Source organism: Kitasatospora sp. NPDC001540, assembly GCF_042894345.1.
Classification (GTDB): Bacteria; Actinomycetota; Actinomycetes; order Streptomycetales; family Streptomycetaceae; genus Kitasatospora; species Kitasatospora phosalacinea_C.
On the sequence record NZ_JBIAVO010000031.1, the window covers coordinates 1 to 56,445 of the forward strand.

The window sequence follows — 56,445 nt, forward strand, 5'->3', positions numbered from 1 at the left end:
CGACGATCTTGGCGGAGGTGGTGGCGCGGCTGGGGGCGGCGGCCGCGTTAGAGCTTGCGAAGTCCACTGAGGACCCTTTCGAGCAGCGTGACGTCAGGCGTACCGCCCGACTCGCCCGCGGCGGCGGGCTGGTGGATGGCGACCAGACCGGCTTCCGCCAGGTCTGCGACGAGGATGCGGGCGACCCCGAGCGGGACACCTGCCAGCGCGGAGATCTCGGCGACCGACTTGACCTCGCGGCACAGCGACACGATGCGGGCGTGCTCGGGGAGCAGCCCGCCCGGAGCGGTGGTGCCGGTGGTCGAGATCAGCGCCTCGATGGCCAACTGGTAGCGGGGGCGGGTGCGTCCACCGGTCATCGCGTACGGGCGGACCAGCGGCTGCTGCTCGTAGCCGTCCGACTGCTGGCCGCCGTACCCGCCGGCCTGCTGGCCGCCGTAGCCGTTTCCGTACCCGTTGCCGTAGGCGCCGGCGGGTGTCGGGGGCGGGGTCATGCGTCCTCCTTGTGCTGCAGTCGTTCGCGGCCGGAGCCCGCTGGGCCGCTGGCTGACGGGCTGTCAGCCACCGTACGGCGAAGACCTGGGGTGAAGTGCCGGGCCCGGGGTCGGGTTGGGGCCCGGCACGGTGAGGGTGGTGCGAAGGAGTCGGGGGGTGGGGCGGACCCGACCGTCAGTGCAGGAGACTGCCCTGGAGCTCGGCCCGCAGGGCCGGCGTGAGCACCGCGCCGGCCCGGTCGACCAACAGGGCCATCTCGTAACCGATCAGGCCGATGTCGGAGTCCGGCGAGGCGAGGACCGCGAGCGCGGAACCGTCGCTGATCGCCATCAGGAACAGGAAGCCGCGCTCCATCTCCACGACGGTCTGGTTGACCTCACCGCCCTCGAAGATCCGGCTCGCACCCGAGGTCAACGAGGTCAGTCCGGAGGCCACGGCGGCCAGCTGGTCGGCGCGGTCCCGGGGGAAGCCCTCGGACATGCACAGCAGCAGACCGTCGGCGGAGACCACCACGGTGTGGGACACCCCAGGGGTGTTGTCCACGAAATTGGTGATCAGCCAGTTCAGGTTCTGTGCGGCCTGGCTCATCTGGATCAACTCAACGCTCCTGGTGCTCGGGGCCGAAGCCGTTGTTGCCATCGACGTCGGACCGTCCGCCCCGGGCTCCCCGGTAGCCCTCGGACGTCCCGCCGAAGTCGAAGCCAGGCCGCTGCTGCGACCCGGGACCGCCGAAGCCCGACTGCTGGGTGCCCGCCTGGCGGCCCTGCTGGATGCCGCGGCGCAGGTTGGTCAGTCGGCCGCGCACCTCCTCCGGGCTGCGCGAGACCTGGGGACCGGTCAGCGGGCTGGCCTCGGCGCTGCCGGAGACCAGGTTGGCCTGCGGGGTGCGGCGAGGCAGCCCCGAGGTGGTCAGGCCGCTGGTCTGCGGCTCGCGCATCTGCTCGGCCCGCCGCCAGCGCTCGTCGTTCGCCGACGGGCGCCACGGCGCGTCCGGGTCGCCCTGCGGGTCCACCGCGCCGCCCGCCGGAGCACCGCCGAACGGCGCCGCCGGACGCTGCCCCTGGCCCGGGCCCTGCCCCTGGCCGGGGAACGGACGGCCCTGACCGGGCTGGCCCGGCTGGCCCTGCGGACCGGTCGGGCGCTGCGGACCGGCCGGGCCCTGCGGCGCGGCCGGACGCTGCTGCGGGGCGCCCTGCGGCACACCGCCCTGCGGACCGGTCGGACGCGGCGGCAGGCCCTGGCCCGGCTGACCGGGCTGGCCCTGCGGACGCTGCTGCTGGGCCTGCGGCGCCTGCTGCTGGCCCTGCTGGCCGAAGCCCGGCGCCGAGGTGCCGGGACGCTGCGGCTGGTACGTGCGCGGCCGGAACTGCTCGTGGCCCTGCGCCGGACCGGCCGGGGCGGACGGCTGCTCACCGGCCGTCGGCAGCGCCATCGGCTGCGGACGCTCCGCGAACTGCTGCTGCGGCTGCTGCTGCTGGGCCTGCGGCGGCAGCGGCGGGACGCCGTGGCCGACCGGGTCCGGCAGCACCGGCTCCACCAGGCCGAGGCCCAGCGGGTCGCGCGGGTCGATGTCGGACGCCTCGAACCGCGGCCGCCCGAACAGGCCGGACTGGTCGCCCGGCGCCGCCTCGATCGGCGCGGCCGGCTGCTGCGGCAGCGGACGCCGCTGCGGCTGCTCGGCCCGCCCGTGCTGGGTCGGCTCGCCGAACGGACGCTGCTGCTGGCCCTGCTGCGGACCGCCCTGCGGACCCTGCGGGCCCTGCGGACGGCGCGGCCCCTGCGGACCGCCCTGCGGCGGCTGGCCCGGCTGGCCGCCGGGCTGGCCCTGCTGCTGCGGACGCCGCGGCGGCAGCCCGCCGCCCGGACCGCCCTGCAGGCCCGGCGCACCCGAGGCGCCCGGCACCCGGCGCGGCGGCAGACCGCCCGCGCCCGGACCGCCCGCGCCCGGCGCACCCGCGCCCGGACCGGCCGGGGCCGACGGCCCCGATCCGCCCGGAGCCGAGTTCTCGCGCAGCGACTGGCCCACCGAACGGGTCGGCAGCCCACCGGAACGGCCGCCCTGGGCCGGGCCGGTGCCGAACGCGCCGCCCGGGCCGAACCCGCCGTCGCCCGGCTGGCCGCCGGGCGCGCCCTGGCCACCGGGACCGCCCGGCACGCGCCGCGGCGCGGACGGGCCGGAGGACCCGGCGGGGGAGAACAGGTCGGGGCTGCCGCCGCCCGGGCCCTGGCCCAGCTGCGGACGGCCGGCGGCGTCGTTCGGGCCCGGCTGGCCGAGCGCGGTGCGCCCGCCGCCGGGCAGGTCGCCCCCGGGACGGCCCTGCTGGCGCGGCGTCGGCGCCAGGCCGCGCTGCTGCTTGCCGCCGGCCTGGCCCGCACCGGCGCCGGCACCGGCGCCCGCACCGGGCCGGTTGCCGCGCCGTTCGGCGGAGTTGGTGACGTCGACCGGCAGCATGACCAGCGCGGTGGTGCCGCCGGAGTCGGACGGGCGGAGCTGGATCCGGATGCCGTGCCGCAGGGACAGCCGGCCGACCACGAACAGGCCCATCCGGCGGGAGACGGAGACGTCCACGACCGGCGGGTTGGCGAGGCGCTCGTTGATGTCGGCGAGGTCGTCGGGGGAGAGGCCGATGCCGGTGTCGTGGATCTCGATCAGCACCCGGCCGTCCGGCAGGGCGTGGCCGGTGACCCGGACCCGGGTCTGCGGGGAGGAGAAGGAGGTGGCGTTCTCCAGCAGCTCGGCGAGCAGGTGGACGAGGTCGTTGACGACGCGGCCGGCCACCTCGGCGGTGGGCACCGAGGCGAGCTCGACGCGCTCGTACTGCTCCACCTCGGAGGCGGCGGCGCGCAGCACGTCGACCAGCGGGACGGGGCGGGTCCAGCGGCGGCCCGGGTCCTCGCCCGCGAGGACGAGGAGGTTCTCGCCGTTGCGGCGCATGCGGGTCGCGAGGTGGTCGAGCTTGAACAGCGAGGCCAGCTGGTCCGGGTCCGCCTCGCGGCTCTCCAGTTCGGAGATCAGCGACAGCTGGCGCTGGATCAGGCCCTGGCTGCGGCGCGAGAGGTTGGTGAACATCGCGTTGATGTTGCCGCGCAGCAGCGCCTGCTCGGCGGCCAGTCGGACCGCCTCGCGGTGCACCATGTCGAAGGCGTGCGCCACGTGGCCGATCTCGTCGGCGGAGTCGACGCCGACCGGCTCGACGGTGACGTCGACGTCCTGTGGGTCGCTCTCGGAGAGGGTCTTGACCAGCTCCGGCAGGCGGCGCTCGGCGACGTCCTCGGCGGAGGTCTGCAGGCGGGTCAGCGAGCGCACCATCGAGCGGGCCACCAGGGCGGCGCCGGCGATGGCGACGACGAGCACCAGGGCGACCAGCGAGGCGTTGATCACCGACTCGGTGTCGGCGTCGGACTGGAGCTTCTGGGCCTTGCCGTTCAGGTTCGCCAGCAGGGTGGTCTCGATCGCCCGCTGGGCGGTGATCTTGGCCGTCGCCTCCTCGTACCACTGCTGGTAGCTGACGTCGTCGGTCTGCTTGATGCCGTTGGGGGTGAGGACGGCCTTGGAGAACCGGTCGGCCTCGGCGATCACCTTGTTGAAGCTCATCGCGGAGCGCAGCGAGCGGGCCGCGCCCTCGCCGTAGATCGCGGTGAAGTTCTGGGTGGCGTTGTCCTCGGAGTTCATCAGGCGGATGCCGAAGGTCTCGTCGGACGAGGAGAGGCTGGGGCCCGCCGGGTTGGCCAGCGCCGCGGAGATCAGCGCGCGCTGCATGGAGGTGTACTCCTTGGACAGCGAGAACTGGTAGAGCGAGCGGGTGGCCGTGATCAGCTCGGAGGAGTTCGAGGTGACCGCGATGTCCTGGGTGGCGCCGAGCAGGTCGGTGATGATCGCGTCGTAGTTGGTGATCGTCGCCTGGATGTTGTTCGGGTCCCGGAACGCGCCGGTGCGGGCGCCGGAGAGGCTGTTGAGGTCGCGGCGGACCTGCAGCAGCAGGGTCTTGGAACCGGCCAGGTCGAGGTTGTCGAACTTGTCGGCCGCGGCGGTGAACTTCTTGGACAGCGCGTTGGTGTCGCTCTGCGCCTTGGTGATCTCCTTGTCGGCGGTCGCCGTGCCGCCGGCCGCCAGCGGACCGGCGGAGATGTCGCGCTCGGTCTGCAGGGCGTGGGCCAGGTCGGTCGCGCTCCGGGCCAGCTCGGCCAGGTCGCTCATCTGGGACAGCTCGCGGGAGTTCTCCATCGAGCTCTGCACGCGCAGGCCGCCGAGGACGAGCGCCACGATCACGGGGAGGAGGAGCAGGGCGATCAGGCGGGTGCGGATCCGCCAGTTGCGCATGGCGAAGCGGCTCAGGCCGGTCGCGCGGCGGCGGGTGAGCGTGCCGCGGAGCCTGGCCCGCTTGCTGTTCTTGTCGGCCGACCTGTCGTCGGCCCGTTCCTGCGGCGCGCCGTTCGCGTTCTGCGCACCGCTCTCGGCGGCGGGCTCGGCGGGAGCGCCGTACGGCCGCTCTCCTTGGCCCGTCGTCGCCGGTGCCGCCTGGTGGGGGCCGGCCACGGGCTCGCGCGACTCCGGGTCACCCGCGGCGCCGCTGCCCCTCTTGAAACGTCCCTGCACTGGCGTCGCAACCTCTGGACCGGGCGCCCTTCCCCGCCGGGCGGAGATAGGGCGGTGTCGAGTTTTTCCGTGGCATTCCAGCACAGCGGGGGAAGTCCAACAAGGGCCGTTACGACACGGTGTCCTGGGCCACCCTCCGCGCGCGGGGCCTCACGTTGCGTGGCGCATCCACCCCGGAATACGGTTCTTTTCGGACACTCGACATGGACCGGTCAACGAAGGAGAAGATCGGCTTGTGCGTGGAATGTCCGGGATATCCGCAATGGTGGATTTCGACATTGGTCCCGAATCTTCACCTGTGCGCCCTTTGTTCCGGTAATTGTGAGCAAAATCACAGCCCGATGTGTAGCTTTGGTCACGGCCGCTGTGGAATGGGCTCCCTAACCTGACAGGGTTGATCGGAGCCTGCCCAGCGGCGGGCCCGTGCAAAAGTCCGTTCGAGCGAAACAAGGGTGCTGACGCAAATGTCCGAGACGACCACCGAGGCCACCCGTTCCACGGCCAACCCGCGCCGCACCACCCTGGCCTCCGTCGCGGACTTCTCCCAGCTCCCGGGTTTCGCCGCCGGCCGCACCCCCCGGGCGTACGCCACCGAGCTCCCCGCCAGCACGGCCAACCCGCGCCGCACGGTCCTGATGACCGCCCCGGCCCCCCGCCTGCCGCGGGACTGACCTCCGCCTCGATAACCTGGTGGCACCAGCCGGGCCCGGTACTGCGGGCTCGGCAGCCGTCCGGGAGCGTCCGGACGGCCGACGAACCGAGAGGTTGCAGGGCTGTGCGTATCGCCAGGTTCTCCGTCCGCGAAGGGAGCCCCGCGGCGGGCTCGGTCTCCTTCGGAATCATCGAGGGGGACGCCGCGCAACCCGACTCGCTGGTGGTCCACACCCTCGCCGGCCACCCCTTCGGCACCCCCCAGCCGACCGGTGAGACCCACCGCCTGCAGGACGTCCGGCTGCTGGCCCCGATGCTCCCCAGCAAGATCGTCGCCGTCGGCCGCAACTACGCCGCGCACGCCGCCGAGCTGGGCAACGAGGTCCCCGCCGTCCCGCTGACGTTCTTCAAGCCCTCCACCGCCGTCATCGGCCCCACCGAGTCGATCGCCTACCCGCCGTTCTCCTCGGACGTGCAGTACGAGGCCGAACTCGCCGTGGTGATCGGCCGGATGTGCCGCGAGGTGCCGCTGGAGCGCGTCCCCGAGGTGGTCTTCGGCTACACCTGCGCCAACGACGTCACCGCCCGCGACGTGCAGCAGCGCGAGGGCCAGTGGGCCCGCGCGAAGGGCTTCGACACCTCCTGCCCGCTCGGCCCCTGGATCGAGACCGACCTCGACCCCGCCGACCTGGCCGTCACCTGCACCGTCAACGGCGAGCTCCGCCAGGCCGGTCGCACCTCCCAGATGGTCCGCTCGGTCGCCGAGCTGATCGTGCACGTCTCCGAGGCGATGACGCTGCTCCCCGGCGACGTCATCCTCACCGGCACCCCCGCGGGCGTCGGCCCCCTGACCGTCGGCGACGAGGTCGCCGTCTCCGTCGAAGGCATCGGCACCCTCTCCAACAAGGTCGTCAAGCGATGAAGGAAGCAGCAAGCGTGTCCACTGCAGCTATCGGTGACTCCGCCACGGGGAAGAACCCCGCCGTCCGGGTCCGCTTCTGCCCCTCCCCGACCGGCAACCCGCACGTCGGCCTGGTCCGCACCGCCCTGTTCAACTGGGCCTACGCCCGGCACAACGGCGGCACCCTGGTCTTCCGCATCGAGGACACCGACGCGGCCCGCGACTCCGAGGAGTCGTACCGGCAGCTGCTCGACGCCATGCGCTGGCTCGGCTTCGACTGGAACGAGGGCCCCGAGGTCGGCGGCCCGCACGCCCCCTACCGCCAGTCGCAGCGGATGGACGTCTACGCGGACGTCGCGAAGCGCCTGCGCGAGGCCGGCCACGCCTACCCCTGCTACTGCACCACCGAGGAGCTCGACGCCCGCCGCGAGGCCGCCCGCGCGGCCGGCAGGCCCTCCGGCTACGACGGCCACTGCCGCGACCTGACGGCCGGGCAGCGGGCCGCCTACGAGGCCGAGGGCCGCCCGTCGATCCTCCGCTTCCGGATGCCCGACACCACCCTCGCCTTCGACGACCTGGTGCGCGGCCCGATCTCCTTCGACCCGAAGGACGTCCCCGACTACGGCATCGTCCGGGCCAACGGCGCCCCGCTGTACACCCTGGTCAACCCGGTCGACGACGCCCTGATGGAGATCACCCACGTCCTGCGCGGCGAGGACCTGCTCTCCTCGACGCCCCGTCAGATCGCCCTGTACGCGGCCCTGGCGGAGATCGGCGTCGGCAACGGCACCACCCCGCGGTTCGGCCACCTGCCGTACGTGATGGGCGAGGGCAACAAGAAGCTCTCCAAGCGCGACCCGCAGTCCTCGCTCAACCTCTACCGCGAGCGCGGCTTCCTCCCCGAGGGCCTGCTCAACTACCTGGCCCTGCTGGGCTGGTCGCTCGCCGAGGACCGCGACATCTTCGACGTCGACGAGATGGTCGCCGCCTTCGACATCGACGACGTCAACGGCAACCCGGCCCGCTTCGACCTCAAGAAGGCCGAGCACATCAACGCCGAGCACCTCCGCCGCCTCGCCCCCGAGGAGTTCGTCAAGCGCCTGGTGCCCTACCTGCAGGCCCCCGGCCTGCTCCCGGCCGAGCCCACCGCCGAGCAGCTCGACCTGCTCGCCAAGGTCGCGCCGCTCACCCAGGAGCGGATGGTCGTCCTCTCCGAGATCGTCACCATGGCCGGCTTCCTGTTCGTCGACCCGGCCGACTTCGCCGTCGACCCCGAGGACGCCGCCAAGGTCCTCACCGCGGACGCCCGCCCGGTCCTGGAGGCCTCCGTCGAGGCGCTCACCGCGCTGCCCGACTTCACCCCCGACCCGATCCAGGCCGCCCTGCGCGAGGCCCTGGTCGACGGCCTGGGCATCAAGCCCAAGTTCGCCTTCACCCCGCTGCGGGTCGCGGTCACCGGGCGCCGGGTCTCCCCGCCGCTGTTCGAGTCCATGGAACTGCTCGGCCGCGAGGAGACGCTCCGCCGCCTGCGCGCCGCCCTGGAGCTCCTCCCGGCCTCCTGAGCCGCCTCCCGGGCCCTCCCCGGGCCCCTTCCGGGCGCCTGCGGGCCGTGTCACTGACCTGGCCCGCAGGTGTCCGGCGCACTGCCTGCGGTTATCGATTTTGGAGCGGGGCGGGGCGTCGGGTAATGTTCTTCCTGCGCCGCCCGGGCAGGGAGGCGCAAGACACCGAGGAAGACCCCACGGAGGGGTTGAACTCTGGTGGGGTATGGTGTAATTGGCAGCACGACTGATTCTGGTTCAGTTAGTCTAGGTTCGAGTCCTGGTACCCCAGCGCAGCACATCTGCAGTGAGCCCCCGTTGTGTAGTGGCCTAGCACGCCGCCCTCTCAAGGCGGTAGCGCCGGTTCGAATCCGGTCGGGGGTACGCAATTCTTGACAATTGCAAAACGAATGAGTCCCGCCCCCGTTGTGTAGTGGCCTAGCACGCCGCCCTCTCAAGGCGGTAGCGCCGGTTCGAATCCGGTCGGGGGTACTCGCTCATTCGGGCCCCCGTTGTGTAGTGGCCTAGCACGCCGCCCTCTCAAGGCGGTAGCGCCGGTTCGAATCCGGTCGGGGGTACTTTTGGGGTATGGTGTAATTGGCAGCACGAGTGATTCTGGTTCATTTAGTCTAGGTTCGAGTCCTGGTACCCCAGCCAAGAAACTCAGTGCACAAGCTCCGGGAAACCGGGGCTTTTTGCATTTCCGCCCCCGTCCATCCCGGGCGTGCGGTCCCACCTCTCCCTCGTCCTCCTCGCCCCGGCGTCCTCCTCGCCCCGGCGCGGCGATGCCCTCCCGGCCGGCGGCCGGGAGGGCATCGTGGTGTCACGGGGTCGTTCAGGTGCGGCGGAGGGCCTCGGTGAGGCGGTTCGCGGCTTCGATGATGGCCTGGGCGTGCATCCGGCCGGGGTGGCGGGTGAGGCGCTCGATGGGGCCGGAGACGGAGACGGCGGCGACGACGCGGTTGGAGGGGCCGCGGACGGGGGCGGAGACCGAGGCCACGCCGGGCTCGCGCTCGCCGATGGACTGGGCCCAGCCGCGGCGGCGCACGCCGCTCAGCGCGGTGGCGGTGAAGCGGGCGCCCTGGAGGCCGCGGTGGAGGCGCTCGGGCTCCTCCCAGGCGAGCAGGACCTGGGCGGCCGAGCCGGCCTTCATCGGGAGGGTGGAGCCCACCGGCACGGTGTCGCGCAGGCCGGAGAGGCGCTCGGCGGCGGCCACGCAGATCCGCATCTCGCCCTGGCGGCGGTAGAGCTGGGCGCTCTCGCCCGTCACGTCCCGCAGGTGGGTGAGGACCGGGCCGGCGGCGGCCAGCAGGCGGTCCTCGCCCGCGGCGGCGGAGAGTTCGGCGAGGCGGGGGCCGAGGATGAAGCGGCCCTGCATGTCGCGGGTGACGAGGCGGTGGTGTTCGAGTGCGACGGCGAGTCGGTGGGCCGTGGGCCGTGCCAGACCGGTGGCGGCGACCAGCCCCGCCAACGTGGCGGGGCCCGACTCCAGTGCGCTGAGCACCAGAGCGGCCTTGTCGAGAACGCCGACGCCGCTAGTGTTGTCCATGTCTCGATACTGCAGTCTCAATCAGCGAGACGCAAGTTCAATCTTCCGAGAAAAGCGCCACTCTTGGAGTCAGCAGCCCGGGAGACACCCAGGACGGCACTCCACCAGGGTGTCCGGATCCTGGACGGTCCGGCGTGCAGGTCGCGACTCCAAGCGAGCCTCACAGGGCGGCACGGGACAAGACCTCGACGATCACGAGAAGGCCGGCAGAGCGGCCGGCTGGAGGGAATCCGATGGGACGGACACTCGCAGAGAAGGTCTGGGACGACCACGTCGTCCGGCGCGCCGAGGGCGAGCCCGACCTGCTCTACATCGACCTGCACCTGCTGCACGAGGTGACCAGCCCGCAGGCGTTCGACGGCCTCCGGCTGGCGGGGCGCCCGGTGCGCCGGACCGATCTGACGATCGCGACCGAGGACCACAACACCCCGACCCTGGACATCGACAAGCCGATCGCCGACCCGGTCTCCCGGGTGCAGCTGGAGACGCTGCGCAAGAACGCCGAGGAGTTCGGCGTGCGCATCCACTCGCTGGGCGACGTCGAGCAGGGCGTGGTCCACGTGGTCGGCCCGCAGCTGGGCCTGACCCAGCCGGGCATGACCGTGGTCTGCGGCGACTCGCACACCTCCACCCACGGCGCCTTCGGCGCGCTGGCCTTCGGCATCGGCACCAGCCAGGTCGAGCACGTGCTGGCCACCCAGACCCTGCCGCTGGCCCCGTTCAAGACCATGGCGATCACCGTCGAGGGCGAGCTGCCCGAGGGCGTCACCGCCAAGGACCTGATCCTGGCCGTGATCGCGAAGATCGGCACCGGCGGCGGCCAGGGCTACGTCCTGGAGTACCGCGGTTCGGCGATCCGCAGCCTCTCCATGGAGGCCCGGATGACGATCTGCAACATGTCCATCGAGGCGGGCGCCCGGGCCGGCATGATCGCCCCGGACCGCACCACCTTCGACTACCTGCAGGGCCGCCCGCACGCCCCGCAGGGCGAGGACTGGGACGCCGCGGTCGCCTACTGGGAGACCCTGGCCACCGACGAGGACGCGGTCTTCGACGCCGAGGTGTTCATCGACGCCACCGAGCTGACCCCGTTCGTCACCTGGGGCACCAACCCGGGCCAGGGCGCGCCGCTGGGCGCGAGCGTGCCGAACCCGGCTGACTTCGCGGACCCGCAGGAGCGGATCGCCGCCGAGAACGCCCTGAAGTACATGGGCCTGGAGGCGGGCACCCCGCTGCGCGAGGTCAAGGTCGACGCCGTGTTCGTCGGCTCCTGCACCAACGGCCGGATCGAGGACCTGCGGGCCGCCGCGGCCGTCCTGGACGGGCGCCGGATCGCCGAGGGCGTGCGCATGCTGGTCGTCCCGGGCTCGGTCCGGGTCGCCCTGCAGGCCGTGGAGGAGGGCCTGGACAAGGTCTTCACCGCCGCGGGCGCCGAGTGGCGGCACGCGGGCTGCTCGATGTGCCTGGGCATGAACCCGGACCAGCTGGCCCCGGGCGAGCGCTGCGCCTCCACCTCGAACCGCAACTTCGAGGGCCGCCAGGGCAAGGGCGGCCGCACCCACCTGGTCTCCCCCCAGGTGGCCGCCGCCACCGCGCTGGTGGGCCGTCTGGCCGCCCCCGCGGACCTGACCGACAACGTGGCCGTGGAGGTCTGAGCCATGGAGAAGTTCACCACCCACACCGGCCGCGCCGTCCCGCTGCGCCGTTCGAACGTGGACACCGACCAGATCATCCCGGCGCACTGGCTGAAGAAGGTCACCCGCACCGGCTTCGAGGACGGCCTGTTCGAGGCCTGGCGCAAGGACGAGTCCTTCGTCCTGAACCAGCCCGAGCGCGAGGGCGCCACCGTCCTGGTGGCCGGCCCCGAGTTCGGCACCGGCTCGTCCCGCGAGCACGCGGTCTGGGCGCTGCAGAACTACGGCTTCCAGGCCGTCATCTCCTCCCGGTTCGCCGACATCTTCCGCGGGAACTCGCTGAAGAACGGCCTGCTGACGGTGGTCCTGCCGCAGGAGACCGTGGAGCGGCTCTGGGCGCTGACCGAGGCCGACCCGACCGCCGAGATCACCGTCGACCTGGAGGCCCGCGAGGTCCGGGCCGAGGGCGTCACCGCCCCGTTCGAGCTGGACGACAACGTGCGCTGGCGGCTGCTGAACGGCCTGGACGACATCAGCATCACCCTGCAGAACGAGGGCGACATCGCCGCGTTCGAGGCGAAGCGGCCGTCCTACAAGCCGCGGACCCAGCCGGTCGCCTGAGGCACCGCTTTCTGACGGACCGACAACGAAGACCCGCCCCCCTCCGGGGCGGGTCTTCGTTGTTCGCAGGGGAGTTCGTCAGCCGGGAATAGACCCTGGTGTAGCGCAACTCCGCACAGATGGCACAATCGTTGCATGCACCACAGTCCCGAACCCCCGTGCCAGGACGGCCAACCGGCGTCCGGGGACGGTCAGGACGGTGCTGCCGACTCGGAAGTCACCCTGCTCTACGCACTGGTGGCCGAGCGGTTGAAGCAAGCCCACGCCCGCGTTCACGCGCTGAACGTGTCGACGGACGCAAAGACCGCTCTCACCCGACAACTGCTGATCGTCACCGAGACCGCGAAGCGCGATCTCCCGGAGGCGGCACGGCGGTTGAGTCGCTTTGTGCAGGACCTCGACGAGGGGCGGATGCCTCCCCGGTGAGCACCTCCATGCGCAAATCCATTGCGACACTAGGGTGATTCACGCGTTTGGTAATTGAAAGTCCGCAGATACATACCTAACGTGCGAAAAGAACGGATGGAATCATCCGGCGCCCGTTTCCGAAGGGGAAGACGTGAACAAGGCTCAGCTTGTCGAAGCGGTGGCCGAGCAGCTGGGCGGTCGCAAGGCTGCCGCAGAGGCCGTCGACGCAGTGCTCGACACCATGGTGCGTGCCGTCGTGGCGGGTGACCGCGTTTCGGTCACCGGTTTCGGCACCTTCGAGAAGGTGGAGCGCTCGGCGCGCTTCGCCCGTAACCCGCAGACCGGCGAGCGGGTCAAGGTCAAGAAGACCGCTGTTCCGCGGTTCCGCCCGGGCCAGGGCTTCAAGGACCTCGTCTCCGGCAGCAAGAAGCTGCCGAAGGAGGGCCCGTCGGTCAAGAAGGCGCCCAAGGGCTCGCTCACCCCGGGCAAGTCCGGCGTGGCCGCCACCCCGGCCGCCAAGCGCGCCGCGACCAAGCGCGCCGCCGCCGCGGGCGGCACCGCGACCAAGAAGACCGCCGCCAAGAAGACCGCGACCACCGCGGCCAAGAAGGCGGCCCCGGCCAAGACCGCGGTCAAGAAGGCCACCACCGCCAAGACCGCGGTGGCCAAGAAGACCAGCGCGGCCGCCACCAAGAAGGCGACCACCGCGGCGAAGAAGACCACCACCGCGGCCGCCGCCAAGAAGGCCACCGCCACCGCCAAGAAGACCGCTCCGGCGAAGAAGACCGCCACGCGGAAGACCACCGCGCGCAAGTCCACCGCCAAGTAGTCGCCCCCACCCGGCGCCGGCCCGTCCGGCACCGGGGCACCGGCCGCGCCGGTCCGCCCGGGTCCTCCCCGGAGCGGACCGGCGCGGCCTTCGTCGTTCCCGGCCCGGACGGACCTGGACGGGTCCGGACGGGTCCGGACGGTCCCGACGGAGCCTCCCTCACCCGTTCGGCCGAACGGGCCGCTGCGGATTTCGCCCGCTCCGGGGCGCGGACGGGTGGGGCCGCGCCGGGTTGACGGGGCATCGGGGCGACGTGCCGTCACTCCGCCGCCGAGGCCGCGGAAAAGCGCGGAACCGGCCGGGAATTACTCCGGGGCGTCCACCGGGAGCTCGTAACAGATCTCCCAACGGGAATCCGGAATCACCAGATCCGCGGTCTCCACCGGCCGTCCGGAGTCGTCCAGGTAGGTCCGCTCGATCACGGTCAGCGCGTCGCCGGTGGAGAGCCCCAGCAGCGCGGCCTGCTCCGGCGTCGCCCGGGCGGGTCGCGGCCGCTCCAGCGCGCGCACCACCCGCACCCCGATCCGGGCCATCCGCTCCACCACGCTCCGGCGGTGCCACGGGCCGTAGCGGGGGAGGGTCGCCGGGGTGCCGGCGGTGACGGCCATCGGCTCCCAGGACTCGGCGAGTTGGAGGACCTTGTGGTCCAGCTTGAACTCGTACCGGGTGTGCGCCGTCAGGTCGCCGGGCTCGATCCGCAGGCGGTGGGCCACCGCCTCCGGGGCGGGGGTGAGGGCCCAGGTCTCGGACTCCCACTCGCCGTCCGGCGCCGGTTCGCCGGGGAACTCGCCGGGCGTCCGGGTGCGCACCAGCGGCAGCCGGGGCACCGGCTCGCGGACGTAGGTGCCCGAGCCCGTCCGGCCCTCCAGCAGGCCCTCGGCGATGAGCGCCTCCTGCGCCCGCTGCAGCACGTTCGGCCCCACGCCGTAGCTCTCGGCCAGCTTCGCCCGGGACGGCAGCCGCTCGCCGACCGCCCACTCCCCGGCCGTCACCCGGCGGCGCAGGTGGTCCGCGATGCGGAGGTACGGCGGGTCCTGTGAGGGCATCTGGCGCCTCCCGGCGAGGGCGAGACCTGCCGACGGACGGCAGGGCGGGCGAATCAGCTTGACAATCTAATGCATCAGGTGGAATCTAATGGCTTAGATTCACAATGAGTGACCGGCCAACTTCGGGGAGCGGCGTCGCGTGCGAAGCACGAGGGTGTTCGACCTTGCGTCCAGGCTCGCTGCGGCCACGGGGGCCGAAGCCAGGATCATCCAGCTGCCCGGCGGCGGTTACCGGGTGGAGGCCGAGCTCCCCGGGGAGCCGGAGGACCACGACCACATGACGGTCCTGCGGGTCCTCGCCCAGGCCGACCGCTACGGACACCGCTACCGCGCGCGCACCCACACCGTCTGGGCCGAATTCGACCCACCCCAGGAGCCACCGTGAAGAACACGCCGCCCGGTTACACCGTCGGCATCGAGGGGATCACCGAACCGACCTCCTTCCCCGCCCTCGCCCCCGCGCTGTCCTCGCTCTGGCAGACGCTCAACACCCTGCCGCTGGGCTGGACGCAGTACGAGGCCTACCGCTACTTCTTCGGCCCCGGCGCGGTCGAGCGCACCGAGGCCTTCCTGGCGCGGGACGGCCGGTTGCAGCTCGGCTTCGCGCTGCTCGGCCGGACGCGGCTGATCCGGGTGCTGCCCGGTGGCGGCGGGCGGCCCCAACTGGTCGCCGCCCCGCTCGTGTTGGTCGACTCGCCGGAGGTCACCCTGCTGCGGCTGCGGGGGCTGGGCGGCCGCGACCGGTCCGGGCCGGAGCCGGGGCGGTGGAGCGCCTGAGGGGAGGTCAGTCCGCTTCCGGGTCCGGGAAGGTCTGCAGGGTGAGGAAGACCACCCGGCGGTCGGCGCCCTCGCCGGTGGTGCGGATCCGCACCCGCTGACCGGCCCGGAGCAGCCGCAGGCCGCCGGCGTCGAAGGCCGGTGCGTCGAAGGGGACGGGCGTGCCGTCGTCGAGCAGGACCGAGCCGGAACGGGTCGTCGGGTCGTACGTGAACGCGGTGGCCTGCATGGGAGCCAGCATAGGGCTTCGGAGCAGGGCCGCGGTGGCCGGGCCGAGGCCGAGCAGGCGGGCGGCGGCCAGGTCCGCGGGGGTGTCGACGTCGCGGCGGACGGAGGGGGCGTCGGGGAGCAGCAGTTCGGTGGCGCCGCCCGCCAGGTGGGCGTCCCGGGAGCCCGGTCCGAAGGCGGGGCGCAGCGGTTCGCCGGGCTCCCCGGCGAGCAGCACGGTGCCGGTGCCGGGGGCGTCGGCGAGGAAGGCCCGGCCCCGCGCGGGCACCGCGGCCAGCACCCGGGCGAGCTCGGCGGGCCGGAGCGCGGGCAGGTCCGCGGAGAGGGTGGTGACGGGGGAGCGGGGGTGGCGCCGGTGGGCGGTCGCGGCGCCGTGCGCGAGCGCGGGGTTGAGGCCGCCCGGCTCGTCGTCCAGGACGTCGGCCCCCAGCGCGCGCAGCTCCGCGGCGGCGCGCGCGTCCCGGGTGACCACCAGGACGCGGCCGACCAGCGGGCAGGCCAGCGCGGCGGCGACGGTGTCGAGCGCGAACGCGAGGGCGAGCCGGGGGCGCAGCGGGCCCAGCGCGGACAGCCGGCTCTTCGCCCCGGCGAGCGGCTTGACCGGCACCACCACCGACCAGCCGAGCCGCGGCCCGGCCCCCGCGGGGCGGGTCAGGACCGGGGCGGTCGGCCCGACGGCGGCGGGGCGTACGGTGTCCTCTGTCATCGGCGCCATTGTGGCGTCGGCCGGGGCGGCCTGGCCAGCGTGTCCCGGGCGCCCGGGGCGGCGGGCGGGGCCCGGTCGACCGGTGGCGGTGGTGGCTGCTCGACACAGGCTCGGCTCCCGGGCGAGACTGGTCGGCGCCTCGGAGCCGCTGGTCGGTCCCGGCGAGGAGAGTCCGCGGCGCAGTACGGGGCGTCGCACGAGTGAAGAGGAGCCAGGGGTGGCCCGCCGCTCTAACGCCAGGTTCGGAAACGCCGACTACGGGATCTGGTACCGCTTCGCCGCGGTGCTCGTGAAGCCGGTGACCAACGCCCTGGCAAAGGCGGAGTGGCGCGGCTGGGAGCACCTGCCCGAGAAGTCGGGGTTCATCGCCGCGGTGAACCACAACTCGGTGATCGACCCGGTGTTCTACGCGCACTGGCAGTACAACTCGGGCCGCCCGCCCCGGATCCTCGCCAAGTCCTCGCTGTTCTCGGTGCCGTTCATCGGCTTCATGCTCCGCAAGACCGGCCAGATCCCGGTGTTCCGGGAGTCCACCGACGCCGCCGAGGCGTTCCGGGCCGCGATCGACGCGGTCAACGGCGGCCAGTGCGTGCAGTTCTACCCGGAGGGCACCCTCACCCGGGACCCGGACCTCTGGCCGATGACCGGCAAGAGCGGCGCGGCCCGGGTCGCGCTGATGACGGGCGCGCCGGTGATCCCGGTCGCGCACTGGGGCGCGCACGAGATCATCCCGCCGTACGGGAAGGGCAAGGGCAAGTACCGGCTGTTCCCGCGGCACAAGGTGGTCGTCGCGGCGGGTCCCGCGGTCGACCTGAGCCGGTACCGGGGCCGGGAGATCACCGCCCAGGTGCTGAAGGACGCCACCGACGACATCATGGCCGCGATCACCGCCGTGCTGGAGGACATCCGCGGCGAGCAGGCCCCGAAGGAGCGCTACGACATGCGCAGGGCCGCCAGGGCCCGGGCCGCCGCGGCCCGGGCCGAGGGCGGGCGCGCCGTCGAGGAGGGCGGCCGGTGACCCGCTGCGCCGTGATGGGGACGGGCTCCTGGGGCACCGTCTTCGCGATGATCCTGGCCGACGCGGGCTGCGAGGTGACCCTGTGGGGCCGCCGCCCGGAGCTGGTCGAGGCGATCAACCGGGAGCACGTCAACCGGGACTACCTGCCGGAGCTGACCCTGCCCGCGGGCATCCGGGCCACCACCGACGCCGCCGAGGCGCTGGCCGGGGCGGACTTCGCGGTGCTCTCGGTGCCGTCCCAGACGCTGCGCGACAACCTCGCGCTCTGGGCGCCGCTGATCGAGCCGCAGACGGCGCTGGTGAGCCTGATGAAGGGCGTCGAGCTGGGCACCGTGAAGCGGATGAGCGAGGTGATCACCGAGGTCGCCGGGGTCGGCCCGGAGCGGGTCGTGGTGGTGTCGGGCCCGAACCTGGCCGGGGAGATCGCCAACCGGCAGCCCGCCGCGACCGTGGTGGCGTGCACCGACGAGGAGGTCGCCAAGCGCTTCCAGAAGGCCTGCCACACCCCGTACTTCCGTCCGTACACCAACACCGACGTGGTGGGCTGCGAGCTGGGCGGCGCGGTGAAGAACGTGATCGGCCTGGCGGTCGGCATGGCCAACGGCATGGGGCTGGGCGACAACACCAAGGCGACGCTGATCACCCGCGGGCTGGCCGAGACCACCCGGTTGGGCCTGGTGCTGGGCGCCGACGCGCACACCTTCGCGGGCCTGGCCGGGATGGGCGACCTGGTGGCGACCTGCTCCTCGCCGCTGTCCCGGAACAACACCTTCGGCACCAACCTGGGCCGCGGCATGACGCTGGCCGAGACCGTCGCCGCCACCAGCCAGACCGCGGAGGGCGTGAAGTCCTGCGAGTCGGTGCTCGACCTGGCCCGGCGCAACGGGGTGGACATGCCGATCGTCGAGGCCGTGGTGGACGTGGTGCACAGGGGACGGCCGCCCCAGGAGGTGCTGAAGGGACTGATGGCCCGTTCGGCCAAGCCTGAGCGCCGGTGACCGGAATCGGACGGTAGTCTCAACGCCGATATGAGCATCGAACAGTCCTCCCCGAACCAGGCGGCCAAGCCGCGCGTCGCGATCGTCTTCGGCGGCCGCAGCTCCGAGCACGGCGTGTCCGTGGTCACCGCCGCCAGCGTGCTGCGCTCGATCGACCGCAGCAAGTACGAGGTGCTGCCGATCGGCATCACCCACGAGGGCCGCTGGGCCCTGGTCGGCGACGAACCGTCCCGGATGGCCATCACCGACGGCCGGATGCCCGACGTCGACCAGGTCGCCGAGTCCGCCGAGGGCCAGGTCGCGCTGCCGCTGGCCCCCGGCAGCCGCGAGGTGGTGTGGAGCGAGCCCGGCGCCGCGCCGAAGGTCCTCGGCGAGGTCGACGTGGTGCTCCCGCTGCTGCACGGCCCGTGGGGCGAGGACGGCACCCTGCAGGGCCTGCTGGAGCTCTCCGGCGTGCCCTACGTCGGCTCCGGCGTGCTGGCCTCCGCGGTCGGCATGGACAAGGAGTTCACCAAGCGGATCATCGAGTCGCTCGGCCTGTACGCGGGCGAGTACACGGTGGTCAAGCCGCGCGAGTGGGAGTCCGAGGCGGGCCGCGAGGCCGCCCGCGGGCGGATCGCCGCGCTGGGCCTGCCGCTGTTCGTCAAGCCCTGCCGGGCCGGCTCCTCGATCGGCATCACCAAGGTCAAGGACCTCGCCGACCTGGACGCCGCGGTCGAGGAGGCCCGCCGCCACGACCCCAAGGTGATCGTGGAGAAGGGCGTCGAGGGCCGCGAGATCGAGTGCGGCGTGCTGGAGTTCGAGGACGGCCCGCGCGCCTCGGTGGCCGCCGAGGTGCTGGTCGACGGCGACTTCGAGTTCTACGACTTCGAGGCCAAGTACATCGACTCCTCCGAGGTGCGGATCCCCGCCGACCTCACCCCCGGGGAGCAGGCCGAGATCCGCCGCCAGGCCGTCGAGGTGTTCGAGGGCCTCGGCTGCGAGGGCCTGGCCCGGGTCGACTTCTTCCTGCTGGCCGACGGCCGCTGGATGGTCAACGAGGTCAACACCATGCCCGGCTTCACCCCGATCTCGGCCTACCCCAAGATGTGGGAGGCCACCGGCGTGCCCTACGCCGAGCTGATCGACCGCCTGCTGACCGCCGCGCTGCGCCGCTCCACCGGCCTGCGCTAGGGGCTCGGCCGCTCAGGAGGTCCCGTCCAGGCAGCCCGAGTCGGCCTTCCCGTCCCAGGTCGGGACGGTCGACCGGACGGCGTCGGCCAGCGAGCCCAGCGGGTCCGCGTAGTTGCCGTACGCGCCCGCCGGGACCTCCACCACCACGTACGCCTTGCGCAGCCCGGTGGCGAAGCGGTAGCCGCCGTCGCCGTCCTCGGCCATGCCCCAGCTGACCTCGTTGACGCACGGGCCGGTGCGGGTGCTGTCGTCCAGGAACTCCGGCCGCTCCCCGCCGCAGGTCAGCACGGTGCGCGGGGAGGACGCCCAGGCGGCGGTGTACGGGGAGGCCGGGGACGGGTCCTTGCGGGCGTGCCCCAGCACCTCGGCGGGCAGCGCCGCGTCCAGCGCCCGGCAGTACCGGGCGGCGTCCGCGGACGGCACCGGCGGGGTGACGTCCGGGTCGCCGCTCCAGGACGCGACCAGCCCCGCCGTGCAGGCCAGCAGCACGGCGGGCGGCGCCAGCCAGCGCACCGGGGCGGGCAGGCGGTTCAGCAGGTCACGGGTGGGCACCGCACGATGGTAAGCCGTCCTACAGGCGCACCACCGGACAGGTCAGGGTGCGGGTGATGCCCTCGACCTGCTGCACGTTGGCCACCACCAGGCGGCCCAGCTCGTCGATCGACTCCGCCTCGGCCCGGACGATCACGTCGTAGGGCCCCGTCACGTCCTCGGCGGTGACCACCCCGGGGATCTTGGCGATGGACTCGGCTACCGCGGTGGCCTTGCCCACCTCGGTCTGGATCAGGATGTACGCCTGCACCACGGTGGACCTCCAGGCGGCTTGGGTGGGGGAGTTGCGACCGGCAGTCTGATCACCAACGCTACCGCGCGACCGGGCGGACGGGGGAGACCCCGGACGGCCCGGAAGGCGTACGCTGCGCGCGGGGGCGGTGGCTCCCACGACACGGGGGCGCACACCTATCGGACGAGAAACGGGAACGCGGAGGACGGGCTGATGCAGGGGACCGTGGGTGAACTCGGCGAGTTCGGGCTCATCCGGGAGCTGACCGCGCGGCTGCCGATGACCCCGGCGGTGGAGCTCGGGCCCGGCGACGACGCGGCCGTGGTGAAGGCGCCCGACGGCCGGGTGGTCGCCACCACCGACGTGCTCATCGAGGGCCGGCACTTCCGCCGCGACTGGTCCACCGCGTACGACGTCGGCCGCAAGTGCGCCGCGCAGAACCTCGCCGACATCGCCGCGATGGGCGCCGTCCCGACCGCCCTGCTGCTGGGCCTGGTCACCCCCGCCGACCTGCCCACCACCTGGGCCACCGAACTGATGGACGGCCTGCGCGACGAGTGCCAGGTGGCCGGCGCGACCGTGGTCGGCGGCGACGTGGTGCGCGGCGACACCATCACGCTGGCCATCACCGCGCTCGGCGACCTGCAGGGCCGGCGGCCGGTGGTGCGCTCCGGCGCGCAGGTCGGGGACGTGGTCGCGGTGACCGGCTGGCTCGGCTGGTCCGCCGCCGGGCTGACCGTCCTGCAGCGCGGCTTCCGCTCCCCGCGCGCCTTCGTCGAGGCCCACCGTCGCCCCGAACCGCCGTACCACGCGGGCCCCGCCGCCAGCGAGCTCGGCGCCACCGCCATGGTCGACGTCTCGGACGGGCTGGTCGCCGACCTCGGCCACGTCGCCCGGGCCAGCGACGTGGACATCGACCTGCACGCCGCCGACTTCGACGTCCCCGCGCAGATGGCCGACATCGGGCAGGCCGTCGGCGTCGACCCGCTGGTGTGGGTGCTCTCCGGCGGCGAGGACCACGCGATCGTCGCGACCTTCCCCAAGTCCGCCGCGCTGCCCGCCCGTTGGCGGGTCATCGGCGAGGTGGTCCGGACCGCCCGCCCCGGCCGCGGCGGCACCGTCACCGTCGACGGCGCGCCCTGGGACCGCACCGCGGGCTGGGACCACTTCGCCGAGCAGTAGCCCGCGCCGGAACGGCCCCCACCCGCCCGGACGGCTACCGGCTGGTACGGCCCCCGAGCGCGTAGGGTTGCCACTGTCGGGCGGACCGACAGCGTCGACGGTCCGGTCCACCCACGTACGCGGGGGCGCACCCCCAGGAGCAGGAGCACAGCCACCATGCGAATCGGCGTTCTCACCAGCGGCGGCGACTGCCCCGGCCTCAACGCGGTCATCCGCTCCGTCGTGCACCGCGGCACCGACGTGCACGGCGACGAGATCCTCGGCATCGAGGACGGCTTCCTCGGCCTGATCGAGGGCCGCGCCCGGCCGATCTCGCACGAGGACGTCACCGGCCTGCTCACCCTGGGCGGCACCGTCCTCGGCTCCGCCCGGGTGCAGCGCGAGAAGATCCGCTGGGCCGTCGAGAACTCCAAGCAGCTCGCCGCGAACCTCGGCATCGACGCGCTGATCGCGATCGGCGGCGAGGGCACCCTCACCGCCGCCAAGCTGTTCAGCGACGCCGGACTGCCCGTCGTGGCCGTCCCCAAGACCATCGACAACGACATCGACGCCACCGACGTCACCTTCGGCTTCGACACCGCCGTGCACGTCGCCACCGAGGCCATCGACCGGCTCAAGACCACCGCCGAGTCCCACCAGCGGGTGATGGTCGTCGAGTTGATGGGCCGCCACACCGGCTGGATCACCCTCACCGCGGGCATGGCCGGCGGCGCCCACGGCATCCTCATCCCCGAGAAGCCCTTCGACATCGAGGCCGTCGCCCGGATGATCGAGGAGCGCTTCCGGCGCGGCAAGAAGTTCGCCATCATCGCCGTCGCCGAGGGCGCCCAGCCGCTGCCCGGCACGCTGCGCTTCGAGCACGGCCAGGTCGACCAGTTCGGCCACCAGACCTTCGGCGGCATCGGCACCCGGCTCGCCATCGAACTGGAGAACCTGCTCGGCAAGGAGGCCCGGCCGGTCATCCTCGGCCACACCCAGCGCGGCGGCACCCCCACCGCGCTCGACCGGGTCCTCGCCACCCGCTTCGGCTGGCACGCCGTCGAGGCCGTCCACAAGGGCGCCTACGGGCACTTCACCGCGCTGCGCGGCACCGAGATCCACCTCACCCCGATCGCCGACGCCGTCGTCCAGCTCAAGACCGTCCCGCAGGACCGCTGGGTGGAATCCGAGGCCGTGCTCTGACCCGCCGCGCGGGGTCGGTAGGTTGGGGCGCATGAGCACCTTCGCCGCCGCCCCGCCCCGAGTCCTCACCGTCGCCGGCTCCGACAGCGGCGGCGGTGCGGGCATCCAGGCCGACCTCAAGGCCATGCTCGCCCTCGGCGTCCACGGCATGAGCGTCATCACCGCCGTCACCGCGCAGAACTCGCTCGGCGTCCAGGGCTACTGGGAGCTGCCCGCCGAAGCCGTCCGCGCCCAGTACCGCAGCGTCGTCGACGACATCGGCGTGCAGGCCGTCAAGACCGGCATGCTCGCCTCCGTCGAACTCGTCGAGACCGTCGCCGACCTGCTCGCCGACGCCCCCGCCCCCGTCGTCGTCGACCCCGTCGGCGTCTCCAAGCACGGCGACGCCCTGCTCGCGGCGGACGCCGTCACGACGGTGCGCGAGCGGCTCCTCCCGGTCGCCACCCTCGCCACCCCCAACCTGCACGAGGTGACCCAGCTCACCGGGATCACCGTCACCGGCGAGGACGGGATGCTCGACGCGGCGAAGGCCCTGCGCGAGCTCGGGCCCGACTGGGCCCTGATCAAGGGCGGCCACCTGGAGGGCGAGGCCGCCGACCTGCTGCTGGGCCCCGACGGCGAACCCCACTGGTACCGCGCCCCCCGCCACGACAACCGCCACACCCACGGCACCGGCTGTACCCTCGCCAGCGCGATCGCCGCGCAGCTCGCCCTCGGCGACCCGGTGCCGCTCGCCGTCGCCCGCGCCAAGGCGTACGTCACCGGCGCGATCGCGCACGGCTTCGCGCTCGGGTCCGGCATCGGGCCGGTGGACCACTTCTGGCGGGCCAGGAGCTAGTGCCGCGTCAGGGGTCCGGGGCTGCTCCGGGTTCTGCCACCACGGCCCGGAGCAGCACGGACCTCCGATGGGCTCCGACCGGCAGCAAGCTCGGACTCGCCGTTCCCCGGGCCCCTGGTGGGGCTCCCCGAGCGGGAAAAGCCGAAAGCCGACCACGGTCCCCGGAGGGTGTGGTCGGCTTTCGGAAAAAGGTGACCGGTGGGCCCGGTCTGCGCGTCAGCGCGAGACCTTACCGGCCTTGATGCACGAGGTGCAGACGTTGAGCCGCTTCGGCGTCCGCCCGATCACAGCGCGCACCGTCTGGATGTTGGGGTTCCAACGACGGGGGGTGCGGCGGTGCGAGTGGGAGATGCTGTTGCCGAAGCCCGGGCCCTTGCCGCAGACGTCACAGTTGGCAGCCACAGGAGTCACTCCAAGACTTCAGAATCAGGTACTTGTCACTAGCCCGGGGTGCTCCAGGCAACCGGGAGAGCATACAACGGTGACTCCCGCTCAACGAAACTACCACGATCGCCGGGGTGATCGTTCCCCCGAGCTGGGCACGAGCCTGCGGCGGAGGGTGCCGCGGGGGCCGATAACCTGCCAGCAATCGCCCCTCACCCCTCGCCACCGCGTCCTGTCGGGTTCCCGTGGCGTTCACCCGGAGGAGACCTGGTGCTGGACACCCTCGACGCCCCGGCCGTCCGCACCTGGTGCCGGCTCGCGCTGGCGGCCCTCGGCCAGGCCCGCGAGGAGATCGACGCGCTGAACGTGTACCCGGTGCCGGACGGGGACACCGGGACGAACCTGTACCTGACAGTGGAGTCCGCGGCCGAGGCGCTGGACGCGGTGTTCGCCGCCGCCGAGGAGCCCGAGCTGTCGGTCGCCGCGGCCGCCGCCGCCCGCGGCGCGCTGATCGGGGCGCGCGGGAACTCGGGCGTGATCCTGGCGCAGTGGCTGCGCGGCTTCGCCGAGGAGCTGGCGGGCGGCGGCGAGCTGGCCGGTGCGCTCGACCACGGCGCCCGCTCCGCGTACCGGGCGGTCGCCGAGCCGGTGGAGGGCACCCTGCTGACGGTCGCGGCCGCCGCCGCGAAGGCCGCGGGCGGCGCGGACGGCCTGACCGGGCAGGCCCAGGAGGCGTACCGGGCGGCCCGGCAGGCGCTGCTGCTGACCCCCGACCAGCTGTCCGCGCTGGCCGAGGCGGGCGTGGTGGACGCGGGCGGCCGCGGCCTGGTCGCGGTGCTGGGCGCGCTGGTGGACGCCGTCTCCGGACAGCAGCCGATGGGCCCGGTCGCGCTGCGGCGCGAGGTCGACCCGCTGGTGGTGGACGGCTGCGAGAGCTACGAGCGGCCGCCCGGCTCGGGCCACCCCGCGTTCGAGGTGATCTACCTGCTGGAGGCCGAGGACGAGCAGCTGCCGCTGCTGCGCGAGCGGCTGGGACGGCTCGGCGACTCGCTGGTGATCGGCGGCGGGGACGGCCTGTGGAACGTGCACGTGCACGTGGACGACGCGGGCGCGGCCGTCGAGGCGGGCGTCGAGGCCGGGCGGCCGTACCGGATCAGGATCACCCACTTCGCCGAGGCCGCGGCCCGGGCCGGGGAGCGCGAGGAGACCGTCTCGCACGGGCGGGCGGTGCTCAGCGTGGTGACCGGCAGCGGGCTGGCGCAGTTGTGCGGGCAGGCGGGGTCGGTGGTGCTGGAGGCCGATCCGGACCGTCCGCCGGTCAGTGCCGAGCTGGTCGCCGCGGTGCACCGCTGCGGGGCCCGCGAGGTGGTCCTGCTGCTCAACGACCCGGAGCTGCGGCCCGCCGCCGGTGCGGCCGCCGACCAGTTGCGCGAGGAGGGCGTGCGGATCGCCGTGCTGCCCACCCGCTCCCCGGTGCAGGGCCTGGCGGCGCTGGCCGTGCACGACGCCGGGCGGCGCTTCGACGAGGACGTGGTGGCGATGACCTCCGCCGCGGGCGCCACCCGGTACGCCGAACTGGCCGTCGCCGAGGGCGAGTCCTGGACGATGGCGGGCGTCTGCCAGGCCGGGGACGTGCTCGGCCTGATCGACGGCGACGTCGCGGTGATCGGCGCCGACCTCACCGAGACCGCGCTGACCGTGCTCGAGCGGATGATCGCGGCCGGCGGCGAACTGGTCACCCTGGTGCTGGGCGAGGAGGCCCCCGAGGACCTCGCCGACCGGCTGATCGCGCACGCCCGGCGCACCCGCCCCGAGGTCGACACCGTCGCGTACCGGGGCGGGCAGGAGGCCGCCCCGCTGCTCATCGGGGTGGAGTGAGCCGGGCCGTCGGTCCGGTGGTGTGAAATGGGACGCCATGGGCGCTCTCGATGAACCGCTGAAGGAACTGGTCGGCGACCGCACCGCGAAGGTGCTGGCCGACGGTCTCAAGCTGCGCACGGTCGGCGACCTGCTGCACCACTACCCGCGCCGGTACGTCGAGCGCGGGCAGCTCACCAGCCTGGACGAGCTGGAGGTGGACGAGCACGTCACGGTGCTGGCCCGGATCGAGAAGGTCACGCTGATCCCGTTCCGCGGCCGCAAGGGCGACCGGCTGGAGGTGGTGGTCACCGACGGCCGCTCGAAGCTCTCGCTGGTGTTCTTCAACCAGGGCTGGCGGCAGAAGGACCTCCGCCCCGGCCAGCAGGGCCTGTTCGCGGGCAAGGTCGGCCTGTTCAACCGCACCCGCCAACTCGCCTCGCCCGACTACCAGTTGATCGACGACGAGGAGGGTTCCTCGGCGGCGAGGCAGTTCGCGGGGCGGCTCATCCCGGTCTATCCGGCCAGCGCCCAGATGCCCAGCTGGAAGCTCGCCCTGTGCGTCGAGATGGCCCTCACCAAGCACCTCTCCGACGTCGGCGAACCGCTGCCCGCCGACCTGCGCGCCGAGCACGGCCTGATCCCGCTGCCCGAGGCGCTGGAGCTGATCCACCGCCCGCGCGACCAGGCCGAGAAGGAGCGCGCCCAGGCCCGGCTGCGCTGGGACGAGGCCTTCGTCCTGCAGGTCGCCCTGGCCCAGCGCCGGGCCGCCGACTCCGCGCTGCCCGCCGTCCCGCGCCGCCCCGTCCCCGGCGGGGTGCTGGACGCCTTCGACGAGCGGCTGCCGTTCACCCTCACCGACGGCCAGCGCAAGGTCTGCGCCGAGATCTTCGCCGACCTGGCCACCGAGCACCCGATGCACCGGCTGCTGCAGGGCGAGGTCGGCTCCGGCAAGACCCTGGTGGCGCTGCGCGCCATGCTCACCGTGGTCGACAGCGGCGGGCAGGCCGTGCTGCTGGCGCCGACCGAGGTGCTGGCCCAGCAGCACCACCGTTCGATCGTCGAGATGATGGGCGACCTCGCCGAGGCCGGGATGATCGGCGGCTCCGAGATCGGCACCCGGGTCGCCCTGCTGACCGGCTCGATGGGCGCCGCCGCCCGCCGCGGCGCGCTGCTGGACATGGCCTCCGGCAAGGCCGGGATCACCATCGGCACGCACGCCCTGATCGAGGAGCGGGTGCAGTTCGCCGACCTCGGCCTGGTCGTGGTCGACGAGCAGCACCGCTTCGGCGTCGAGCAGCGCGACGCGCTGCGCGCCAAGGGCGAGCAGCCCCCGCACCTGCTGGTGATGACCGCCACGCCGATCCCGCGCACCGTCGCGATGACCGTCTTCGGAGACCTGGAGACCTCCGTCCTGGACCAGCTGCCCTCCGGCCGCTCGCCGATCTCCACCCACGTCGTCCCGGCCCTGGAGAAGCCCAACTTCCTCGTCCGGGCCTGGGAGCGCGTCCGCGAGGAGGTCGGCAAGGGCCACCAGGCGTACGTGGTCTGCCCGCGGATCGGGGACGAGGAGGAGCCGCCGAAGGGGAAGAAGAAGCGCCGGGAGGAGCCCGAGGAGGTCGACGCCGGGGCCGGCGCCGACAGCGAGGAGCGGCGGCCGCCGCTGGCCGTGGTGGAGACCGCCGAGAAGCTCGCGAAGGGCCCGCTGGCCGGACTGCGGGTGGAGGTCCTGCACGGACGGCTCGCCCCGGAGGCCAAGGACGAGGTGATGCGCCGCTTCGCCGCCGGGGAGGTGGACGTGCTGGTCGCCACCACCGTCATCGAGGTCGGCGTCAACGTGCCGAACTCCACCGTCATGGTGATCATGGACGCCGACCGGTTCGGCGTCTCCCAGCTGCACCAGCTGCGCGGCCGGGTCGGCCGCGGCTCCGCCCCCGGGCTGTGCCTGCTGGTCAGCGACATGCCCGCGGCCAGCGCCGCCCGGGCCCGGCTGGACGCGGTGGCCGGCACCCTGGACGGCTTCGCGCTCTCCCGGATCGACCTCGAACAGCGCCGCGAGGGCGACGTGCTCGGCCAGGCCCAGTCCGGCGTGAAGTCCTCGCTCAAGGTGCTCTCGGTGCTGGAGGACGAGGAGGTCATCGCCACCGCCCGCGCCGAGGCCACCCGGCTGGTCGCCGCCGACCCCGCGCTGGAGGCCCACCCGGAGCTGCGCACCGCCCTGGAGAGCCTGCTCGACGAGGACCGAGCGGAGTACCTGGAGAAGGGCTGAGGCGGGTCGTTCGGACACCCCGGTTGTCAGTGCCGCGCGAGAGGATGTACTTGTTCGGGGCGCACTCCAAGTCGCGTCCCCGGCGCGAGAATTGGGGGTCATTGCATGGCATTCCGTCACCTCAACGAGCTCCCGCTCGGCGACAAGGTCTTCCGGATCGAGGTCGCCAGCGAGGACGACCGCGAAGTCACCCTCACCCTGACCGGCTGGCGCGAGGGCGACTCCGCGAACCCGGTCGCCTCCGGCAAGCTCCGCCTCCCGGTGGAGGACGTCGCCTCGCTGCGCATCGCGCTCAACCGCGCCCTGCGCGCGCTGGCCATCGTCGCCGACGTCTCCGAGCCGATCCCCGACCGGGACGTCCTCCGCGAGCTCTACCCCGGCCACGGCGCCCCCTGGGTGCCGCAGCACGAGGAGGAACTGGTCCGCCGCTTCCACGACGGCGAGACCATCGCCCGGATCGCCGCCCGCTACGGCCGCACGCCCGACTCCGTCCGCACCAAGCTGCGCGAGCTCGGGCACGACCCGCGCCGCCCCGAGTACTGCCCGCCCGACGGCTGCCTGTCCTGGTCGCGCTACGCCTCGCCGACGCTGCTGGGGGCCGCCGCCAACGAGTGAGTCCGCGGGGGAGGTGAGGAGCCGCGCGCCCGGCCGTGCCCGTTTCGTCGGCTATGGTCGGGCGCGCAGTTCCTCGCGCCCCTGCTGTCATAAGGACTCGCCATGCCTCGCGTGATCGCCGGCCGTGCCGGAGGCCGCCCGCTCGCCGCGCCGCCCGGCCGGAACACCCGCCCGACCTCCGACAAGGCGCGGGAGGCGATGTTCTCCACCGTGGAGGCGCTGCACGGCCCGATCGCCGGGGCCCGGATGCTGGACCTGTTCGCGGGCAGCGGCGCGGTCGGGCTGGAGGCGCTCTCCCGCGGGGCCGCGCACGCCCTGCTGGTGGAGTCGGACGCGAGCGCCGTGCGCACCGTCCGGGAGAACGTCCGGACGCTGGGCCTCCCCGGCGCCGAGGTGCGGGCCGACCGGGCCGAGAAGGTGATCGCGGGCGCGCCCCCGGCCGAGCCGTACGACCTGGTGTTCCTGGATCCGCCGTACGCGGTGGAGGACGCCGTGCTGCGGGAGATGCTGGTCACACTCCGCTCGGGGGGCTGGCTGTCCGCCGACGTTCTCGTCACCGTGGAACGCAGCACCCGCGGCGGCGAGTTCGCCTGGCCGGACGGCTTCGAGGGGCTGCGCTCGCGCAAGTACGGCGAGGGCACGCTCTGGTACGGTCGCGCCGCCGACGGGACTGACCAAGACTCGTAGCAGGACACCCCGCCCCACAAGGGAGCTCACGCATGCGCCGCGCCGTCTGTCCGGGGTCCTTCGACCCCATCACCAACGGACACCTCGACATCATCGAGCGGGCCTCCAAGCTGTACGACGTGGTGCACGTCGCGGTGCTGATCAACCGCAACAAGCAGGGCATGTTCTCCATCGAGGAGCGGATCGGCCTGATCGCGGAGACCACCGCGCACCTGGGCAACATCGAGGTGGAGTCGCACAGCGGCCTGCTGGTGGACTTCTGCCGCGAGCGCGGCATCCCGGCGATCATCAAGGGCCTGCGGGCGGCCGGCGACTTCGACTACGAGCTGCAGATGGCCCAGATGAACCACGGGCTGACCGGCGTGGAGACGCTCTTCGTGCCGACCTCGCCGACGTACAGCTTCCTGTCCTCCAGCCTGGTCAAGGAGGTCGCCTCGCTGGGCGGCGACGTCTCGCACCTGCTGCCCCCTGCGGTGCACCGGCGACTGGTCGAGCGGATCGCCGAACGGCGCAACTGAGCAGGACGTTGCGAGCGGTGGGGTGGGTGGCCGTACAGTCTGTACTCCCGGCCCCGGGGCCGCACCCAGCGGTCTTCCGGGCACTGCCTCCGCCGCACCTCGGCGGCACACGGAAAGACTGAATGCGCCCGTGGACGTGCAGCAGAAACTCGACGAGATCATCGCCGTGGTCGAGAAGGCCAAGGCGATGCCGATGTCGTCGTCCTGCGTGGTCAACCGTGCCGAGTTGACCGGACTCCTCCGCGACCTGCGGGAGACCATGCCCGCGGAACTCGCCCAGGCCCAGTCGGTGGTGGCGGACCACCAGCAGATGGTGGCCGACGCCCAGGAGCAGGCCGACCGGATCATCCGCGGCGCCCACGACGAGCGCGGCTCGCTGATCTCCGACACCGAGGTGGTCCGGCAGGCCCAGGCCGAGGCGGACCGGATCCTCGCCGAGGCGCGGGCCGAGGTGCAGGCCAAGCGGGCCGAGGCCGACGACTACGTCGACTCCAAGCTGGCCAACTTCGAGGTGGTGCTCACCAAGACGCTCGGCGCGGTCGGCCGCGGCCGGCAGAAGCTGCGCGGCGAGTCCGGGGTGTACGAGCCGGAGGCGGACGGCACCGAGGACGGCGAGGAGTTCCGGCCGCGGATCAGTCCCAGCCCGGAGGCCGACGAGTACGTCGACGTGAAGCTGGCCACCCTGGAGGCCGTGCTCTCCGCCACCCTGGAGGCCGTCGGCAAGGGCCGCGACAAGCTGCTCGGCAAGGCCCCGATCGACGAGCTGGGCGCCTACCTGGCCGCCGCCGACGAGGCCCAGCAGCTCAAGGACCGCGCCGAGGCGGTCGCGGCCGGCTTCGCCACCGGCGACGGGCCCGAGCACGAGCAGCAGCCGCAGCACTGGTACGGGGACGTCCCGCAGCAGCAGTCCTGGCCCGAGCAGACCCCGGCCGCGGCCGGCTGGCAGCAGCCCGGCGAGGACGTGTACGCCCAGCCGCAGGCCCCGCAGTACGCCGAGGCGTACGGCGGCGGCTACGACCCGGCGGCGGCCCCGCAGGCCGACCCGTACGGCCAGCCCTACGGGCACCAGCAGCCGGTCGACCCGTACTACCAGCAGCAGCCGCAGTACCAGCAGCCGCAGGGCTTCGACCAGTGGGGCAACCCGCTGCCCGCCGACCCCTACGGCTACCAGCAGCAGCCCCCGCAGCAGCCGCAGTTGCCGCCGCAGCAGCAGGGCGGGCTGGACGAGACCAGCTTCTTCGACACCAGCATGATCGACATGACCAGGCTGCGGGAGCTGGGCGGCCGCTGAGGGGCGAGTTGGGTTCGGCGCGGACTCTCCGGTAGTCTGACCACTCCGGCCTGTTCGCGCCGGGTTCGCCGCGCGCCCGCTTCCGGGCCGCCGCACCGTGGAAACCGAAAGCCCGCGCCGCGCAGGGATGCGCGCCGCCACCAGGAAGTCAGGAAACCTTGAACCGCCTCGACCACCGCGACCCCCTCGTGTTCGACACGCACGAGCTCGGCCGTCGCCCCGGCTCGCTGCGCAAGGTCTCCCGCACCCTGGAGGCCCCCGCGGAGCTCGGCATCGCGGACGTGATCGGCGTTCCCGAGAAGAGCGAGATCAAGCTGGAGCTCCGCCTGGAGTCCGTGGTCGAGGGCGTGCTGGTCACCGGCACCGCCGAGGCCCACGTGACCGGCGAGTGCTCCCGCTGCCTGGAGCCGGTGGAGGACGACCTGGAGGTCGACTTCCAGGAGCTGTACTACTACCCGGAGTCCGAGGAGCGTCACCGCGCGGTCGCGGGGGACGACTTCGACGAGGAGTCCGAGGACGAGACTTACCGCCTGGAGGGCGACCTGTTCGACCTCCAGCCGGTGCTGCGTGACGCGGTGGTGCTCGCACTGCCGCTGCAGCCGGTGTGCCAGGACGACTGCCTGGGTCTGTGCTCCGAGTGCGGGGCCCGCCTGAGCGACGACCCGGCGCACCACCACGACGCCGCCGACCCCCGGTGGGCGGCTCTGCAGGGACTCTCCGCCGCCCCCGGCGACGAGGGTGACGAGGAATAAGACACAGCGGTGCCCGTGAGGGCCCCCGCCGTAGAACCAGGAGATTTACCGTGGCTGTTCCGAAGCGGAAGATGTCGCGCAGCAACACGCGTCACCGCCGTTCCAACTGGAAGGCCGTCGTGCCCGCGCTCGTCGCGTGCGACCGCTGCCACGAGCCGAAGCTCTCGCACATCGCGTGCCCGAGCTGCGGCACGTACAACCGTCGCCAGGTCCTCTCGGTCTGATCGGCGGGGTGCACGGATCGATGTCGGAAACTGGTAGTTCCTCCCGCAAGCCGAACCCCGGGACCAACGGGGGCAAGGGCGGTGGGCCGGCCTCGACCGAATACGACGTCCTGGAAGGGCGCCTCGGGTACCCACTTGAGCGCGCCCTTCTGGTACGTGCCCTGACCCACCGCTCGTACGCGTACGAGAACGGCGGGCTGCCCACCAACGAGCGCCTGGAGTTCCTCGGCGACTCGGTGCTGGGCCTCGTGGTCACCGACACCCTCTACCGCCTCCACCCGGAGGTCGCCGAGGGCACGCTCGCCAAGCTCCGCGCCGCGGTGGTCAACTCCCGCGCGCTCGCCGAGGTCGGCCGCGGCCTGGAACTCGGTGTCTTCATCCGGCTCGGCAAGGGTGAGGAGGGCACCGGCGGCCGCGACAAGTCGTCGATCCTCGCCGACACCGTCGAGGCCGTGATCGGCGCGATCTACCTGGACCAGGGCCTGGAAGCGGCCACCGAGTTCGTCCACCGGCTGTTCGACCCGCTGATCGCGGAATCCGCGCAGCTCGGCGCCGGACTCGACTGGAAGACCAGCCTCCAGGAGCTCACCGCCGCCGTCGGCCTGGGCGTCCCCGAGTACGTGGTCACCGAATCCGGTCCGGACCACGAGAAGACCTTCACCGCCGCCGCCCGGGTGGCCGGCCAGGACTACGGCTCCGGCAGCGGACGCTCGAAGAAGGAAGCCGAGCAGAAGGCCGCCGAGTCCGCCTGGCGCACCATCAAGGCCGAGAACGAGGCCGCGCAGCCCGCCGCCGTCGGCGAGTCCGCCGCGACGGTCTGAGCGGAGCGCCGTGCCCGAGCTGCCCGAGGTCGAGGTCGTCCGCCGCGGTCTGGCCCGCTGGGCCGCCGGACGCACCGTCGCCGACGTCCAGGTGCTGCACCCGCGCGCCGTGCGCCGCCAGCCCGGCGGCGCCGACGAGTTCGCCGCCCTGCTGCGCGGCCGCACCCTCGGTGAACCGCAGCGCCGCGGCAAGTACCTGTGGGTGCCGCTCGGCGACGGCCTCTCGATGGTCGGGCACCTCGGCATGAGCGGCCAACTCCTCGTCCAGGAACCGGAGATGGCCGACTCCGTGCACCTGCGGGCCCGGCTCCGGTTCGCCGACGGCGGCACCGAGCTGCGCTTCGTCGACCAGCGCACCTTCGGCGGCCTGGCCGTCGAGGAGGCCGAGGCCGACGACCCCGAGGCCACCCCCGTCTCGCTCGCCCACATCGCCCGCGACCCGCTCGACGCCCGCTTCGACGACGCCGCCTTCGCCCGCGCGCTGCGCGCCAGGCGCACCACCGTCAAGCGCGCCCTGCTCGACCAGACCCTGGTCAGCGGCGTCGGCAACATCTACGCCGACGAGGCGCTGTGGCGCAGCCGCCTGCACTACGACCGCCCCACCGCCACCCTGACCCGCCCCGCCGCGCTCGAACTCCTCGGCCACGCCCGGGACGTCATGACGGCGGCGCTGGCCGTCGGCGGGACGAGCTTCGACTCGATGTACGTCAACGTCAACGGCGAGAGCGGCTACTTCTCCCGCGACCTCGACGCGTACGGCCGCGAGGGGCAGCCCTGCCGCCGCTGCGGCACCGCGATGCGCCGGGACGCCTGGATGAACCGTTCCAGCTACTCCTGCCCCGGCTGCCAGCGCCCGCCCCGGGCCTGAACCGCCCGCGCGCCCGGCTCCGGGCGATCCGCCGGGGCACCGGCGCGCCCGGTCAGGGCGCCTTCCCGGCGGTGGCCCTCTCCTCCTCGGCGGCCGCGTGCAGTGCGCCGCCCTCCTCGCCGAAGTAGGCCACGCCGACGGCGCTGACCACCGCCAGCACGAAACCGAGGGCGGCCAGCCAGCCCAGGCCGTCGCGGGAGGAGTCGCCGAGCCAGAGCACGCCCACCGCGCCGGGGACGACCGTCTCGCCGACCACCAGGGCGGCGGTCGCGCCGTTCACCGAGCCGATCTGCAGGGCCACCGTGTGCAGGTACATCCCGCCCAGGCCGCCGACCAGCACGGCGTACAGCGCGGGGTCGGCGAGCAGCGCGCCCGGGTCGAACGGCTGCACGCCGTCCAGGACCCGCACGCCGATGCCCAGCGCGCCGAAGCCCAGGCCGGAGAGCAGGCCCGCCACGATCGCCCCGCTCGACCCGAGTCGGCGCACCACCAGCGAGCCGCCCGCGACCAGCACCGCGGAGCCGATCAGCAGCGCCCAGTGGAAGGCCCGGGCCGCCTCGTGCCCGCCCTCCGGACCGGCGGCCACCGCGAGCAGCACCAGCGCGCCGCACAGGATCCCGATCGACAGCCACTCCAACTGGCGCAGCCGCAGGCCCAGCAGCTTCACCGACAGCACCGCGGTGATCACCAGGTTGGCGCTGATGATGGTCTGCGACAGGAACAGCGGCAGCAGCCGGGCGGCCAGCGCGCCCAGGCCGAAGCCGATGAAGTCCAGCACCGTGCCGAGGATGAACTCCCAGGTGACGGCGGCCTTCGCGGTCGAGGACAGGCTCGGCCCGCCGTGCCCGGTGACGGTGCCGGAGGCCGCCTCCTGCCGGGCGGAGCGGCGGGCGCCGAGGGCCTGCAGCACCGACCCGGTGCCGTAGCAGGCGGACGCCGCGACGGCGGTGACGAGGCCGAGGAACACCAGGGGTCTCCTGTCGGGGTGGGTTTGGCGGCGCGGAGGGCCGGGAGGTTCGGAAGGCCGGGAGGTTCGGAGGGCCGGGCGGCGCGGAGGGCCGGGAGGTGCGGAAGATCGTCACCACTATGCCCGCTCCGGCGCCCCGACCGGGACGTCCGGGGCCAACTCCGGCCGGTCGGCGGGGGTGCCGGCGGTCCGTCTCGCCCTGGAGTAGGGGGTGGCACCGGGAGCGGGGTCCGGTCGGAGGAGCGCGTGTCGCCGGGCGGCGGACCGGTGCGGCGGACCGGTACGGTCGGGACATGAGAACCCTGCTCCGCCGCTCCCGCACCACCGGGCCCGCCGTCGTCCTGGCGGCGCTGCTCGGCCTGCTGATGGTGCTCGGGCTGTCCGCGCCCGCGTCGGCGTCCGGCCTGAACGACGCGGCCGACGCCATGAAGCGGGTCCAGCTCTACGTCGACCCGTCGATGAGCGGCCGCTTCTCCCCGGAGCAGGCGACCGCGCTGGCGAAGAAGCTCAAGGACGTCGACAAGCCGATCTACGTCGCGGTGCTGCCCGACAGCCCCGCCTACCCGACGGAGAACCTGTTCGTCGACCTCCGCGCCAAGGTCGGCGCCGCCGGCGTCTACGCGATCTGGCGCGGCGACCGGTTCCAGGCCCAGTCCACCGGCCCCCAGGTGCTGGACCAGGCCACGGCCCGGAACCTGGCCGGTGCCGCGTACCGCTCCAACGGCGGGAACATCGACGCCACCCTGAACGAGTTCGTCGACGGGGCCGCGGAGAAGGTCAGGGGCGACGGCCCGCAGCACAGCACCTCGATGGCCTGGGTGCTCGTCCCGGTGCTGCTGGTCGCGCTGCTCGGCGCGGGCGCCCTCCTGCTGGTCCGCCGCACCAGGAGGCGCCGGGAGGAGCAGGCCCGGGCCGAACTCGCCCAGCTGCGCACCGTGGTGGACGAGGACATCACCGCGTTCGGCGAGGAGCTCGACCGGCTCGACTTCGACCCCGGCGCCCCCGACGCGGACGACGCCCAGCGCACCGACTACACCGCCGCGCTGGACGCCTACGACCGCGCCAAGCGGACCATGGACGCGGCGGAGCGGCCCGCGGACGTCCGCCCGGTGACCGAGGCGCTGGAGCAGGGCCGGTTCGCGCTGGCCACCCTGGCCGCCCGCCGGGAGGGCCGCCCGCTGCCCGAGCGCCGCGTCCCGTGCTTCTTCGACCCGCGGCACGGTCCCTCCACCACCGACGTGCAGTGGGCCCCGCCCGGCGGAGCCCCGCGCCCCGTCCCGGCCTGCGCCGACGACGCGGCCCGGATCTCCGGCGGCGGGGACCCGCGGGTCCGCACCGTGGAGACCGCGCACGGCCACCAGCCGTACTGGGACGCGGGCCCCGCCTACAGCCCCTGGGCGGGCGGCTACTTCGGCGGCGGCCTGCTGCCCGGCCTGCTGGTCGGCACCGTGCTCGGCTCGGCGATCGCCACCCCCGGTTACGCCTACGCGGACGGCTACGACCACGACGGTGGCGGTGGCGGTGGCGAGTACCCGGGCGACGACTTCGACCCCGGCGGCGGCAGTAACTTCGACGGCGGTGGCAGCGACTTCGGCGGGGACGACTTCGGTGGCTTCGGCGGGGACGACTTCGGCGGTTTCGGAGGCTGACCGCCGCCCGCCGCCCACTCACCCGCCGCCCACTCACCCGCCCGACGGCCCCCGGCCCCCGTCCCCGGACGGCACGGGGGCCGTCCGCACCTCCGTGACCGGGTCGGTGGTGGCGGCGACCGGCTCCCGGCGGCCCAGCAGCGCCAGCACCGCCGCGCAGGAGGCCACCTGCCAGGCCGCGCCCCAGCCCAGCACCGTCCGCGCCCCGACCGCCGCCGCGAGCGGGCCGGCCAGCGCCAGCCCCACCGGCCCGAACGCGAACGCCCCGAGCGTCACGTACGCGCCGACCCGGCCCAGCGCCCGCGGCGGGACGTGGCGCTGCACCAGGGTGGAGAACAGGCTGCCGGAGACGATCGAGGTCACCCCCGCCCCGGCCGCCGCCGCCATCACCAGCGGCAGCGGACCGCCGAGCGCCAGCGCCCCCGAGGGCAGCGCCCACCCGGCCGTCACCACCAGCACCGTGCGCAGCGGCCGCCGCGGCCGCCGTCCCAGCAGCACCAGCCCGCCCAGCACCGCGCCCGCCCCGTACGCGCCCATCACCGCGCCCCAGCCGCCCGCCCCGCCGAGGTGCTCGCGGGCCAGCACCGGGCCCAGCACCAGGAACGGCGCCCACACCAGCAGGTTGAACAGGCAGCCCTGCAGCACGCTCGCCCACAGCCACCGCCGGGAGCGGAACTCGCCCCAGCCGTCCCGCAGTTCGGCCAGCAGCCCGGGCCCGGCGGCGGCGCCGGGGGCGGCCGGGACGCGCAGCGGGGCCAGCGCCGCCAGGCCCGCCGCGTACGTGGCGGCGTCGAGCAGCAGCACCCAGCCCGGCCCGGCGGTGGCGGTCAGCAGGCCCGCCAGGGCCGGACCGGCCACCGCGGCGCCGTTGCGGGCGATGCCCAGCAGCGCGTTGGCGTCGGCCAGTTCGGCGGCCGGGACGAGCCGCGGCAGCAGGGCGTCCAGCGCGGGCAGGAACACCGCCTCGCCCAGCCCCCACAGCACCATCAGCGCGGCCAGCGCCCACACCGTCCCGTGCCCGGCGAACAGCAGCGCCGCGGTGGCCGCCTGGGTCGCGCAGCGCAGCCCGTCCGAGCCGAGCATCGTCCGGCGCGGCCCCAGCCGGTCCGCGGCCGCTCCGCCGAGCACCAGCAGCAGCACGATCGGCACGATCCGGGCCGCCATCACCACGCCGAGCCCGGAGCCGCCGCCCCCGCCGTCCAGCACCGCGAAGGCGACCGCGACGGAGGCGGTGGAGGAGCCGAACAGCGAGACGGCGTACCCGGTGAAGAAGAGGCGGAAGGGCCGCCCGCGCAGGACGGCGAGGCGCCGTGGGATCGGTTGCATGAGCGGCAGGCTGCCCCGTCGGGCGGTCGCCCGGCAAGGGGTTCGGCCGGAAAAGTTGAGCGGATGGGCATCAATTTTCGGCAGGGGTGAGTTGGGCGCAGTAAATCGATGGATTTACCGCAGTCGGAGCTGGTGTTGACGGTTCGACCGGCAGCGTATTTACTGCGGGTATGACGCCCGTGGAGTTCGCCGTCGCCGCCGAGCACTACCTGGCGGGGGCCCCGCTCGCGGAGAGCTCCCGGCGGGTCTACCGGATCGCCCTGCACACCTGGGCCTGGCTGCTGGTCGGCCGCACCCCGCCGACCGGCGCCGAGCGGCGGCGGGCCGCCCCGCCGGTGCTGCCGCTCGCCCTGCTGGACGGGCCCGACGCGCCGGAGCGGGTCGCCGCCGCGTTCGCCGAGCGGGCCGCCGCGGTCGGGGTGCGCACCGCCAACCGCGAACTGTCCGCGCTGCGGGCCGCCCTGCGCTGGTGGTGCGCGCGCGGCTGGCTGGCCGCCGACCCGGCCGAGGGGGTGCGCCCGCTGCCGACCGCCCCCGCCGACCCGGTCGGCCCGGCCGGGAGCCTCGGCGAGGAGCGGCTGCGGGCGGTGTTCGCCCTGCGGGCGCCGCTGCGCGAGAAGGTGCTGTGGCACCTCGTCCGGGAGAGCGGCGCGCCGATCGAACGGCTGCTGGCGCTGGACGTGGACCGGCTCGACCTGCCGAACCGGCAGGCCCGCACCGCCCCCGGGCTGCCCCCGCTGCGCTGGCGCGGCGGCACCGCCCGGCTGCTGCCGCTGCTGGTGGCCGGTCGCACCGCGGGCCCGCTGTTCCTCACCGACCGGCGCGCCCCGTCCGGCACCCCCGCCGCCGACCGCTGCCCGCTCACCGGCCGCGGCCGCCTCTCCTACCGGCGGGCGGCCGAGCTGTTCACCGCCGCCACCGCCCCGCTGGACCCGGCCGGCCGGGGCTGGACGCTGCACGCGCTGGCCGAGCCGCGCCGCTGAGGGCGGGCCGTGCGTGGCGGGCCGTGTGGGTGGGAGGAGTGCGGTGGGGGTGTGCGGTGAGGGGTCGCGGAGGTGGGGAGGGTCGGTGGAAGGGGCGTGAAACCCGTTCCGGGCGCCCCCCAGGTGCCCGACTATGGTCGGACACATGCAAGGTCACGACAGTCACCGATCCGTCCGCGCCACCATCTGGGTGCGCGGGCGCGTCCAGCAGGTGGGGTTCCGCTGGTGGACCAGGGCCAGGGCCCTGGAGATCGGGCTGACGGGCTACACGAGCAACCTCGGGGACGGCCGCGTCCAGGTGGTCGCCGAGGGGTCGCGCGCCGACTGCGAGCGCCTGCTCGCCGCGCTGCGCGGGCCCGGAACGCCTGGTCAGGTCAGCGGGGTCACCGAGATCTGGACGGCCGTGGGCGACGGGTACGAGGGCTTCGCGATCCGATGAGCACACCGCAGTTGCCGGCGGGAGGAGAGCCCCCGGCAACTGCCGGTGTCACGGGGTTGCCATCGCGGCGCGCTCGTGGTTGACTCCGCAGACGTAGTGATCCACTAGCCCGGCCGATGGTGTGAGGTTCCCGCCATGCAGGTGACAGGGCCGCGGTAGCGTGCGGTGATCGTGTTGACCCGTACGGTCTTTGGTGAGACGCTTGAAACCCGCGCACAGGTTTGCGTTTAGCCGGCGGGGCCCCGCCTGTGGGTGTGTCACTCACCAGCGGATGCCCTCGTAGTGCCCAGCCAGCACGTCCGGCGCGCAAGCGCGTGCGTATCCCTTCCCCCAAAGACCCACCGTACACGGTTCGGTCACTCAGCGTGGAGGACCACACATCATGGCAAAGGCGCTTCTCGGGTACGTCGGCGGCCCCGACCCGCGAATGCTCTCCGAGATGCGACGGTTGCAGCAGCGCGTCCAGGACCTGGAGAACGAGCTCGTGAAGCTCCAGGCCGAGAACGACGCCCTGTCCGCCGTCGCCGACGAGCACTCGCTGCTCAGCAGCATCGACCTGGACCAGCGCGAGCCGGCCCTGACCTGATCGCTCGTGGCCATCACGATCGACGCAGTCGTGCGCTGAGCTTCTCCCCCGGCGAGGGGATGGCAGCCTGCAAGGGACGTCCGGAGCGGACGTCCCTTCGTCGTGTCCACGCCGGTCCGCTGCCCAGAGACTGCCCGACCCGCCGCACGGCCAAACCACCGCCTGGAGGTCCGTCGGCGGCGCGGCCGGATACAGTCGCAGGCGGCGGCCGTCCCGGAGCGGGACGGCAGGTGGCGGGTCGCGGCGCGGCGGCCCGCGGCGCGGCGAGGAGGACGGTCGGGTGCACCTCAAGAGCCTGACCCTGCGCGGGTTCAAGTCCTTCGCCTCGGCGACCACCCTGCGCTTCGAACCCGGCATCACCTGCGTGGTCGGCCCCAATGGCTCCGGCAAGTCCAACGTCGTCGACGCGCTCTCCTGGGTGATGGGCGAGCAGGGCGCCAAGTCGCTGCGCGGCGGCAAGATGGAGGACGTCATCTTCGCGGGCACCAGCGGGCGCCCCCCGCTCGGCCGCGCCGAGGTCAGCCTCACCATCGACAACACCGACGGCGCCCTGCCGATCGACTACTCCGAAGTCACCATCACCCGGACGATGTTCCGCAACGGCGGCAGCGAGTACGCGCTCAACGGCACCGTTTGCCGCCTGCTCGACATCCAGGAACTGCTCTCCGACTCCGGCATCGGCCGCGAGATGCACGTCATCGTCGGCCAGGGCCAGCTCGACTCCGTCCTGCACGCCGACCCGATGGGGCGGCGCGCCTTCATCGAGGAGGCGGCCGGCGTCCTCAAGCACCGCAAGCGCAAGGAGAAGGCGCTGCGGAAACTCGACGCGATGCAGACCAACCTCAACCGCGTCCAGGACCTGGTCTCCGAACTGCGCCGCCAGCTCGGCCCGTTGGGCCGCCAGGCGAAGATCGCCCGGCGGGCCGCAGGCATCCAGGCGGAACTGCGCGACGCCCGGCTGCGGCTGCTCGCCGACGACCTGCTCACCCTGCGCCGCGCCGTCGAGGCCGAGGTCGCCGACGAGATCGCGCTGGGGCTGCGCCGCACCACCGTCGAACAGCAACTCGCCGCCGCTCTCCAACGCGAGGCCGTCCTGGAGGCCCAGGTCGAACAGCTCGGGCCCGCCCTGGAGGCCGCCCGGCAGACCTGGTACCGGCTCTCCTCGCTCGCCGAGCGCACCCGCGGCACCGTCGGACTCGCCGAGGCCCGGGTGCGCGCCGCCGCCACCGCCGGGCAGCTGGAGGAGCGCCGCGGCCGCGACCCGGAGGACCTGGAGCGGGAGGCCGTCCGGGTCCGCGAGGAGGAGGCCGCCCTCGAAGCGGCCCTGGAACAGGCGCAGGACGCGCTGGCCGAAGCCGTCGAGGAGCGCGCCGACCTCGAACGCGCCCTGGCCGCCGAGGAGACCAGGCTCAGGGCCGCCGCCCGGGCCATCGCCGACCGGCGCGAAGGGCTCGCCCGGCTGCAGGGCGCCGCGGCCGCCGCCCGCTCCCGGGCCACCGCCGCCGAGGCCGAGGCCGCGCGGCTCGCCACCGCCCGCGACGAGGCCCTGCTGCGGGCCGCCTCCGCCCAGCAGGAGTACGAGCAACTCCAGGAGCAGCACCAGGAGTTCACCGAGGGGGAGGGGGAGAGCGAGGAGCGCCACGACCGGGCCCGCGGCGAGCTGCGGGCCGCCGAACGGGCGGTCTCGACGGCCCGCGAGGCGCTCGCCGCCGCCGAGCGGGAACGCGCCGCGCTCACCGCCCGGCACGACGCGCTCGCCCTCGGCCTGCGCCGCAAGGACGGCAGCGCCGCCCTGCTGGAACGCCCGGGCGTCCTCGGCCCCGCCGCCGAACTCCTCACCGTCGCCCCCGGGTTCGAACTCGCCCTGGCCGCCGCGCTCGGCCCCGCCGCCGAAGCCGTCGCCGTCCCCGACGCGGACGCCGCCGCCGACGCCCTGACCTGGCTGCGCACCGCCGACGCCGGGCGGGCCGCCGTGCTGATCGCCGAGGCCGCGGACCCCGTCGCGCCCGGGGCGCAGCCGCCCGCCGAACCGCCCGCCGGAGCGGCGTGGGCCGGGGCCCTGGTCGACGGGCCGCCCGCCGTCGCGGCCGCCGCCCGACGGCTGCTGGCACGCACCGCCGTGGTCGAGGACCTGGACGCCGCCCGGCGGTTGACCGCCGCCCACCCGCACTGGAGCGCCGTCACCCGGGACGGCGACCTGCTCTCCGCCGCCCTCGCCCACGGCGGCTCACCCGGCGCGCCCAGCCCGCTGGAGACCCGGGCCGCCGTCGCCGAGGCCGCCCGCGGCATCGAGGAACTCGACGCCCGCTGCGAGCAGTTGGCCGCAGAACTCGCCGCCGCCCGCGAACACCGGGCCGAACTCGCCGACGAGGTCGAACAGTTGACCACCCTCCGGCGTCGCGGCGAACAGCGCCGGGCCGAACTCGCCGGAGCCCTCGGCCGCTCCGGCGGCGCCGCCCGGGCCGCCGCCGACGAGGCCGAACGCACCGCCGACGCCGCCGCCAAGGCCGAGAGCGGCCTCGCCGAGGCCCGCACCGCCGCCGAGGAGCTCGCCGCCCGCCTCGCCACCGCCGAGGAGCTCGCCGAGGACGGCGAGGACGAACCCGACCCCGCCGAACGCGACCGGCTCGCCGCCGCCGGAGCCGCCGCCCGGCAGGCCGAGATGGAGTCCCGGCTCGCCGTCCGCACCCACGAGGAGCGCGTCCGCAACCTGGCCGGCCGCGCCGACCAGCTCGACCGCGCCGCCCGCGCCGAACGCGAGGCCCGCGCCCGCGCCGCCGAGCGCCGCGACCGCGCGCGTCGGGAGGCCGCCGTCGCCACCGCCGTCGCCACCGGCGCCCGCCACCTGCTCGGCCGGATCGAGGGGACCCTCGCCGCCGCCGAGGCCGAACGCGCCGCCGTCGAGGCCGACCGCGCCGCCCGCGAGGCCGAACTGCGGCAGTTCCGCGAGCACGGCCGCGAACTCAAGGCCGAACTCGACCGCCTGGTCGACGCCGGCCACCGCGACGAGGTGCTGCGCGCCGAGAAGCGGCTGCGGATCGAGCAGTTGGAGGCCAGGGCCCTGGAGGAGTTCGGCATCGAGGGCGGCGACCTGCTCGCGGCCTACGGTCCCGACCAGCCCGTCCCCGCCCCGCCGCCCGAGGACGGGCAGGGCGGTGCGGACGGCCGGGGGGCGGGCGCGCCCCGCCCCTACGTCCGGGCCGAGGTCGAGCAGCGCCTCAAGGCCGCCGAACGCGCCCACCAGCAGCTCGGCAAGGTCAACCCGCTCGCGCTGGAGGAGTTCGCCGCCCTGGAGGCCCGCCACCAGTTCCTCGGCGAACAGCTCGACGACCTGCGCAAGAGCCGCCGCGACCTGATGGACATCGTCCGCGACGTCGACACCCGGGTCGAGCAGCTGTTCACCGCCGCCTACCACGACACCGCCGCCCAGTTCGAGGGCGTCTTCGCCCGGCTCTTCCCCGGCGGCGAGGGTCGACTGCTGCTCACCGACCCGGAGAACATGCTCACCACCGGCGTCGAGGTGGAGGCCCGGCCGCCCGGCAAGAAGGTGAAGCGGCTCTCGCTGCTCTCCGGCGGCGAGCGCTCGCTCACCGCCGTCGCCCTGCTGGTGTCCATCTTCAAGGCCAGGCCCAGCCCGTTCTACGTGATGGACGAGGTCGAGGCCGCGCTCGACGAGACCAACCTGCGGCGACTGGTCGGGATCATGGAGGAGCTGCGGGAGAGCTCCCAACTGATCGTCATCACCCACCAGAAGCTCACCATGGAGTCCGCCGACGCCCTCTACGGCGTCACCATGAAGGGCGACGGCATCTCGCAGGTGATCAGCCAGCGGCTGCGGGTGCCCGGGCCGGGGCGGCCGGGACGCGGGGACGGGCACAGGACAGCGCTGGAACCCGCGGAACCGGGCCCGGCATAGGCGCTAAGTGATACTGGACGGGTTATGGAATACGTGATCCTTGCCGTTGTCATCGCGGTGGTCGCCATCGGCGCGATCACCGGACTCGTCGTCTCCGGCAGACGACGCAAAGAACTGGACCGGCCGAGCCAGGCGCCGACCATCACCGCGCCCGCCCCGGCCAAGCCCGCCCCGACCGAGACCGCCCCGAGCGGGACCGGGGCGGAGGTCGAAGCCGCTCCCGAAGCCGAGCCCGAGACGGCGGCCGAGCAGCCGACCGTCGAGGAGGTGCGGGCCGAGGAGGCCGAGGCCGCGCCCGCGATCGAGGTGCCCGAGCCCACCGCCGGCCGCCTGGTCCGGCTGCGCTCCCGGCTCTCCCGCTCGCAGTCGACCCTCGGCAAGGGCCTGCTGACCCTGCTCTCCCGGGACCGCCTCGACGAGGACACCTGGGAGGAGATCGAGGAGACCCTCCTCACCGCCGACGTCGGCGTCGGCGCCACCCAGGAGCTCGTCGACAACCTGCGCACCCGGGTCAAGGTGCTCGGCACCCGCACCCCCGACGAACTGCGCGGCCTGCTCCGCGAGGAGCTCGTCAAGCTGATCGGCACCGACGCCGACCGCACCGTCCGCTCGGTCAAGGACGGGGACGGCCCGGCCGTGGTGCTGGTGGTCGGCGTCAACGGCGTCGGCAAGACCACCACCACCGGCAAGCTCGCCCGCGTCCTGGTCGCCGACGGCCGGAAGGTCGTGCTCGGCGCCGCCGACACCTTCCGCGCCGCCGCCGCCGACCAGCTGCAGACCTGGGGCGAACGGGTCGGCGCGCACACCGTCCGCGGCCCCGAGGGCGGCGACCCGGCCTCGGTCGCGTTCGACGCGGTCAAGCAGGGCATCGCCGACGGCGTCGACACCGTCCTGATCGACACCGCGGGCCGCCTGCACACCAAGACCGGCCTGATGGACGAGCTCGGCAAGGTCAAGCGCGTCGTCGAGAAGCACGGCCCGGTCGACGAGGTGCTGCTGGTGCTCGACGCCACCACCGGCCAGAACGGCCTGGTCCAGGCCCGGGTGTTCGCGGAGGTCGTCGACATCACCGGCATCGTGCTCACCAAGCTCGACGGCACCGCCAAGGGCGGCATCGTCATCTCGGTGCAGCGCGAACTCGGCGTCCCGGTCAAGCTGATCGGCCTCGGCGAGGGCGCGGACGACCTCGCCCCGTTCGAGCCCGGCGCCTTCGTGGACGCGCTGCTCGGCTAACGGCGCCCCGGCACCGGTGAGGTCCGCCCCGGGAGGGAACCCCCTCCCGGGGCGGACCTGTGCGTAGGGGGGGGTCTAGCTGGCGAACTCGCGCTGCCGGTCCCGGGTGCTGCGGTGGCAGGCGTACGCGAGGGTGCCGAGCAGCAGGCGGGCCTCGGGCGGGGCGCTGTCGGTGGTGGGGCGGCGCAGCCAGCGCATCGGGCCGAGCGGGCCCAGCGGGGTGGGCGGGACGGCCAGGTAGGAGCCGAGGCCGTGGCAGGTGAGGTCGAGGGAGGCGTCGTCCCAGCCCATCCGGTAGAGCAGGTCGGGCAGGCGCTCGGCGGTGCCGGGGGCGACGAAGAGCAGCAGCCGACCGGCCGGGGAGGCCAGCACCGGGCCGACCTGGGTGCCCATCCGCTCCAGCCGGACCAGGGCCTGCAGGCCGGGCTGGGCCGGGACGTCCAGGACGTCGAACTGGTGGCCGGTGGGGAGGAGCAGCGGGGCGTCGGCCGGACATCGGGCGGCGAGTTCGGCGGCGCTCGCGCCGGGGGCGATCGCCGGGCCGACCCGCAGGTGCAGGTTGGGCGCGGCGCAGTGCGGGACGCCGCAGTCGCAGGCCGTCCCGGCGCGCGCGGTCGGGCTGCCGGTGGTCAGCGTCCAGCCCCAGCGTTCGGAGTACTCGGCGGCGGCCTGCAGCACGGTGGGCCGGGTGCGGCGGCGGCCGCCGAGGGGGGTGAGCCGGAGGGTGCCGAACAGCTTGTCCATGCCACCCACAACCGGTTCCGGTCGCCGCTGGTTACGGGAGGGTGACGGTGCGTCGTTCGTTGGGCGCGTGGTGCGTGGTGCACCGGAGGCGCGCGCGGACCGGCGCACACCGATCCGGGTGGCGCGGGCCAGCAGGCGCCTTGCACCGGCGCTTCGGATGCCGGATCGTCGTTGCCGCACGCGTGCCTCCGTCGGGTTCCGTCGGGTCCGGGCATGTGCCGCGGTCATGTCGAGCTGACTCATAGTGAAGCGCGCCCGTCCGTCCGGTAGTTCACTCCTGGGGGTGGCGAAAGGTGGCGTTTCTCCGACGTTGCTCCCCCGGATGGCGCAGGGGCGCTACGTTCGGCATACGGAACGCAGCCGACCGGTCACGCGGGCGGTGATGAAACGGGTCAAGGGCGAAGAGGGGCCCCGGTTCGGGGCGGGATGGGGACGGTCCCATGGGTGAGAAGCAGCCGAACGAGAAGCTGGGCTCCTGGTTCGCGCGCAGCGGCTGGTCGAAGGGCGAGCTGGCGCGCCAAGTGAACCGCAGGGCACGGCAGATCGGCGCGCACCACGTCTCCACCGACACCTCGCGGGTGCGCCGCTGGCTGGACGGCGAGCAGCCGCGCGAGCCGATCCCGAAGATCATGTCGGAGCTGTTCTCGGAGCGCTTCGGCTCGGTGGTCTCGGTCGAGGACCTCGGCCTGCGCGCGGTGGTCCAGGTGACCACCGTCGGCAGCGGGGTGGACCTGCCCTGGAGCCCGCAGCAGACCGTGCAGGCGATCAGCGAGTACTCGCGCAGCGACCTGATGCTCAACCGCCGTGGTTTCCTCGGCACTTCGCTCGCCCTGACGGCCGGAGCGGCGCTGATCGAGCCGATGCAGCGCTGGCTGACCCCCGGCCCGAACGGCGCGCCCACCCCGATCCTGGCGGCGGCCAACGGTGGCCAGCAGTTCTCCGGGCGGCTGTCCGAGCCGGAGATGCAGTTGCTGGAGCAGACCACCGAGATGTTCCGGAAGTGGGACGCGCAGAACGGCGGCGGCCTGCGCCGCAAGGCGGTGGTCGGCCAACTCCACGAGGTCACCGACCTGTTGCAGGAGACCTACCCCGAGGCGACCACCAAGCGGCTGTTCCGGATCACCGCCGAACTCGCCCACCTGGCGGGCTTCATGTCGTACGACGTGGGCATGCACCCGAGCGCGCAGAAGTACTACGTGCTGGCGCTGCACGCGGCCAAGGAGGCCGGCGACCGCCCGTTCGGCGCGCACGTGCTGACCGACATGAGCCGGCAGATGATCCACCTCAACCGCGGCGAGGACGCGCTGGAGCTGATCCACCTCGCCCAGTACGGCAGCCGCGACACCGCCACCGCCCGCCAGCAGGCGCTGCTGTACGCGATGGAGGCGCGGGCCTACTCCACCATCGGCGAGGTCAACCGCTGCGCCCGGGCGGTCCGGCTGGCGGAGGACACCTTCAGCGACATCCGGGAGAGCAACGAGGAGACGCCGAGCTGGCTCAAGTTCTTCTCGCACGCCGAGCTGTGCGCGGAGAACGGGCACTCCTACCGGGACCTGGCCTACACCACGGACCGCGGCCTCGCGATGGCCAAGGCCGCCGAGCCGCTGATCACCGAGGCGGTCGACCGGTTCCGGGAGGACGGCGACCACGTCCGCACCTACGCGTTCAACCTGGTCGGCATGGCCTCGGTGCGGCTGCTGCAGAACGAGCCGGAGGACGCGGCGAAGTACTGCGAGGAGGCGGTGGACATCGCCAAGAAGGTGCGCTCCGAGCGGCTGAACACCCGGGTCCGCAAGACCTCCGAGGCCGCCAGCCGGGACTTCGGCGGCGCCCCCGGGGTGGACCGGCTGGCCGAGCGGGTGGTGCACGACATCCCGGAGTTCGTCTCGGTGGTCTGACCCCCGCCCCGCCCGCGGCCGCCCCGTCCCGCCCCGTCTCCCGCGGCCGTCCGACCCGCCCGTCCGGACGGCCGCGGCAGTATGCCACGCCCTGTCCAGTACGCGTCACCTGCTGTGGTTCACGTGCCCGTAACGGGCGCGTCAACCGCGTCACTGCGGCGAAACACCGAGCCGCATCGGCCGAAACCCGCCTTCGGCACTCTCCTCTCATCGCCGACACGCCGGGATGGCACGGGACAGGTATCCCGGTCGTGGTGCGGCTCTCATTTCGGAGGAGACGCCGATGCCGGACGGCTTCAGCGCGGGCGATACCGCCTTTGTGTTCATCTGTGCGGCCCTGGTCATGTTGATGACCCCGGGCCTGGCCTTCTTCTACGGAGGCATGGTCAGGGTCAAGAGCACCCTCAACATGCTGGTGATGAGCTTCATCTCACTGGCGATCGTCACCGTGCTCTGGGTCCTGTACGGCTACACGCTGGCCTTCGGGCCGGACGCCGGGGCGGGTCTGATCGGCAACCTCGACTACCTGGGCATGCGCGGCATCGACCTGAACGCGCTGACCGGGACGATCCCGGTGACCGGCTTCGCGGCCTTCCAGCTGATGTTCGCGATCATCACCCCGGCGCTGATCAGCGGCGCCATCGCGGACCGGGCGAAGTTCGCGGCCTGGAGCCTGTTCGTGGCGCTCTGGGTGACCGTCGTGTACTTCCCGGTCGCGCACTGGGTGTTCTTCTTCGACGGCGGCAACGGCGGCTGGCTCGGTGACCGCAACGGCGTGATCGACTTCGCGGGCGGCACCGCGGTGCACATCAACGCCGGTGCGGCGGGCCTGGCCCTGGCCCTGGTGCTGGGCAAGCGGATCGGCTTCAAGAAGGACCCGATGCGCCCGCACAGCCTGCCGCTGGTGATGCTCGGCTCCGGCCTGCTCTGGTTCGGCTGGTTCGGCTTCAACGCGGGCTCGGCGCTGGCCGCCAACGGCGTGGCGGGCATGGCCTTCGTCAACACCCAGGTCGCCACCGCCGCCGCCGTCCTCGGCTGGCTGGCCTACGAGAAGATCCGGCACGGCGCGTTCACCACCCTCGGCGCCGCCTCCGCCGCGGTGGCCGGCCTGGTCGCCATCACCCCGGCCTGCGGTTCGGTCTCCCCGCTCGGCTCGATCGCGATCGGCCTGATCGCCGGTGCGCTGTGCGCCGCGGCGATCAGCCTGAAGTACAGGTTCGGCTTCGACGACTCGCTCGACGTGGTCGGCGTCCACCTGGTCGGCGGCATCGTCGGCTCGCTGCTGATCGGCTTCTTCGCCACCGGCCACGTCGGCCAGACCGCGTCCGGCCTGTTCTACGGCGGCGGCCTGGAGCAGCTCGGCAAGCAGGCGCTCGGCGTGGTCGTGGTCCTGGTCTACTCCTTCGTGCTCTCCTGGCTGCTGGGCCAGGCGATCCAGAAGACCATCGGCTTCCGGGTCTCCGAGGACGTCGAGGTCTCCGGCATCGACCAGGCCGAGCACGCCGAGTCCGCCTACGACTTCACCGCCGTCGGCGCCAGCCTCGCCCGCACCGTGGCCACCCCCGCCGTCCCCGCCAGTGCCGAGAAGACCGAGGTCGACGCCCGATGAAGCTGATCACCGCGGTCATCAAGCCGCACCGCCTGGACGAGGTCAAGGACGCCCTGCAGGCCTTCGGGGTGCACGGCCTGACCGTCACCGAGGCCAGCGGGTACGGCCGGCAGCGCGGCCACACCGAGGTCTACCGCGGCGCCGAGTACACCGTCGACCTGGTGCCGAAGGTCCGGATCGAGATACTGGTCGAGGACGAGGACGCCGAGCAGCTGATCGACGTGGTCGTCAAGGCCGCCCGCACCGGCAAGATCGGCGACGGCAAGGTCTGGTCGATCCCGGTCGAGACCGCCGTCCGGGTCCGCACCGGCGAACGCGGCCCCGACGCCCTCTGACCCACCCGCTGAGAACCACCGCTGAAAACCCTCCTGGCGGACCTGCCCACGCGGCAGGTCCGCCGAAGGCGTATCCGGCACCAGCACGCACCGGGAGCAGACGTGAGCAGCACCGACCCCGCCGAGTACGGCTACCCGGCCGAACGCGCCCGCCTGCTGGCCGATCCCGGCGCGGTCGGCCCGCAGCGGCGCGCCGCCCTGGCCCGGCTCACCGACGACTGGCTGGCCGGCCTCTACCGGACGGCCGGGGCCCCGGCCCGCACCGCCCTGGTCGCCGTCGGCGGCTACGGCCGGGCCGAGCTCTCCCCGCGCAGCGACCTGGACGTGCTGCTGCTGCACGAGGGCCCGCTCGCCGCCGACCTCGCCGAACGGATCTGGTACCCGGTCTGGGACAGCGGCGTCGCGCTCGACCACGCCGTCCGCACCCCCGGCGAGGCCCGCGAGGTCGCCGCCGAGGACCTCAAGGCCCAGCTCGGCCTGCTCGACGCCCGCCACCTGGCGGGCGACCCGCAGCTCACCGCCGACCTGCGCTCCGCCGTCCTCGCCGACTGGCGGGCCGCCGCCCCCGAGCGGCTGCCCGAGCTCCAGGAGCTCGGCCGGGCCCGGGCCGAGCGCCACGGCGAGCTGTCCTTCCTGCTCGAACCCGACCTCAAGGAGGCCCGCGGCGGCCTGCGCGACCTGGTCGCGCTGAACGCCGTCGCCGCGACCTGGATCGCCGACGCCCCCCGCGACGGCCTGGACGCCGCCGCCCGCACCCTGGCCGACGTCCGCGACGCGCTGCACCTGACCACCGGCCGGGCCACCGAGCGGCTCTCCCTGCAGGACCAGGACCAGGTCGCCGAACGCCTCGGCGTGCTCGACGCCGACACCCTGCTGCGGCAGGTCTACCAGGCCGCCCGCACCGTCGCGTACGCCTCGGACGTCACCTGGCGCGCCGTGGAGCGGGTGCTGGCCGCCCGCCGCAGCCCGGTGCCGCGCCGCGCCGTCCGGTTCGGCTTCCCGTTCAACGGCGCCCGGCGCGTCCAGGGCGGCCCCACCGCGCCCGAGCGCCGCCCGCTCGCCGAGGGCGTGGTCGAGCAGGACGGCGAGGCCGTGCTCGCCCAGGCCGCCCGGCCCGCCACCGACCCGGTGCTGCCGCTGCGCGCCGCCGCCGCGGCCGCCCAGGCCGGGTTGACCGTCGGCTACGCCACCGTGCGCCGGCTGGCCGCCGAGACCAGGCCGCTGCCGGTGCCCTGGCCGGACGAGGCCCGCGAGCAGCTGGTCACCCTGCTCGGCGCGGGCGAGGCCTGTCTGCCGGTCTGGGAGGCGCTGGAGGCGGAGGGCCTGATCAGCCGGATGCTGCCCGACTGGGAGCGGGTCCGCTGCCGCCCGCAGCGCAACGCCGTGCACCGCTGGACCGTCGACCGGCACCTGATCGAGACCGCCGTCCGGGCCGCCGCGATGACCCGCCGCACCGCCCGCCCCGATCTGCTGCTGGTCGCCGCGCTGCTGCACGACCTCGGCAAGGGCTGGCCCGGCGACCACTCCGAGGCCGGGGAGGTGATCGTCCGCGACGTCGCCGTCCGGATGGGCTTCGGCAAGCGCGACACCGACACCCTGGCGCTACTGGTGCGCCACCACCTGACGCTGGTTGATACTGCGACCCGCCGCGACCCCGACGACCCCGCCACCGCCGACCTGATCGCCAAGACCGTCGGCACCCAGACCCACCTGGAGCTGCTGCACGCCCTCACCGAGGCCGACGCCACCGCCACCGGCCCCGCCGCCTGGTCCAGCTGGCGGGCCTCGCTGGTCGCCACCCTGGTCGAGCGCACCGCCGCCCGGCTGGCCGGGGAGAGCGGCCCGCCCGCCACCGACCCCGAGGTCACCGCCGACCAGGAGCGGCTCGCCGTCGAGGCCGCCCGCACCGGCGGTCCCGCGCTGGCCCTCACCGCGCACGCCGAGCCCGCACCGGACGGCGGCGCCGAGCCGATGGGCGTCGAACTGACCCTGGCCATCCCCGACCGCCCCGGCCTGCTCGGCACCGTCGCGGGCGTGCTCGCCGTGCACCGGCTCGCCGTCCGGAAGGCGGGCCTGCGCGAACTCGACCCGGTCGGCGCCGGGCCCGTCCTGCTGCTGTCCTGGACGGTCGCCGCCGAGTACGGGGACCTGCCCGAGGCCGCCCGGCTCCGCGCCGACCTGCGCCGCGCCCTGGACGGCTCGCTGGACGTCGCCCGCAAGCTCGTCGAGCGCGACGCCGCCGCGCCGCGCCGCCGCGGCATCAGCACCCCGCCGCCGGTGGTCACCGTCGCCCCGCACGCCTCGCGGTCCGCCACCGTGCTGGAGGTCCGCGCGCACGACGCGCCCGGCCTGCTGCACCGGATCGGCCGCGCCCTGGACACCACCGGGGTGCGGGTCCGCACCGCGCACGTCTCCACCCTCGGCGCGGAGGCCGTCGACGCCTTCTACCTCACCTCCACCGACGGCGGCCCGCTGGAACCGGGCCGCGCCGAGGAGGTCGCGCGGGCCGTCCGGGCCGCCCTGGAGGCGCACTGACCCGCGGTTCCCGCGGGGGCGCAGACCACTCGCCGGGGTGCGGCTACCCTTGGGGCGACGACAGTTACCCGTACTCGATGCCGCAAGGGACCCGCGACCGACGTGTTCGACACTCTCTCCGACCGCCTCGCAGCGACGTTCAAGAACCTCCGGGGCAAGGGCCGTCTCAGCGAGGCGGACATCGACGCCACCGCGCGCGAGATCCGGATCGCCCTGCTGGAGGCGGACGTCGCGCTCCCCGTGGTCCGCGCCTTCATCAAGCAGGTCAAGGACCGGGCCCTCGGCTCCGAGGTCTCCGGCGCGCTGAACCCCGCCCAGCAGATCATCAAGATCGTCAACGAGGAGCTGATCAGCATCCTCGGCGGCGAGACCCGCCGCCTGCGGTACGCCAAGACCGGCCCGACCGTGATCATGCTGGCCGGTCTCCAGGGCGCGGGCAAGACCACCCTGGCCGGAAAGCTCGGCCACTGGCTCAAGACCCAGAAGCACACCCCGCTGCTGGTCGCCTGCGACCTCCAGCGCCCCAACGCCGTCACCCAGCTCGGCGTCGTCGCGGAGCGGGCCGGCGTCGCCTTCTACGGCCCGCAGCCCGGCAACGGCGTCGGCGACCCGGTGCAGGTCGCCCGCGACTCCATCGAGTACGCGAAGCAGAAGCAGTACGACGTCGTCATCGTCGACACCGCCGGCCGCCTCGGCATCGACGCCGAACTGATGCAGCAGGCCGCCGACATCCGGGCCGCGATCGACCCGGACGAGGTCCTGTTCGTGGTCGACGCCATGGTCGGCCAGGACGCGGTGACCACCGCCCAGGCCTTCCTGGAGGGCGTCGACTTCACCGGCGTCGTGCTCTCCAAGCTCGACGGCGACGCGCGCGGCGGCGCGGCGCTCTCGGTCGCCCACGTCACCGGCCGTCAGATCATGTTCGCCTCCAACGGCGAGAAGGTCGACGACTTCGACGCCTTCCACCCCGACCGGATGGCCTCGCGCATCCTCGGCATGGGCGACGTCCTCTCCCTGATCGAGAAGGCCGAGCAGACCTTCTCCCAGGCCGAGGCCGAGAAGATGGCCGCCAAGCTGCAGGGCGGCGGCAAGGACTTCACGCTCGACGACTTCCTGTCGCAGCTGGAGCAGGTCCAGAAGATGGGCTCGATCTCCAAGCTGCTCGGCATGCTCCCCGGCATGGGCCAGATCCGCGACCAGATCAACAACCTGGACGACAAGGACGTCAACCGGGTCGGCGCGATCATCAAGTCGATGACCCCGGCCGAGCGTTCCGACCCCAAGATCATCAACGGCTCGCGCCGCCTGCGCATCGCCAAGGGCTCCGGCGTCCAGGTCGGCGAGGTCTCCGGCCTGGTCGAGCGCTTCTTCGAGGCCCGCAAGATGATGTCCGCGATGGCCTCCGGCAAGGGCATCCCCGGCATGCCCGGCATCCCCGGGATGGGCGGCGGCGCCAAGCGCTCCGGCAAGAAGGCCCCGGTCGCCAAGGGCAAGCGCAAGAGCGGCAACCCGCTCAAGCGCGCCCAGGAGGAGGCCGCCGCCGCCGAGCGCAAGGCCCTCGGCCCCGGCCAGGGCACCCAGCCCGGCGGCGCGTTCGGCCTCCAGCCGGGCAAGGGGCCGACCGACTTCGACCTCCCCAAGGAGTTCAAGGACCTGCTGTAAGGGTCCCCCGGGAGGAGCCGACAGGGGCGCGGGGGGCCGCGCGGGCAGGAGAGCTCGCACGGCCCCCCGCGCCCCTGCTTTCGCACCGGTTGCGCCATGATGTCCCGTATGCGCGTGACGATCCGAGCCCCCCGCCCCGATGACGTCGTCCCCTACGCCGATGCGGTGCGGCGCTCCGCCGCGCACATCGGGCGGTGGAACCCCGTCGAGCCCGACGGCATGCCGGACCTGCTGAGCCGTCAGGGCGCGGGCCTGCGCACGTTCCTGATCGTGGACGTCGAGACCGGCGGCCTGGTCGGCAAGTGCAACGTGGCGAACATCGTGATGGCGCGGTTCTGCAACGGCGTGCTGGGCTACGACTCGTACGAGCCGTTCGTCGGGACGGGCCGGATGTCGGAGGGCATGCGGCTGGTGGTGGAGCGCTGCTTCACGCCGTCGGAGCGGGGCGGGCTGGGACTGCACCGGCTGGAGATCAACGTGCAGCCGGACAACGAGCGGTCGATCGCGATGGCGCGCCGACTGGGCTTCCGGCACGAGGGGTTCACGCCGCGGATGCTGTTCCTGCAGGGCGCCTGGCGCGACCACGAGCGGTTCGCGCTGACCGCGGAGGAGTGGCCGACACCGGTGCGCTGACCCGGCGGCGGTGCGGTCGCGCCGCGGCGTTGCGCGCCGCCCGACGCGCACGGCGTCCGTATCGTCCGAGGGGTGAGCAACCCCGTGCCGCCGCGTCAGACCCCCGACCAGCCCTGGCGGTCCGAGGGGGCGCCGCCCCCGCCGCCGCCGAAGAAGCGGATGCCGGGCGGCTGGACGGGCCTGGTCCTCACCGCGCTGGTGGTGTTCCTGCTGTCCGACCTGCTGCTGAGCTTCTTCGGCAACGGCGGATCGACCACGATCTCGTACACCGAGTTCAACAAGCAGCTCAACGGCGGGAACGTCACCAAGATCTACTCCAAGGGCGACGCCATCGAGGGCACGCTCAAGAGCAAGCAGCCCAAGCCGGACGGCGGCAAGGGCGACTACACCGAGTTCACCACCCAGCGCCCGGCCTTCGCCAACGACGACATCTGGGGCACCCTGCAGGCGCAGAACGTCGAGGTGACGGCCCGTCCGGTGGTGCAGCAGCGCAGCTTCCTGGCGAACCTGCTGATCTCGCTGGCGCCGATGCTGCTGCTGATTGGGGTGTGGGTGCTGATCGCCCGCCGGATGTCGGGCGGGATCGGCGGCGGCGCGCTCGGCCGCAAGGCCCCGCCGAAGCCGGTGGACACCAGCCAGGGCAAGCGCACCACCTTCCAGGACGTGGCGGGCATCGACGAGGTCGAGGCCGAGCTCAGCGAGGTGGTCGACTTCCTGAAGAACCCGCAGGCCTACCGCAGGCTCGGCGCGAAGATGCCGCGCGGCGTGCTGCTGACCGGCCTGCCCGGCACCGGCAAGACGCTGCTGGCCCGGGCCGTCGCGGGGGAGGCCGACGTGCCGTTCTTCTCCGCCTCGGCGTCCGAGTTCATCGAGATGATCGTCGGCGTCGGCGCCAGCCGGGTCCGCGAACTGTTCTCCGAGGCCCGCAAGGTCGCCCCGGCGATCGTGTTCATCGACGAGATCGACACCATCGGGCGCCAGCGCGGCGGCGGTGGCGGCATGGGCGGCCACGACGAGCGCGAGCAGACCCTCAACCAGATCCTCACCGAGATGGACGGGTTCTCCGGCTCCGAGGGCGTGATCGTGATCGCCGCGACCAACCGCGCCGAGATCCTCGACCCGGCGCTGCTGCGCCCCGGCCGGTTCGACCGCCGGATCACCGTCAGCCCGCCCGACCGGACCGGCCGCGAGCAGATCCTGCGGATCCACACCCGCGGGGTGCCGCTCGCGGAGGGCACCGACCTGGGCGCCGTGGCCCGCGCCACGCCCGGCATGACCGGCGCCGACCTGGCCAACCTGGTCAACGAGGCCGCGCTGCTCGCCGTCAAGCGCCAGCAGGACGCGGTCGACCAGGAGAACCTCTCCGAGGCCCTGGAGAAGGTCCAGCTCGGGGCGGTGCGCCCGCTGGTGATGCCCCAGCAGGAACGCGAGCGGACCGCCTTCCACGAGTCCGGGCACGCCCTGCTCGGCATGCTCCAGCCCGGCGCCGACCCGGTCCGCAAGATCACCATCGTGCCGCGCGGCCGCGCCCTCGGCGTCACCCTCTCCACCCCCGACACCGACCGCTACTCCTACACCGAGCCCTACCTGCGCGGCCGGATCATCGGCGCGCTCGGCGGGATGGCCGCCGAACAGGTGGTCTACGGGGTGGTCACCACCGGCGCCGAGAGCGACCTCGAACAGCTCACCACCATCGCCCGCTCGATGGCCGGGCGCTGGGGCATGAGCGAACGGGTCGGCCGGGTCACCGCCATCCCCGACGACAACCAGTCCCCGTACGGCCTGGCCGCCGCCCCCACCACGCTGGACGCGGTCGACGAGGAGGCCCGCCGGATCGTCGCCGAGTGCTGGGAGGAGGCCGTCGCCCTGCTGCACCGGCACCGCGACCGGCTCGACGCGCTGGCCGCCGCCCTGCTGGAGGCCGAGACCCTGGACGAGGACGCCGCGTACGCCGCCGCCGGGCTCAGCCGCTCCTGAGCCCTCCTCAGCCGCGGGGCCGGGTGCCCGCCGCCCAGCGGAACACGTTCGCCATCCGCACCGAGCCGTCCGGCCGCAGGTACGGGTGCAGCGCCTCCTCCAGCTCCTTCGCCACCAGCGCCGGGCCCGCCGCCTCCTCGGCCCGGTCGAACAGGCCGGTCGAGAGCAGGCCGCGGACCGCCGAGTCCAGCCCCGCGTAGGCGAACGGGCAGTCCACCCGGCCGCTCCCGGACGGGCGCGCCCCGGCCGAGGCCAGCAGCGACTCCAGCACGCCGGGGCGGGAGGCCGCGAACGGGTCCGGCGCGCCGAGCGGGGCGTGCCGCCGGGCGACCTCCAGCACGGCGGCGCTCTCGCAGCGCTCCGCCGGGCCCCACGCGGCCACCACCAGCTGCCCGCCGGGCAGCGTGCGGGCGAGCGACCAGGCGACCAGCGCGGGCGTCGGCGGCTGCTCGAAAACCGTCACCAGGGAGTGCGCCGGGCGGGGGACGGGGGGCGCCGAACGGGCGACC

The 56,445-nt window shown here is 73.8% G+C and carries 50 protein-coding genes, 5 tRNA genes and 1 pseudogene (1 of these 56 only partly in view); 43 read left to right on the top strand and 13 right to left on the bottom strand.

From position 1 onward, the window contains the following. Positions 1-47: 47 nt before the first annotated feature. From ACFY00_RS28735 to ACFY00_RS28745, 3 genes are all read right to left on the bottom strand, one after another. Positions 48-494, bottom strand: coding sequence for a DUF742 domain-containing protein (locus ACFY00_RS28735; protein WP_033215061.1), 447 nt, complete (start codon positions 492-494; stop codon positions 48-50). A gap of 175 nt (positions 495-669) precedes the next feature. Continuing rightward, positions 670-1,083 (bottom strand): roadblock/LC7 domain-containing protein, encoded by a 414-nt coding sequence (locus ACFY00_RS28740; RefSeq protein WP_285679288.1) that lies wholly within the window; start codon positions 1,081-1,083, stop codon positions 670-672. A gap of 10 nt (positions 1,084-1,093) precedes the next feature. Further along, positions 1,094-5,032 (bottom strand): nitrate- and nitrite sensing domain-containing protein, encoded by a 3,939-nt coding sequence (locus ACFY00_RS28745; protein WP_388034569.1) that lies wholly within the window; start codon positions 5,030-5,032, stop codon positions 1,094-1,096. Positions 5,033-5,556: 524 nt separating this feature from the next. Between ACFY00_RS28745 and ACFY00_RS28750 the strand changes: the two genes are divergently transcribed. From ACFY00_RS28750 to ACFY00_RS28785, 8 genes are all read left to right on the top strand, one after another. Beyond that, entirely contained in the window at positions 5,557-5,763 is a 207-nt protein-coding gene (locus ACFY00_RS28750) for a hypothetical protein (RefSeq protein ID WP_388034571.1), read from the top strand. 104 nt (positions 5,764-5,867) lie between these two features. Next, positions 5,868-6,665: a fumarylacetoacetate hydrolase family protein gene (locus ACFY00_RS28755; protein ID WP_388034573.1), complete on the top strand. Its 798-nt coding sequence runs from the start codon at positions 5,868-5,870 to the stop codon at positions 6,663-6,665. After that, positions 6,662-8,206: a glutamate--tRNA ligase gene (gltX, locus tag ACFY00_RS28760; protein WP_388034575.1), complete on the top strand. Its 1,545-nt coding sequence runs from the start codon at positions 6,662-6,664 to the stop codon at positions 8,204-8,206. The genes ACFY00_RS28755 and gltX overlap by 4 nt, the downstream gene beginning before the upstream one ends. A 199-nt stretch (positions 8,207-8,405) precedes the next feature. Further along, a tRNA-Gln gene (locus tag ACFY00_RS28765) sits at positions 8,406-8,477 on the top strand. A 19-nt stretch (positions 8,478-8,496) separates the two neighbouring features. Next, positions 8,497-8,569 (top strand) — tRNA-Glu (locus tag ACFY00_RS28770). Between the two features lie 35 nt (positions 8,570-8,604). Next, positions 8,605-8,677 (top strand) — tRNA-Glu (locus tag ACFY00_RS28775). Positions 8,678-8,690: 13 nt separating this feature from the next. After that, positions 8,691-8,763 (top strand) — tRNA-Glu (locus ACFY00_RS28780). A 4-nt stretch (positions 8,764-8,767) separates the two neighbouring features. Continuing rightward, a tRNA-Gln gene (locus ACFY00_RS28785) sits at positions 8,768-8,842 on the top strand. A gap of 178 nt (positions 8,843-9,020) precedes the next feature. Here the strand turns inward: ACFY00_RS28785 and ndgR are convergent. Beyond that, positions 9,021-9,734 carry an IclR family transcriptional regulator NdgR gene (ndgR, locus tag ACFY00_RS28790; RefSeq protein WP_285739826.1) on the bottom strand — a complete coding sequence of 238 codons (714 nt, stop codon included), beginning with the start codon at positions 9,732-9,734 and terminating at the stop codon, positions 9,021-9,023. A 233-nt stretch (positions 9,735-9,967) separates the two neighbouring features. Here ndgR and leuC point away from each other — a divergent pair, with 233 nt between their 5' ends. The 4 genes from leuC to ACFY00_RS28810 all read left to right on the top strand — a co-directional run bounded on the left by leuC (position 9,968) and on the right by ACFY00_RS28810 (position 13,226). Next, positions 9,968-11,389 (top strand): 3-isopropylmalate dehydratase large subunit, encoded by a 1,422-nt coding sequence (gene leuC / locus ACFY00_RS28795; RefSeq protein WP_388034577.1) that lies wholly within the window; start codon positions 9,968-9,970, stop codon positions 11,387-11,389. 3 nt (positions 11,390-11,392) lie between these two features. Then, positions 11,393-11,989, top strand: coding sequence for a 3-isopropylmalate dehydratase small subunit (gene leuD / locus ACFY00_RS28800; protein ID WP_388034579.1), 597 nt, complete (start codon positions 11,393-11,395; stop codon positions 11,987-11,989). A gap of 135 nt (positions 11,990-12,124) precedes the next feature. Continuing rightward, positions 12,125-12,415, top strand: coding sequence for a hypothetical protein (locus ACFY00_RS28805; RefSeq protein WP_388034580.1), 291 nt, complete (start codon positions 12,125-12,127; stop codon positions 12,413-12,415). Positions 12,416-12,548: 133 nt separating this feature from the next. After that, entirely contained in the window at positions 12,549-13,226 is a 678-nt protein-coding gene (locus ACFY00_RS28810) for an HU family DNA-binding protein (protein ID WP_388034582.1), read from the top strand. A 305-nt stretch (positions 13,227-13,531) separates the two neighbouring features. Here the strand turns inward: ACFY00_RS28810 and ACFY00_RS28815 are convergent, their stop codons facing one another. Beyond that, positions 13,532-14,272: a GntR family transcriptional regulator gene (locus ACFY00_RS28815; protein WP_388034583.1), complete on the bottom strand. Its 741-nt coding sequence runs from the start codon at positions 14,270-14,272 to the stop codon at positions 13,532-13,534. 139 nt (positions 14,273-14,411) lie between these two features. Between ACFY00_RS28815 and ACFY00_RS28820 the strand changes: the two genes are divergently transcribed. Continuing rightward, positions 14,412-14,657: a hypothetical protein gene (locus tag ACFY00_RS28820; protein WP_388034585.1), complete on the top strand. Its 246-nt coding sequence runs from the start codon at positions 14,412-14,414 to the stop codon at positions 14,655-14,657. Continuing rightward, entirely contained in the window at positions 14,654-15,049 is a 396-nt protein-coding gene (locus tag ACFY00_RS28825; protein ID WP_388034586.1) for a hypothetical protein, read from the top strand. Before ACFY00_RS28820 ends, ACFY00_RS28825 begins: the two co-directional genes overlap by 4 nt. 226 nt (positions 15,050-15,275) lie before the next feature. Here the strand turns inward: ACFY00_RS28825 and cofC are convergent. After that, a pseudogene (gene cofC, locus ACFY00_RS28830) lies at positions 15,276-15,983 on the bottom strand (2-phospho-L-lactate guanylyltransferase); the annotation flags it as partial. A gap of 217 nt (positions 15,984-16,200) precedes the next feature. Between cofC and ACFY00_RS28835 the strand changes: the two are divergent. Genes ACFY00_RS28835 through ACFY00_RS28845 form a run of 3 tightly spaced genes read left to right on the top strand, consistent with a single transcriptional unit; the run spans position 16,201 to position 19,172 of the window. Then, the gene (locus ACFY00_RS28835; protein WP_388034587.1) at positions 16,201-17,001 is read left to right on the top strand and encodes a lysophospholipid acyltransferase family protein; all 801 of its coding nucleotides are present in this window, start codon (positions 16,201-16,203) and stop codon (positions 16,999-17,001) included. 14 nt (positions 17,002-17,015) lie between these two features. Continuing rightward, positions 17,016-17,999: an NAD(P)H-dependent glycerol-3-phosphate dehydrogenase gene (locus tag ACFY00_RS28840; protein ID WP_388034703.1), complete on the top strand. Its 984-nt coding sequence runs from the start codon at positions 17,016-17,018 to the stop codon at positions 17,997-17,999. Between the two features lie 30 nt (positions 18,000-18,029). After that, positions 18,030-19,172, top strand: a complete 1,143-nt coding sequence (locus ACFY00_RS28845; RefSeq protein ID WP_388034588.1) for a D-alanine--D-alanine ligase family protein — start codon at positions 18,030-18,032, stop codon at positions 19,170-19,172. A gap of 12 nt (positions 19,173-19,184) precedes the next feature. On the opposite strand, the gene ACFY00_RS28850 is transcribed toward ACFY00_RS28845, so the two are convergent. Next, entirely contained in the window at positions 19,185-19,724 is a 540-nt protein-coding gene (locus ACFY00_RS28850) for a DUF3515 domain-containing protein (RefSeq protein WP_388034589.1), read from the bottom strand. A 19-nt stretch (positions 19,725-19,743) separates the two neighbouring features. Further along, complete coding sequence (locus ACFY00_RS28855; RefSeq protein ID WP_380462661.1) at positions 19,744-19,977, bottom strand: Lrp/AsnC family transcriptional regulator; 234 nt, start codon at positions 19,975-19,977, stop codon at positions 19,744-19,746. Between the two features lie 192 nt (positions 19,978-20,169). Between ACFY00_RS28855 and ACFY00_RS28860 the strand changes: the two genes are divergently transcribed. The 3 genes from ACFY00_RS28860 (at position 20,170) to thiD (ending at position 23,158) form a co-directional block, all read left to right on the top strand. Further along, positions 20,170-21,138 carry a thiamine-phosphate kinase gene (locus ACFY00_RS28860; protein ID WP_285739815.1) on the top strand — a complete coding sequence of 323 codons (969 nt, stop codon included), beginning with the start codon at positions 20,170-20,172 and terminating at the stop codon, positions 21,136-21,138. A 156-nt stretch (positions 21,139-21,294) separates the two neighbouring features. Beyond that, entirely contained in the window at positions 21,295-22,320 is a 1,026-nt protein-coding gene (locus ACFY00_RS28865; protein ID WP_388034590.1) for a 6-phosphofructokinase, read from the top strand. 31 nt (positions 22,321-22,351) lie between these two features. Next, complete coding sequence (gene thiD / locus ACFY00_RS28870; protein WP_388034591.1) at positions 22,352-23,158, top strand: bifunctional hydroxymethylpyrimidine kinase/phosphomethylpyrimidine kinase; 807 nt, start codon at positions 22,352-22,354, stop codon at positions 23,156-23,158. A 216-nt stretch (positions 23,159-23,374) separates the two neighbouring features. Here thiD and rpmB read toward each other — a convergent pair whose 3' ends face one another. Further along, entirely contained in the window at positions 23,375-23,560 is a 186-nt protein-coding gene (rpmB, locus tag ACFY00_RS28875) for a 50S ribosomal protein L28 (RefSeq protein WP_014138233.1), read from the bottom strand. 252 nt (positions 23,561-23,812) lie between these two features. Between rpmB and ACFY00_RS28880 the strand changes: the two genes are divergently transcribed. The 10 genes from ACFY00_RS28880 to mutM all read left to right on the top strand — a co-directional run bounded on the left by ACFY00_RS28880 (position 23,813) and on the right by mutM (position 33,444). Further along, complete coding sequence (locus ACFY00_RS28880; protein ID WP_388034593.1) at positions 23,813-25,420, top strand: DAK2 domain-containing protein; 1,608 nt, start codon at positions 23,813-23,815, stop codon at positions 25,418-25,420. Between the two features lie 37 nt (positions 25,421-25,457). Further along, positions 25,458-27,668: an ATP-dependent DNA helicase RecG gene (gene recG / locus ACFY00_RS28885; protein WP_388034595.1), complete on the top strand. Its 2,211-nt coding sequence runs from the start codon at positions 25,458-25,460 to the stop codon at positions 27,666-27,668. A 105-nt stretch (positions 27,669-27,773) separates the two neighbouring features. Beyond that, positions 27,774-28,283 (top strand): hypothetical protein, encoded by a 510-nt coding sequence (locus ACFY00_RS28890; RefSeq protein ID WP_388034596.1) that lies wholly within the window; start codon positions 27,774-27,776, stop codon positions 28,281-28,283. A gap of 102 nt (positions 28,284-28,385) precedes the next feature. Then, on the top strand, positions 28,386-28,970 hold the full coding sequence (rsmD, locus tag ACFY00_RS28895) for a 16S rRNA (guanine(966)-N(2))-methyltransferase RsmD (protein ID WP_388034597.1): 585 nt from the start codon (positions 28,386-28,388) through the stop codon (positions 28,968-28,970). Between the two features lie 32 nt (positions 28,971-29,002). Then, a complete protein-coding gene (gene coaD / locus ACFY00_RS28900) occupies positions 29,003-29,488 on the top strand; it encodes a pantetheine-phosphate adenylyltransferase (protein WP_380325669.1) in 486 nt (161 codons plus the stop codon). Positions 29,489-29,618: 130 nt separating this feature from the next. Further along, positions 29,619-30,779 carry an ATP synthase F0 subunit B gene (locus ACFY00_RS28905; protein ID WP_388034598.1) on the top strand — a complete coding sequence of 387 codons (1,161 nt, stop codon included), beginning with the start codon at positions 29,619-29,621 and terminating at the stop codon, positions 30,777-30,779. Positions 30,780-30,937: 158 nt separating this feature from the next. After that, positions 30,938-31,531: a DUF177 domain-containing protein gene (locus ACFY00_RS28910; protein WP_285739806.1), complete on the top strand. Its 594-nt coding sequence runs from the start codon at positions 30,938-30,940 to the stop codon at positions 31,529-31,531. A gap of 50 nt (positions 31,532-31,581) precedes the next feature. Further along, positions 31,582-31,755 (top strand): 50S ribosomal protein L32, encoded by a 174-nt coding sequence (gene rpmF, locus ACFY00_RS28915; protein WP_014138241.1) that lies wholly within the window; start codon positions 31,582-31,584, stop codon positions 31,753-31,755. 20 nt (positions 31,756-31,775) lie between these two features. After that, positions 31,776-32,576 carry a ribonuclease III gene (gene rnc / locus ACFY00_RS28920; RefSeq protein WP_388034600.1) on the top strand — a complete coding sequence of 267 codons (801 nt, stop codon included), beginning with the start codon at positions 31,776-31,778 and terminating at the stop codon, positions 32,574-32,576. 10 nt (positions 32,577-32,586) lie between these two features. Further along, complete coding sequence (gene mutM / locus ACFY00_RS28925; RefSeq protein WP_388034602.1) at positions 32,587-33,444, top strand: bifunctional DNA-formamidopyrimidine glycosylase/DNA-(apurinic or apyrimidinic site) lyase; 858 nt, start codon at positions 32,587-32,589, stop codon at positions 33,442-33,444. A 52-nt stretch (positions 33,445-33,496) separates the two neighbouring features. Here the strand turns inward: mutM and ACFY00_RS28930 are convergent, their stop codons facing one another. After that, positions 33,497-34,411, bottom strand: coding sequence for a hypothetical protein (locus ACFY00_RS28930; RefSeq protein WP_388034604.1), 915 nt, complete (start codon positions 34,409-34,411; stop codon positions 33,497-33,499). 293 nt (positions 34,412-34,704) lie between these two features. On the opposite strand from ACFY00_RS28930, the gene ACFY00_RS28935 reads away from it, so the two are divergent. After that, on the top strand, positions 34,705-36,060 hold the full coding sequence (locus ACFY00_RS28935) for a hypothetical protein (RefSeq protein WP_388034605.1): 1,356 nt from the start codon (positions 34,705-34,707) through the stop codon (positions 36,058-36,060). 33 nt (positions 36,061-36,093) lie between these two features. Here the strand turns inward: ACFY00_RS28935 and ACFY00_RS28940 are convergent, their stop codons facing one another. Further along, a complete protein-coding gene (locus ACFY00_RS28940; protein WP_388034607.1) occupies positions 36,094-37,386 on the bottom strand; it encodes an MFS transporter in 1,293 nt (430 codons plus the stop codon). Between the two features lie 170 nt (positions 37,387-37,556). Between ACFY00_RS28940 and ACFY00_RS28945 the strand changes: the two genes are divergently transcribed. From ACFY00_RS28945 to ftsY, 5 genes are all read left to right on the top strand, one after another. Continuing rightward, entirely contained in the window at positions 37,557-38,369 is an 813-nt protein-coding gene (locus ACFY00_RS28945) for a hypothetical protein (protein WP_388034609.1), read from the top strand. Between the two features lie 145 nt (positions 38,370-38,514). Further along, positions 38,515-38,808: an acylphosphatase gene (locus ACFY00_RS28950; protein ID WP_033215215.1), complete on the top strand. Its 294-nt coding sequence runs from the start codon at positions 38,515-38,517 to the stop codon at positions 38,806-38,808. Positions 38,809-39,190: 382 nt separating this feature from the next. Further along, on the top strand, positions 39,191-39,394 hold the full coding sequence (locus ACFY00_RS28955; protein WP_030458828.1) for a hypothetical protein: 204 nt from the start codon (positions 39,191-39,193) through the stop codon (positions 39,392-39,394). A gap of 280 nt (positions 39,395-39,674) precedes the next feature. Further along, positions 39,675-43,310 (top strand): chromosome segregation protein SMC, encoded by a 3,636-nt coding sequence (gene smc / locus ACFY00_RS28960; protein WP_388034611.1) that lies wholly within the window; start codon positions 39,675-39,677, stop codon positions 43,308-43,310. A gap of 24 nt (positions 43,311-43,334) precedes the next feature. Next, on the top strand, positions 43,335-44,543 hold the full coding sequence (ftsY, locus tag ACFY00_RS28965) for a signal recognition particle-docking protein FtsY (RefSeq protein ID WP_388034613.1): 1,209 nt from the start codon (positions 43,335-43,337) through the stop codon (positions 44,541-44,543). 75 nt (positions 44,544-44,618) lie between these two features. Here ftsY and ACFY00_RS28970 read toward each other — a convergent pair whose 3' ends face one another. Further along, positions 44,619-45,287, bottom strand: a complete 669-nt coding sequence (locus ACFY00_RS28970; RefSeq protein ID WP_388034615.1) for a bifunctional DNA primase/polymerase — start codon at positions 45,285-45,287, stop codon at positions 44,619-44,621. A 440-nt stretch (positions 45,288-45,727) separates the two neighbouring features. Between ACFY00_RS28970 and ACFY00_RS28975 the strand changes: the two genes are divergently transcribed. The 7 genes from ACFY00_RS28975 (at position 45,728) to ftsH (ending at position 55,936) form a co-directional block, all read left to right on the top strand. Then, entirely contained in the window at positions 45,728-47,185 is a 1,458-nt protein-coding gene (locus ACFY00_RS28975) for a hypothetical protein (RefSeq protein ID WP_388034618.1), read from the top strand. Positions 47,186-47,468: 283 nt separating this feature from the next. Continuing rightward, positions 47,469-48,794: an ammonium transporter gene (locus ACFY00_RS28980; RefSeq protein ID WP_388034620.1), complete on the top strand. Its 1,326-nt coding sequence runs from the start codon at positions 47,469-47,471 to the stop codon at positions 48,792-48,794. Beyond that, on the top strand, positions 48,791-49,129 hold the full coding sequence (locus ACFY00_RS28985; protein WP_033252690.1) for a P-II family nitrogen regulator: 339 nt from the start codon (positions 48,791-48,793) through the stop codon (positions 49,127-49,129). The genes ACFY00_RS28980 and ACFY00_RS28985 overlap by 4 nt, the downstream gene beginning before the upstream one ends. Before the next feature lie 102 nt (positions 49,130-49,231). Further along, complete coding sequence (locus tag ACFY00_RS28990) at positions 49,232-51,664, top strand: [protein-PII] uridylyltransferase (protein ID WP_388034623.1); 2,433 nt, start codon at positions 49,232-49,234, stop codon at positions 51,662-51,664. A gap of 102 nt (positions 51,665-51,766) precedes the next feature. Continuing rightward, positions 51,767-53,326, top strand: a complete 1,560-nt coding sequence (gene ffh / locus ACFY00_RS28995; protein ID WP_388034626.1) for a signal recognition particle protein — start codon at positions 51,767-51,769, stop codon at positions 53,324-53,326. Between the two features lie 108 nt (positions 53,327-53,434). Further along, positions 53,435-53,959 (top strand): GNAT family N-acetyltransferase, encoded by a 525-nt coding sequence (locus tag ACFY00_RS29000; protein WP_388034629.1) that lies wholly within the window; start codon positions 53,435-53,437, stop codon positions 53,957-53,959. Positions 53,960-54,031: 72 nt separating this feature from the next. Beyond that, on the top strand, positions 54,032-55,936 hold the full coding sequence (gene ftsH / locus ACFY00_RS29005; RefSeq protein WP_388034632.1) for an ATP-dependent zinc metalloprotease FtsH: 1,905 nt from the start codon (positions 54,032-54,034) through the stop codon (positions 55,934-55,936). Between the two features lie 7 nt (positions 55,937-55,943). Here ftsH and ACFY00_RS29010 read toward each other — a convergent pair whose 3' ends face one another. After that, positions 55,944-56,445, bottom strand: partial view of a class I SAM-dependent methyltransferase gene (locus ACFY00_RS29010; protein ID WP_388034635.1) — the 3' portion only. Its footprint extends 314 nt past the window's final position; 502 of the gene's 816 nt are visible here — the last part of the coding sequence; the start codon falls outside the window, past its right edge — the gene reads right to left on this strand; it ends in the stop codon at positions 55,944-55,946.

What these genes read in the sequence shown, in the direction of transcription:
- ACFY00_RS28865 (WP_388034590.1), top strand. Translation starts at nt 21,295, where the DNA reads ATGCGAATCGGCGTTCTCACCAGCGGCGGCGACTGCCCCGGCCTCAAC.
- coaD (WP_380325669.1), top strand. Translation starts at nt 29,003, where the DNA reads ATGCGCCGCGCCGTCTGTCCGGGGTCCTTCGACCCCATCACCAACGGA.
- ACFY00_RS28970 (WP_388034615.1), bottom strand. Translation starts at nt 45,287, where the DNA reads ATGGACAAGCTGTTCGGCACCCTCCGGCTCACCCCCCTCGGCGGCCGC.
- ACFY00_RS28935 (WP_388034605.1), top strand. Translation starts at nt 34,705, where the DNA reads ATGAGAACCCTGCTCCGCCGCTCCCGCACCACCGGGCCCGCCGTCGTC.
- ndgR (WP_285739826.1), bottom strand. Translation starts at nt 9,734, where the DNA reads ATGGACAACACTAGCGGCGTCGGCGTTCTCGACAAGGCCGCTCTGGTG.
- ACFY00_RS28945 (WP_388034609.1), top strand. Translation starts at nt 37,557, where the DNA reads ATGACGCCCGTGGAGTTCGCCGTCGCCGCCGAGCACTACCTGGCGGGG.
- recG (WP_388034595.1), top strand. Translation starts at nt 25,458, where the DNA reads ATGGGCGCTCTCGATGAACCGCTGAAGGAACTGGTCGGCGACCGCACC.
- ACFY00_RS28845 (WP_388034588.1), top strand. Translation starts at nt 18,030, where the DNA reads ATGAGCATCGAACAGTCCTCCCCGAACCAGGCGGCCAAGCCGCGCGTC.
- rnc (WP_388034600.1), top strand. Translation starts at nt 31,776, where the DNA reads ATGTCGGAAACTGGTAGTTCCTCCCGCAAGCCGAACCCCGGGACCAAC.
- ACFY00_RS28985 (WP_033252690.1), top strand. Translation starts at nt 48,791, where the DNA reads ATGAAGCTGATCACCGCGGTCATCAAGCCGCACCGCCTGGACGAGGTC.
- ACFY00_RS28890 (WP_388034596.1), top strand. Translation starts at nt 27,774, where the DNA reads ATGGCATTCCGTCACCTCAACGAGCTCCCGCTCGGCGACAAGGTCTTC.
- ACFY00_RS28735 (WP_033215061.1), bottom strand. Translation starts at nt 494, where the DNA reads ATGACCCCGCCCCCGACACCCGCCGGCGCCTACGGCAACGGGTACGGA.
- ACFY00_RS28805 (WP_388034580.1), top strand. Translation starts at nt 12,125, where the DNA reads ATGCACCACAGTCCCGAACCCCCGTGCCAGGACGGCCAACCGGCGTCC.
- ACFY00_RS28980 (WP_388034620.1), top strand. Translation starts at nt 47,469, where the DNA reads ATGCCGGACGGCTTCAGCGCGGGCGATACCGCCTTTGTGTTCATCTGT.
- ACFY00_RS28975 (WP_388034618.1), top strand. Translation starts at nt 45,728, where the DNA reads ATGGGTGAGAAGCAGCCGAACGAGAAGCTGGGCTCCTGGTTCGCGCGC.
- ACFY00_RS28950 (WP_033215215.1), top strand. Translation starts at nt 38,515, where the DNA reads ATGCAAGGTCACGACAGTCACCGATCCGTCCGCGCCACCATCTGGGTG.
- ACFY00_RS28750 (WP_388034571.1), top strand. Translation starts at nt 5,557, where the DNA reads ATGTCCGAGACGACCACCGAGGCCACCCGTTCCACGGCCAACCCGCGC.
- ftsY (WP_388034613.1), top strand. Translation starts at nt 43,335, where the DNA reads ATGGAATACGTGATCCTTGCCGTTGTCATCGCGGTGGTCGCCATCGGC.
- ACFY00_RS28740 (WP_285679288.1), bottom strand. Translation starts at nt 1,083, where the DNA reads ATGAGCCAGGCCGCACAGAACCTGAACTGGCTGATCACCAATTTCGTG.
- rsmD (WP_388034597.1), top strand. Translation starts at nt 28,386, where the DNA reads ATGCCTCGCGTGATCGCCGGCCGTGCCGGAGGCCGCCCGCTCGCCGCG.
- thiD (WP_388034591.1), top strand. Translation starts at nt 22,352, where the DNA reads ATGAGCACCTTCGCCGCCGCCCCGCCCCGAGTCCTCACCGTCGCCGGC.
- ACFY00_RS29000 (WP_388034629.1), top strand. Translation starts at nt 53,435, where the DNA reads ATGCGCGTGACGATCCGAGCCCCCCGCCCCGATGACGTCGTCCCCTAC.
- ACFY00_RS28940 (WP_388034607.1), bottom strand. Translation starts at nt 37,386, where the DNA reads ATGCAACCGATCCCACGGCGCCTCGCCGTCCTGCGCGGGCGGCCCTTC.
- leuD (WP_388034579.1), top strand. Translation starts at nt 11,393, where the DNA reads ATGGAGAAGTTCACCACCCACACCGGCCGCGCCGTCCCGCTGCGCCGT.
- ACFY00_RS28815 (WP_388034583.1), bottom strand. Translation starts at nt 14,272, where the DNA reads ATGCCCTCACAGGACCCGCCGTACCTCCGCATCGCGGACCACCTGCGC.
- ACFY00_RS28955 (WP_030458828.1), top strand. Translation starts at nt 39,191, where the DNA reads ATGGCAAAGGCGCTTCTCGGGTACGTCGGCGGCCCCGACCCGCGAATG.
- gltX (WP_388034575.1), top strand. Translation starts at nt 6,662, where the DNA reads ATGAAGGAAGCAGCAAGCGTGTCCACTGCAGCTATCGGTGACTCCGCC.
- ACFY00_RS28840 (WP_388034703.1), top strand. Translation starts at nt 17,016, where the DNA reads ATGGGGACGGGCTCCTGGGGCACCGTCTTCGCGATGATCCTGGCCGAC.
- ACFY00_RS28860 (WP_285739815.1), top strand. Translation starts at nt 20,170, where the DNA reads ATGCAGGGGACCGTGGGTGAACTCGGCGAGTTCGGGCTCATCCGGGAG.
- leuC (WP_388034577.1), top strand. Translation starts at nt 9,968, where the DNA reads ATGGGACGGACACTCGCAGAGAAGGTCTGGGACGACCACGTCGTCCGG.